This is a genomic window from Microvirga splendida (assembly GCF_016427565.1).
GTDB lineage: Bacteria > Pseudomonadota > Alphaproteobacteria > Rhizobiales > Beijerinckiaceae > Microvirga > Microvirga splendida.
The window spans coordinates 1-40,845 of the sequence record NZ_JAELXT010000036.1 but is presented as its reverse complement, the minus strand read 5'-3'; the positions used below and the strand labels follow the sequence as shown (position 1 = coordinate 40,845).

Annotated in this window: 33 protein-coding genes; 17 read left to right on the top strand and 16 right to left on the bottom strand. The window is 64.4% G+C overall.

The genetic code is table 11. From position 1 onward, the window contains the following. Positions 1–2,793: M10 family metallopeptidase (locus JAO75_RS21640; protein ID WP_199051253.1), on the bottom strand; the 2,793-nt coding region annotated here is incomplete at its 3' end. A 215-nt stretch (positions 2,794–3,008) separates the two neighbouring features. On the opposite strand from JAO75_RS21640, the gene tyrS reads away from it, so the two are divergent. Continuing rightward, a complete protein-coding gene (gene tyrS, locus JAO75_RS21635; RefSeq protein ID WP_199051252.1) occupies positions 3,009–4,271 on the top strand; it encodes a tyrosine--tRNA ligase in 1,263 nt (420 codons plus the stop codon). 169 nt (positions 4,272–4,440) lie between these two features. Here the strand turns inward: tyrS and JAO75_RS21630 are convergent, their stop codons facing one another. Further along, entirely contained in the window at positions 4,441–7,893 is a 3,453-nt protein-coding gene (locus JAO75_RS21630; protein ID WP_199051250.1) for a YhdP family protein, read from the bottom strand. 171 nt (positions 7,894–8,064) lie between these two features. Between JAO75_RS21630 and JAO75_RS21625 the strand changes: the two genes are divergently transcribed. Next, a complete protein-coding gene (locus JAO75_RS21625) occupies positions 8,065–8,532 on the top strand; it encodes a peroxiredoxin (RefSeq protein WP_199051248.1) in 468 nt (155 codons plus the stop codon). 89 nt (positions 8,533–8,621) lie between these two features. Continuing rightward, the gene (locus tag JAO75_RS21620) at positions 8,622–10,013 is read left to right on the top strand and encodes a matrixin family metalloprotease (protein ID WP_199051247.1); all 1,392 of its coding nucleotides are present in this window, start codon (positions 8,622–8,624) and stop codon (positions 10,011–10,013) included. Positions 10,014–10,060: 47 nt separating this feature from the next. Here the strand turns inward: JAO75_RS21620 and prfB are convergent. The 3 genes from prfB to JAO75_RS21605 all read right to left on the bottom strand — a co-directional run bounded on the left by prfB (position 10,061) and on the right by JAO75_RS21605 (position 15,165). Next, a protein-coding gene (gene prfB / locus JAO75_RS21615; protein ID WP_199051245.1) for a peptide chain release factor 2 occupies positions 10,061–11,189 on the bottom strand; the annotation gives its coding sequence in 2 pieces (ribosomal slippage) (positions 10,061–11,119 and positions 11,121–11,189; 1,128 coding nt in all). Positions 11,190–11,365: 176 nt separating this feature from the next. Continuing rightward, positions 11,366–13,810, bottom strand: coding sequence for a penicillin-binding protein 1A (locus tag JAO75_RS21610; RefSeq protein WP_199051257.1), 2,445 nt, complete (start codon positions 13,808–13,810; stop codon positions 11,366–11,368). Positions 13,811–13,920: 110 nt separating this feature from the next. Then, positions 13,921–15,165 (bottom strand): N-acetylmuramoyl-L-alanine amidase, encoded by a 1,245-nt coding sequence (locus JAO75_RS21605; RefSeq protein WP_199051244.1) that lies wholly within the window; start codon positions 15,163–15,165, stop codon positions 13,921–13,923. A gap of 616 nt (positions 15,166–15,781) precedes the next feature. Between JAO75_RS21605 and JAO75_RS21600 the strand changes: the two genes are divergently transcribed. Further along, complete coding sequence (locus JAO75_RS21600; RefSeq protein WP_199051242.1) at positions 15,782–18,463, top strand: ribonuclease E/G; 2,682 nt, start codon at positions 15,782–15,784, stop codon at positions 18,461–18,463. A gap of 169 nt (positions 18,464–18,632) precedes the next feature. Here the strand turns inward: JAO75_RS21600 and JAO75_RS21595 are convergent, their stop codons facing one another. Continuing rightward, the gene (locus tag JAO75_RS21595) at positions 18,633–19,814 is read right to left on the bottom strand and encodes a pyridoxal phosphate-dependent aminotransferase (RefSeq protein ID WP_199051240.1); all 1,182 of its coding nucleotides are present in this window, start codon (positions 19,812–19,814) and stop codon (positions 18,633–18,635) included. Positions 19,815–20,111: 297 nt separating this feature from the next. On the opposite strand from JAO75_RS21595, the gene JAO75_RS21590 reads away from it, so the two are divergent. The 6 genes from JAO75_RS21590 (at position 20,112) to aat (ending at position 25,094) form a co-directional block, all read left to right on the top strand. Further along, on the top strand, positions 20,112–20,891 hold the full coding sequence (locus tag JAO75_RS21590; RefSeq protein WP_199051233.1) for a DsbA family protein: 780 nt from the start codon (positions 20,112–20,114) through the stop codon (positions 20,889–20,891). Positions 20,892–21,125: 234 nt separating this feature from the next. Beyond that, entirely contained in the window at positions 21,126–21,593 is a 468-nt protein-coding gene (gene aroQ / locus JAO75_RS21585; protein ID WP_199051226.1) for a type II 3-dehydroquinate dehydratase, read from the top strand. A 26-nt stretch (positions 21,594–21,619) separates the two neighbouring features. Continuing rightward, positions 21,620–22,099, top strand: a complete 480-nt coding sequence (accB, locus tag JAO75_RS21580; RefSeq protein WP_199051224.1) for an acetyl-CoA carboxylase biotin carboxyl carrier protein — start codon at positions 21,620–21,622, stop codon at positions 22,097–22,099. A gap of 8 nt (positions 22,100–22,107) precedes the next feature. Continuing rightward, positions 22,108–23,469, top strand: a complete 1,362-nt coding sequence (accC, locus tag JAO75_RS21575) for an acetyl-CoA carboxylase biotin carboxylase subunit (RefSeq protein WP_199051222.1) — start codon at positions 22,108–22,110, stop codon at positions 23,467–23,469. Between the two features lie 125 nt (positions 23,470–23,594). Next, positions 23,595–24,341: a CatB-related O-acetyltransferase gene (locus tag JAO75_RS25275; RefSeq protein ID WP_199051221.1), complete on the top strand. Its 747-nt coding sequence runs from the start codon at positions 23,595–23,597 to the stop codon at positions 24,339–24,341. A 78-nt stretch (positions 24,342–24,419) separates the two neighbouring features. Beyond that, positions 24,420–25,094: a leucyl/phenylalanyl-tRNA--protein transferase gene (gene aat, locus JAO75_RS21565; protein ID WP_199051220.1), complete on the top strand. Its 675-nt coding sequence runs from the start codon at positions 24,420–24,422 to the stop codon at positions 25,092–25,094. Here the strand turns inward: aat and JAO75_RS21560 are convergent, their stop codons facing one another. Both JAO75_RS21560 and JAO75_RS21555 read right to left on the bottom strand, forming a co-directional pair. Continuing rightward, entirely contained in the window at positions 25,095–25,703 is a 609-nt protein-coding gene (locus JAO75_RS21560; RefSeq protein ID WP_199051218.1) for a DUF2155 domain-containing protein, read from the bottom strand. A 150-nt stretch (positions 25,704–25,853) separates the two neighbouring features. Next, on the bottom strand, positions 25,854–26,309 hold the full coding sequence (locus JAO75_RS21555) for a MarR family winged helix-turn-helix transcriptional regulator (RefSeq protein WP_199051216.1): 456 nt from the start codon (positions 26,307–26,309) through the stop codon (positions 25,854–25,856). Positions 26,310–26,417: 108 nt separating this feature from the next. Here JAO75_RS21555 and JAO75_RS21550 point away from each other — a divergent pair, with 108 nt between their 5' ends. The 5 genes from JAO75_RS21550 to JAO75_RS21530 all read left to right on the top strand — a co-directional run bounded on the left by JAO75_RS21550 (position 26,418) and on the right by JAO75_RS21530 (position 29,819). Next, positions 26,418–26,771 (top strand): DUF1428 domain-containing protein, encoded by a 354-nt coding sequence (locus JAO75_RS21550; protein ID WP_199051214.1) that lies wholly within the window; start codon positions 26,418–26,420, stop codon positions 26,769–26,771. 13 nt (positions 26,772–26,784) lie between these two features. Continuing rightward, the gene (locus tag JAO75_RS21545) at positions 26,785–27,561 is read left to right on the top strand and encodes a VOC family protein (protein ID WP_199051212.1); all 777 of its coding nucleotides are present in this window, start codon (positions 26,785–26,787) and stop codon (positions 27,559–27,561) included. 21 nt (positions 27,562–27,582) lie between these two features. Further along, a complete protein-coding gene (locus tag JAO75_RS21540; RefSeq protein WP_199051211.1) occupies positions 27,583–28,287 on the top strand; it encodes a DUF899 family protein in 705 nt (234 codons plus the stop codon). A gap of 108 nt (positions 28,288–28,395) precedes the next feature. Next, positions 28,396–29,019, top strand: coding sequence for a hypothetical protein (locus tag JAO75_RS21535; RefSeq protein WP_199051209.1), 624 nt, complete (start codon positions 28,396–28,398; stop codon positions 29,017–29,019). A gap of 5 nt (positions 29,020–29,024) precedes the next feature. Further along, a complete protein-coding gene (locus tag JAO75_RS21530; RefSeq protein ID WP_199051208.1) occupies positions 29,025–29,819 on the top strand; it encodes an aldo/keto reductase in 795 nt (264 codons plus the stop codon). Positions 29,820–29,828: 9 nt separating this feature from the next. On the opposite strand, the gene JAO75_RS21525 is transcribed toward JAO75_RS21530, so the two are convergent. Together JAO75_RS21525 and JAO75_RS21520 are read right to left on the bottom strand one after the other, a co-directional pair. Then, positions 29,829–30,056, bottom strand: coding sequence for a hypothetical protein (locus JAO75_RS21525; protein ID WP_199051206.1), 228 nt, complete (start codon positions 30,054–30,056; stop codon positions 29,829–29,831). 25 nt (positions 30,057–30,081) lie between these two features. Beyond that, a complete protein-coding gene (locus JAO75_RS21520) occupies positions 30,082–30,495 on the bottom strand; it encodes an NADH:ubiquinone oxidoreductase subunit NDUFA12 (RefSeq protein WP_199051204.1) in 414 nt (137 codons plus the stop codon). A 689-nt stretch (positions 30,496–31,184) separates the two neighbouring features. Between JAO75_RS21520 and JAO75_RS21515 the strand changes: the two genes are divergently transcribed. Continuing rightward, positions 31,185–34,883, top strand: coding sequence for a vitamin B12-dependent ribonucleotide reductase (locus JAO75_RS21515; protein ID WP_199051203.1), 3,699 nt, complete (start codon positions 31,185–31,187; stop codon positions 34,881–34,883). A 172-nt stretch (positions 34,884–35,055) separates the two neighbouring features. Here the strand turns inward: JAO75_RS21515 and JAO75_RS21510 are convergent, their stop codons facing one another. From JAO75_RS21510 to JAO75_RS21490, 5 genes are all read right to left on the bottom strand, one after another. Next, positions 35,056–35,724, bottom strand: coding sequence for a hypothetical protein (locus JAO75_RS21510; RefSeq protein ID WP_199051201.1), 669 nt, complete (start codon positions 35,722–35,724; stop codon positions 35,056–35,058). Positions 35,725–35,785: 61 nt separating this feature from the next. Continuing rightward, complete coding sequence (locus JAO75_RS25540) at positions 35,786–36,139, bottom strand: transposase (protein WP_199051255.1); 354 nt, start codon at positions 36,137–36,139, stop codon at positions 35,786–35,788. An 89-nt stretch (positions 36,140–36,228) separates the two neighbouring features. Then, positions 36,229–37,206, bottom strand: a complete 978-nt coding sequence (locus tag JAO75_RS21500; RefSeq protein ID WP_199051199.1) for a hypothetical protein — start codon at positions 37,204–37,206, stop codon at positions 36,229–36,231. Further along, entirely contained in the window at positions 37,199–37,393 is a 195-nt protein-coding gene (locus JAO75_RS21495; RefSeq protein WP_199051198.1) for a hypothetical protein, read from the bottom strand. Before JAO75_RS21495 ends, JAO75_RS21500 begins: the two co-directional genes overlap by 8 nt. A gap of 378 nt (positions 37,394–37,771) precedes the next feature. Continuing rightward, positions 37,772–39,631 (bottom strand): S1C family serine protease, encoded by a 1,860-nt coding sequence (locus JAO75_RS21490; protein ID WP_199051196.1) that lies wholly within the window; start codon positions 39,629–39,631, stop codon positions 37,772–37,774. A gap of 431 nt (positions 39,632–40,062) precedes the next feature. Between JAO75_RS21490 and JAO75_RS21485 the strand changes: the two genes are divergently transcribed. Next, entirely contained in the window at positions 40,063–40,305 is a 243-nt protein-coding gene (locus tag JAO75_RS21485) for a hypothetical protein (RefSeq protein ID WP_199051194.1), read from the top strand. Positions 40,306–40,433: 128 nt separating this feature from the next. Here the strand turns inward: JAO75_RS21485 and JAO75_RS25270 are convergent, their stop codons facing one another. Beyond that, entirely contained in the window at positions 40,434–40,562 is a 129-nt protein-coding gene (locus tag JAO75_RS25270; protein ID WP_281433540.1) for a hypothetical protein, read from the bottom strand. Positions 40,563–40,845: the final 283 nt, after the last annotated feature.

Genomic DNA, 40,845 nt, shown 5'->3' with positions numbered 1-40,845 from the left:
GTCGTTGCCGGCATTGCCGTAGAGCTCGTTGTCGCCGCCGTTGCCGATGAGCTTGTCGCCGTAGCCGGAGCCGGCCAAGCGCTCGATGGAGACATAGACGTCGCCCGCCGCCTCGCCGGTGTTGTTGGCCGCGTTGCTCAGGTCCGCCGTGATGCCGGAAGCCGCCCAGTCGTAGATGGCCATGTCGAAGCCGGACCCGCCATCGAGCGTGTCCGCGCCCACGCCGCCGGCCAGGAAGTCGTCGCCGCCGTTGCCGTAGAGCGCATTGGCCACGGCGTTGCCGATGAGTGTGTCGCCGAAGCCGGAGCCGGCCAGGCGCTCGATGGAGACATACACGTCGCCCGCCGCCTCGCCGGTGTTGTTGGCTGCGTTGCTCAGGTCCACCGTGACGCCCGACGCCGCCCAGTCGTAAGCGGCGATGTCGGAGCCCGCCCCGCCGTTGAGGGTGTCGGCCCCGGCCCCGCCCACCAGCAGGTCGTGCCCGTCGCCGCCCACCAGGTAGTCGCCGTCGCCCAAGCCGAACAGCTGGTCGTCGCCGCCCTCCCCGTACAGGTCGTTGTAGCCCGCCGTGCCCGTGAGCACGTCGCCGAACTGCGAGCCGAACACCCCCTCGAGCGCCACGTACACGTCCCCGGCCGCCTCGCCCGTGTTGCGCCAGCTCTCGGAGAGGTTGGCCACCACACCGGCTCCGGCGCGGCTGTAGACGGCAAAGTCAAACCCCGTGCCGCCGTCGAGCCGGTCGGCGCCCACGCCGCCGGAGAGGTAATCGTTGCCGGCCTCGCCCAGCAGGCTGTCGTTGCCCCACAGCCCCTGCAGGTCGTCGTTGCCGGCATTGCCGTGCAGGGCATCGTCGCCCTGGCTGCCGCCGAGGGTGTCGTTGTAGGCCGAGCCGATCAGCCCCTCGATCGACACATAACTGTCGCCCGCCGCCTCGCCCCTGTTGCTCCAGGGGCTGGTCAGCAGGGCCGTGACCCCGGCGCCTGCCGCCGCATAGCTGGCAAGATCGAAGCCGGACCCGCCATCGAGCGTGTCGCCCGCACCCCTGCCTTGCAGGAAATCGTCGCCGCCGTTGCCATAGAGCGCATTCTCCGCGAAGGTGCCCACCAGCCGGTCGCCGAAGCCGGAGCCGGCCAGGCGCTCGATGCTGTCGTACACATCGCCCGCCGCCTCGCCGGTGTTGTTGGCCGCGTTGCTCAGATCCGCCGTGACGCCGGAGCTCGCCCAGTCGTAAGCGGCGATGTCGGAGCCTACCCCGCCGTTGAGGGTGTCGGCCCCGGCCCCGCCGACCAGCAGGTCGTCGCCGGCGCCGCCGTCGAGGTAGTCGTGGCCGGCCTCGCCGTGGAGGCGATCATGACCGTCATGGCCGTACAGGCTGTTGTTCAGGCCGTTGCCGGTGAGCACGTCGTTGTAGGCCGAACCGCCCAGCCCCTCGATGTCGAGGTAGGTGTCGCCGGCGGCTTCACCCGTGTTGGCACCCGACCACGACAGGTTGGCGGTCACGCCGGCAGCGGCATGGTAGTAGCTGGCCAGATCGAAGCCGTCGCCGCCGTCGAGGGTATCGCCCCCCTCGCCGCCGAGCAGGTCGTCGTTGCCGATCCCGCCATACAGCCGGTCGGACCCGCCACGACCCTGCAACTCGTCATGCCCCTCGTTGCCCTTCAGCTCATTCTGCGCTGCATTGCCCCGAACCTTGTCATTGCCGGATCCGCCATACGCGTTTTCGATCAGGGAGCGAGTGTCGCCTTTGTATTGGAAGGCGTTGTAGACATTTCCCGCGACCTTTGTGTAGACCGTCTTATTGGCGAGTTGGGTTTGAGAGAAGCGCGAGGATCCGCCGGGCGCCAGATCGATGACAGCATCGTCGGAATAGTTCGACATGTCATAGGTGTCGATGCCCCCGCCATCCCAGATGGTCAGGAAGATGCGCCCCAACTGGGTTGCTCCCTGGCCGAGTCCGTTGATGGTCATCTCACCCGATGTGACATTCCAGCGATAGACGGTATTGCCGCCGTTCGCAGTGAAATCGGCTCCATACATCGCCTGCAGCGCAGCTATGTCGTACTGCATGAAGGTCTGAGGGCGATCGTACGTTTCTTCGTACGACATCACCGTGAACTCGGTGCCGTCCCGCTGGGCTGACATTCTCGGCAGGCCGTCCGCCGAGTCGTGGGGATGCTTGAGACCGAGGGAGTGACCGAGCTCATGCATCGTCAAGAAATAGGCGTGGCTGCCCTTCCTCACATTCGTATTAGTCCCTGTCGTCAGCCAAGTGTCGCCGCCGTAGACTGGAACGCCAGGATAATAGCCGTGGCTCCGTTCAATCATGGAACCCGGCTCGAAGGCGGCTACCTTGATATTGGCGTCCCCGCGACCGGCATACGAAATGCCGGCGCTCACGAACCCGGCGACGGCAGCCATGATGTCGTGCACTGCCGTCTCATTCTCGGCAGAAAGCCTCTGGAAGCCGCTGGCGCTGGGGTTGATGAGTTCGTAATCCCACCTGGAATCCGGCAGAGAGTACGTGATCGTCGATCCACTCCACTTGGAGCCCGACATGAGGGCATTCACGTCGCTATCGTCATGCTTCGGGATGAAGTATTGAACACCTCCGAAGGTATATGACGGGTAGAGAGATCCCATGGCCGAGAAGAACTTGAGGGGTATACCCGATATGTTGTCGGACAGCCAGTTCCAAGCCGATTCAGCGGCGTCTCCTAGCCAGTTACCGATGTCTTCGACCTTATCGACGATCCAATCGCCAGCCGATTCAAAAGCGTCTGTGATCCAAGACATCGTCATCACCCGCATTTAAACATTATTACATATTGATACGATATAGCTCAGCTTTGTCAACATGAGGCCGGCGCAATAGGATTATTTTCTAAAAACTCCTCTGAGGCCCAATCCTCAGGCGATGGTTAGCAAGCACCGGCAAAACCACGTGAACTTCCGCCGCGAAGCTGATACAGGACCGCTCACCTGCGACTTAGACCATTGAGAGAGACGCGATGACCGCGCCACGTTCCGACTTCCTGAAGGTGCTCACCGAGCGAGGCTTCATTCACCAGACCTCGGATTTCGAGGGCGTCGACTCCGCCGCCTTGGAAAATCGGCTGACCACCTATGTCGGGTACGACTGCACCGGCCCGTCTCTCCACGTGGGGCACCTGCTCTCGATCATGATGCTGCACTGGCTGCAGAAGACCGGCGCCGGAAAGCCCATCACCCTCATGGGCGGCGGCACGACCCGGGTGGGCGATCCCTCCGGCAAGGACGAGAGCCGCAAGCTCCTCACCGTCGAGCAGATTGAGGCCAACAAGGACAGCATCAAGACGGTCTTTTCGCGCTTCATCTCGTTCGGCGAGGGCAAAGCAGACGCCATCATGGTCGACAACGCCGAGTGGCTGACCAAGCTCAACTACATCGAGTTCCTGCGCGACGTGGGCCGGCACTTCTCGGTCAACCGCATGCTGTCCTTCGACAGCGTGAAGCTGCGCCTGGACCGGGAGCACGAACTGTCGTTCCTGGAATTCAACTACATGATCCTTCAGGCCTACGACTTCGCGGAGCTCAACAAGCGCTACGGCTGCATCCTGCAGATGGGCGGCTCGGACCAGTGGGGCAACATCGTCAACGGCATCGATCTCGGCCGCCGCCTGGGCACGCCGCAGCTCTATGCGGTCACCTGCCCTCTCCTGACCACCGCTTCCGGCGCCAAGATGGGCAAGACCGCCTCCGGGGCGGTCTGGCTCAACGCCGACATGCTGAGCCCTTACGATTACTGGCAGTTCTGGCGCAACACCGAGGATGCGGACGTGGCCCGCTTCCTCAAGCTCTTCACCATCCTGCCGATGGACGAGATCGCCAGGCTGGAAGCGCTGCAAGGTGCGGACGTGAACGAGGCGAAGAAGGTTCTCGCAACGGAAGCGACCGCCCTCCTCCACGGCCGCGAGGCGGCGGAGCTGGCTGCGGAAACCGCCCGCAAGACCTTCGAGCAGGGGGCGCTCGCCGAGAGCCTGCCGACCATCGAAGTCCCGTCCCATGTGCTCGAAGGAGGCCTCGGCGTGCTGGCGGCCTTCGGCCCGGACTACGCGAAGCTCGTGCCGTCCTCGAGCGAGGCGCGCCGGCAGGTCAAGAGCGGCGGCCTCAAGGTCAACGACCAGACGGTCTCGGACGAGCGCGGGACCCTGAGCCTGTCGGATGTCACGGCCGAGGGCGTGATCAAGCTGTCCTTCGGCAAGAAGAAGCACGTGCTCCTGCGCACGGTGTAAGGCCTAGAGCATCGTGCGGAAAAGTGGCCCCGGTTTTCCGCCCGAACGATGCTCTCATCCAAGAAGAAAGCATCGGATCCGATCCCAAAAGTGCAAGTCCACTTTTGGGTCCGATGCTTTAGAGCATCGGAACGGCCTCGGAAGCAAACCCGCTTCCGGGGCCGTTGCTTCAGCGCTCGGGAGCCGCGGGCAGCGATCCCGTCTGCGGCGCGCTCTCGGCGCCCACGCCGAAGAGCTTGCGCAGGAAGCCCGGAGCCACCGCCGAGAGCGGATTGACCGATAGGGATGGCGCGCTCGCCTGACCGTTCAGGCGGAAATTGACGGCGAACAGCCCCTCGTTCTGCCCGCCGCCCAGAAGCGGCCCGAACAGCGGCACCTGCGCGAAGACGTTGTTGAGCCCATAGGCCGGCACGAAGGTTCCCTGCACGTCGAGGCGGTCGCGGGCATAGTCGATGAACCCGCCCAGGGTGAAGCCGATCTGGTTGCCCCAGATGGCCGCATCCCTGAAATCGAGGCGCCCGGCGCTGCGGGAGAACTCAAGCCGCGCCTTGGTGAACTGGACCTCGTTCATATCCACGCGGACCAGCTGCGGCTTGCCGGCCTGATCGCGCCCCGTGACGATCTGGGTCTGAGTCGGGATGATGCGGCGCAGGGCCGGTTCGTTGACCAGGGCGAAAGAATGCATGATCACATGCCCGGCCTGAGGCTCGTCCCCTGTGGAGACCTGGAGAATGAGGCTGCCGCGCGACATGCGCTTGTAGATGTCGGTGAAGCGCAGGAGCGCGCCCGCATCCTCCGCCTGGATGATTACCACCGGGCTGCCTCCATTCTGGGGAATGGTGCGGCCGAGGATGTCGGTGGCGCCGAGACGCCCTTTCAGGTCCAGCTGGCGCAGGCTGTCCTTGCGCATGGATGCCTTAACCGAGGCGTTGGTGATCGCCTCCTCGTTGAACCCGGTCAGGATGTTGAGGTTCACGTCGAGATCGAAGTCCTTCGAATCCTTGCCGGCCGCTCCGTTGCGCCCGCCCGAGGCGGTTGCTCCTCCACCTTTCACGAAAGGCCGCGCATCGCCCACATTGCCCCGGATCGTGACCTTGTAGACTCCGTTGGAACGCTCGACCTGAGCGCGCATGTCGTCGCCGGGCGAGAGCTTGAAGGTCGAGAGTTCCGCCTTGTCGAGACCGCCCTCGTTGTCGAGCATGGCATTGCCGCGCAGCTGGACGCTGCCGCTGTCGAGCTGCAGATCCCGGATCTCGCTCGTCGGTCCTTCGACCATGGTGAAGGTGAGCTTGCCCGGCCGGCCGACCGGCTTCACCCAGCCCGGGACGAGCTGGTCGACACCGGCCTTGGCCAGGTCCGCCTCCACGTTGATGACGGAGGGCGCATTCTCGCCCAGCGGGAGGCTTGCCTTCAGGCCGATTGTGCCGGTGAGCTGCGAGCCGAAGGACAACCCGCGCCGGTTGCGCGCGGCCTCGTCGAGAGAGAAAGCCACGCTGGCCTGACCGCCCTGCCGATTCTTCTGGAGATCGATGACGGCTGCGCTGCCGGCGAGCTTGCCATTGCCTTTGACGGAAAGATCGCCCCGGTCGTAGGCGATGGTCAGGTCGGCGCCCTCCAGGCGGTCCTTTCCGAAGAAGCCGTCGACGCCGAAATCGCCGATCGCGCCAGTGACCTTCAGCGGCAGGTCCTTGAACTCGGGGATCTCGTGGACGGGCAGGCCGATGCCAACCCGCAGATCCACCCTGCCCTTCATGGTGGCGGGATCGATGTTGAAGCCTGCGATCTCCTTGATCCTCGGCTCCAGCAGAAGCGCGCCAAGGCCGTCGGCACCTCCCGTGAGGCGGAAATCGATGCGCGCCACCCCGTTGTCGTTCCAATAATTGTCCAGGACGAAGGTGCCCTCGGAGGCCGAAAGGGAGCGGTCGTTCGCCATCTGGACAAGCCCGACCGGGGCGCGCACGAGCACCTTTCTGCCGGTCACATGGCCGGTGGCGTTCAGGCCCGAGATCGGCGGGATGCCCTCATCGACCTGCAGGGTGCCGTTGGAGACGGCGAAGTCGATCTTCAGGGATTCGTCGGGCGTCGGACCGCCGTTCAGCGCCTTCTCGATATCGGCTCCGGTCATCGCGACCTTGAGGTCGATGGATTCAAGCAGGCCGGCTTTCAGATGGGAAACCAGATAGCGCCGCACCGGCGGGGCCACGGCCTCGGGCCAGAGGCGCAGGGCGGAGCGGATGTCCGTTTTCTCGGCCTGCACATCGAGCCTCAGCCCCTTCGGATCGTCGGTGGCGGCCAGGAGGCCGCTGATGCGGGCGGAGAGTTCCGGACCTTTGAGCGTGATGCCGTTGATCCTGACGCCGCCTTGCCCGGACAGGTCGGCGGTGAACTCGCCGACCCGCAGGGGCCGGTCCCCCGCGGCCGCTCCCGACCAGGCGATGTCCCGGCCATTCAGGGACAGACGCCATGGGTTGCTCCCGTTGGGAGCGAGCAGGCGCCCCTGAACGCGCAGGTTCGTGTCTCCGCCCTTCGCCTCGATGCGTTCGAGCTCAAGCGCCTTCGCGGGCTCGTTCCAATGGGCCTCGATGATGGCCTTCTCGACCGGGAACGCTGAGGTATCCTGGTCCTGGATCTGAATGGTGCCGGGGCTGCTCTCGAGCCGCGTCTTGAGTTCCGTGACCCGCCCCTCCGCAAAGGCCATGTCGAACCGGCCCGAGAACTCGAGATCCGTGGTCGCCGGCATCTCGGAGGCGCCGGAGAGCAGCAGAATGTCCGTGATCGGCGCCCGCTCCGCCACGATGCTGGCCCGGTAGGAATCCTTGCCCCGCACGGTCGCATCGCCGTTCAGCCGCCAGGGACCCTGCGGCCCCTCGACCGTTGCGGCGAAACGGCGCCCGCCGTCCTCCGTCCAGTCGAAGGCGGCGTCGACGCGCTTGAATCGCGCCCGCTCACGGCCGTCCGCATCGATGAACACAAGGCGCGCATTGGTCAGCTGCGCCTGATTGAGGGAGTGCAGCACGCTCCCGGGACCGACGATGAGTTCGAGCAGCGACCCGACCGCTCCGGACACGGGGGAAGGCCCGTTCACGTCACGGGCCATGGACGCGGCCGCCTCCTTGGAGGGCTCCTGCACGGCCGGAGCGGGCTGGGCTCCCTCCCCTTCGGTTTCCTGGACCGGCGAGAAGGAGAGTGAGCCGTCCCGGTTCACCCGGACCCGCAATTGCAGGTCGCGCACCTCGACAGCCTTGGGCTGGAGATTGGCCGTCAGCAGCGAGGTCAGGTCTGCGCTCAGGATGGCATAGGGTGCCCGCAGCACGAGGTCGCCGCCGGGGGCACGGATGTCGAGGCCGTTCGCCCGGAGGGCCGGCGAGCCGTCGTGCAGCTCGATCGCCGTATTGCGCAGCGTCACGCTCCAGCCGGGCCCGATGCGGGCCGCCAGCGCCTCCGCGACCCGCTCGGGCAGACGGCCGAAGCTCATGGGCGCCGCTGACAGGCGCAGGTAGAAGAGACCGAAGGCCGCTATCAGAAAAACGATCAGGCCAAGCTTCACATAGAGAGTGCCACGCAGCACGCGCCTGAGCAGGCTTCGCTTGACCGGGTCTCGCCGGGACAACGTGTTACGCAACGGCAGCTTCATTCTTGTGACGATTGCCAATCCGGTTCTTGCGCATGGGCGCCGTTCAGGGAATCAGAAGATGAGACCTTAACCGCCTCGGGTGCCACCCGCGACCGTTCCCTTCAGTCGTGCACACCAGAGGTTTCCAAACAGTACATTCCGCCAAAAGGAAGGCGAGTCATGCCTCTTACCATCGGAACCCCGGCCCCGGACTTCTCCCTGCCTGCGACAGATGGTCGGGAGATCGGCCTCGGCGGGCTGAAGGGCCGCAAGGTCGTGCTCTATTTCTACCCGAAGGATGACACCAGCGGCTGCACCCTGGAGGCGCAGAACTTCCAGGCCCTGAAATCGGAATTTGCCGCTGCGGACACGGAGATCGTCGGGATCTCGCCCGACAGCCTGAAGAGCCACGACAAGTTCCGCGCCAAATACGGCCTGGATCTCGCACTGGCCTCCGACGAGGCCACGGCCATGCTCCAGGCCTATGGCGTCTGGGTCGAGAAAAGCATGTATGGCCGCAAGTACATGGGAGTCGAGCGCACCACGGTGCTGGTCGACCGTGACGGGACCGTCGCCCAGGTGTGGAACAAGGTGAAGGTTCCAGGGCATGCCGAGGATGTACTGAAGGCAGCCCAATCGCTACGCTAGCGACAGGATGGCTCATTGCAGCCAAACCCTATAACGTTCTAAAGTTTCATTCCTCGCCTGCGTATTCCCTCCTAGGTGGCGCCCTCCCGATGTCGAACTATACAGCCATTCTCTCTGGCCAGAGCTGGAACGCGGATTCCTCCTTGAAGACAGGCAAGAAGCCCGTCTTTCTCACCTACACCTTCAATGCTCTGGCCTGGGGCTCGTCAAAGCTCGGCAGCGCCGACAAGGCCATGGCGAAGAAGGCCCTGAAGATGTGGGAAGATGCCTGCGGCATCCGGTTTCTCGAGGTCAGGAAGGGCGATGCCGAGCTGAAGTTTCAGTGGCACTGGACCTGGCAGGATGCCAGCGCCTGGGCGGAGTTCCCGGAGCTCACCCGAAGCAGGCTCGACGGGTGGTCGGACAAGGTGCGGGATGAAAGCGGCGGGAACATCTACCTGAACAGCCGGTATCGTACCGAGCTCTCGGGAAGCCCGAATTTCAAGCTCTACGTCATGCTTCACGAGATCGGTCACGCGCTCGGCCTGAAGCATCCCTTTCACAAGATGCCGCATAACAAGGAGCTGCTTGGGTCAGGCCTCGACAACGTCAAGCACACCGTCATGAGCTACACGGGGGGCGACCTCAAAATGGGTCCCGTCCAGCTCGGGGCGCTGGACATCGAGGCGATCCGCGTCCTCTACGGCAGCCCTTCGCAGGACGGCAAGCAGGTTGCGAAGTGGAGCTGGAGCAAGACTAAGGAGACGCTGTCCCAAACCGGCAAGGGCAAGGCTGACATCATCTATGGCGTCAACGCCAAGGATATCATCAAGAGCGTCAGCGGCAATGACAAGCTCTACGGTTTCGCCGGCGATGACCGTCTATACGGGGGAGTTGGCAACGACGTCCTGAGTGGCGGAGAGGACAATGACGACCTGTATGGGCATTATGGCAACGACGTCCTGAGAGGCGGACTCGGTGACGACATGCTGTGGGGCGGCACTGGTAATGACAACCTCGGTGGCGGCTATGGCGATGACACGCTGTACGGCGACTTCGGCAGTGATGTCCTGAAGGGTGATGACGGTAATGACATTCTCCAGGGTGGCGAAGGCAGCGACAACCTGGACGGCGGAGATGACGACGACACGCTTCAGGGCGGCGCTGGCAGCGATGTTCTGAATGGCGGTGAAGGCAGCGATCGGTTCGTTTTCGATACTTGGTTCAATGGAGTCGACGACGTCGATCTGATCGTCGGCTTCGACTACGACACGATTGTCTTGTCCTCGGGGGTTTTCACCACTCTGGCACGAGGCCCCCTCAGCTATTCAGCTTTTGTGAAGGGGCCAGCCGCGCAGGATGCGGACGACCGGATTGTCTTCAACGCCAATGAGCTATCCCTCTCGTACGATCCGGACGGCTCCGGGCCGGCCGCCGCTCTGTATTTTGCAAGGTTCCAGCAATCTGTGTCGCTCTACTCCTACGACTTTGTCGTCGTGTAGGCACCCGCAACGAAAAAGGCCCGCTCAATTGAGCGGGCCTTCTTTTCTTAATCGATATCCTCGACCTCGGCACCGCCGCCATAGACGCGCTGGGCGAGGGAGGCTTCCATGAAGGGGTCGAGGTCGCCGTCGAGCACGTCCTGCGGCGCGGTCGACTGGGTTCCCGTGCGCAGGTCCTTCACCATCTGGTAGGGCTGCAGCACGTAGGAACGGATCTGGTGACCCCAGCCGATGTCGGTCTTGGCGGCCGCCTCGGCGCTGGCCTTCTCCTCGCGCTTCTTCAGCTCCGCCTCGTAGAGGCGCGCGCGCAGCATGTTCCAGGCGGTAGCCCGGTTCTTGTGCTGGGAGCGCTCCTGCTGGCAGGCCACCACGATGCCGCTCGGAATATGCGTGATGCGCACGGCCGAGTCGGTGGTGTTCACGTGCTGGCCGCCCGCGCCCGAGGAGCGGAACGTGTCGATCCGGCAGTCGGATTCCTTGACCTCGATATTGATGCGGTCGTCCACCACCGGATAGACCCACACGGACGCGAAGCTCGTGTGACGGCGGGCGTTCGAATCGTAGGGCGAGATGCGCACGAGGCGGTGCACGCCCGACTCGGTCTTGAGCCAGCCATAGGCGTTGTGGCCCTTGATCAGGAGCGTGGCGCTCTTGATGCCGGCCTCTTCGCCGTCGGTGATTTCCAGAAGCTCGACCTTGTACTTCCGGCGCTCGGCCCAGCGGGCATACATGCGCTGGAGCATGTTGGCCCAGTCCTGGCTTTCCGTGCCGCCGGCGCCCGAATGCACTTCCACATAGGTGTCGTTGGCATCGGCCTCGCCGGAGAGCAGGGTCTCGACCTGGCGGCGGGCCGCCTCGGCCTGGAGGGCGCGGATCGCCTCCTCGCCTTCCTTGATCGTGGCCTCGTCCTCCTCGGCCTCGCCGAGTTCGATCAGCGTGATGGCGTCATCGAGCTCCTGCCCGAGGCGCTTCACGGCCGAGATCTGCTCCTCCAGGGAGGTGCGCTCGCGCATGATCTTCTGCGCGGCCTCGGCGTCGTTCCAGAGGTTGGGATCTTCGGCCTGGGCGTTCAGTTCCGCGAGGCGGCGCTGGGCGGTATCCCAGTCAAAGATGCCTCCTCAGCAGCCCGACTGACTGCTTGGTCTCTTCTACGAGATGTTGGATTTCGGCGCGCATTGTTCCGTTCGTTCTGTCCGTGCCTGCGATAGCGGCGTCTTAGAGCATCGGGCCTCAAAGGGGAATGCCCTTTGGGCGCCCTGCCCTGGGCCGCTCCACGGACACCGGGCAGCCGGCACGGGCTGCCCGGTGTCCGGGTCATGGGTGAATGATGCCGATATGGCGATGGATGCCGGTCAGTACAATCCGCCGGGGGCAACGCCTCCGGCCTGCCGGGGCGCCCCGGGATAGCCGGGATACTCGGCCTGCGGAACCTCCTCGGGCTCGGGCGCCACGAATTCGGGCGGAGCCGTGCCGGGCTTGAAGGCCTCGAGGATCGTGCCCCCGCCCTCGCCGCCGGCGCGGGTGCCGGTGGAGGCGTTGACGCGGATCAGCTTGATGCCGGGCGGCACGCGGAACGGCGTCGCAGGCTTGTCCTTGAGCGCCATCTGCATGAAATCGCGGAACACCGGAGCGGCGTACTGGCCGGCCGTGGCCGCATTGCCGAGCGACTTCGGCTGGTCGTAGCCGAGGAACACGCCCACGGCGAGATCCGGCGAGAAGCCCACGAACCACACGTCCTTGGCGTCGTTGGTGGTGCCGGTCTTGCCCGCGAGCGGCTTGCCGACGGCCTTGACCGTCTGGGCGGTGCCGCGCTGGACCACGCCTTCCAGGATCGACGTGATCTGGTAGGCGGTGAGCGGATCGAGCACCTGCTCCCGGTTCTCGCTGAGCTTGGGCGCGGCGCCGCCATCCCACTTCTCGGCATCGCAGTTCGCGCATTTGCGGTCGTCATGACGATAGATCGTCCGGCCGTTGCGGTCCTGGATCTGGTCGATCAGGGTCGGCTTGATCCGGCGGCCGCCGTTGACGAACATCGAATAGGCCGCCGTCATGCGCATGACCGTGGTCTCGCCGGCGCCGAGCGACATGGAGAGCAGCGGCAGCATATCGTCATAGACGCCGAAGCGGCGGGAATATTCGGCGACGAGCGGCATGCCGATCTCGTTCGACAGGCGCACCGTCATCAGGTTCTTGGAGTGCTCGATGCCGTAGCGCAGCGTCCGCACGCCGGCCGACTTGCCGTCATAGTTCTTGGGCGCCCACGCCTCCTGGCCCGGCCCCATGTCGAGAACGAAGGGTCCGTCCAGGATCTGGCTCGACGGAGTGTAGCCGTTGTCGAGAGCCGTGGCGTAGACGATGGGCTTGAACGAGGAGCCTGGCTGACGCATGGCCTGGATGGCCCGGTTGAACTCGCTCTGGTCGTAGGAGAACCCGCCCACCATGGCGTGAACGCGGCCCGTGTTCGGGTCCATGGCCACGATGGCGCCGGAGATCTCGGGAATCTGGCGCAGGCGGAACTGGCCCTCCTTGTCGGCCAGCGGCTCCACATAAACCACGTCGCCGACCGACAGGGCCTTGTCGACGCTGCGGCGGGTCCATTTCACGCCGTCCGCCGCGACGATGCCGGTCTCCCGGTCCTTCACGATCTGACCGGACGCCTCGCGCTTCGGCTGGAGCCCGACCTTGGCCTGTCCGCGCGCCACTTCCAGCACGACGGCCAGGCGCCACGGCTGAACGTCGCCGAGGATCGGCACCTCGGACAGGGCCAGGCCCCATTCGCGGCCGGCCAGGTCGATCTTCTGCTGAGCACCGCGCCAGCCGCGCGCCTCGTCGAAGCGCACTAGGCCGTCGGTGAGGGCCTTGCGGGCCATGGCCTGCATCTTGGGATCCAGCGTCGAGCGGATCAGCAGGCCGCCCTCATAGAGGGTTTCCTCGCCATAGCGCTCGGCGATGTCGCGGCGCACGCCTTCGGCGAAGTAGCCGGACGCGATGCTGTTCGGGGAGACAAGCCGCGGCTTGACGTTGAGCGGCTCCTTCTTGGCCTCCTCGGCGGCCTCGGGGGAGATGTAGCCGTTGACGGCCATGCGCTCGATCACCCAGTTGCGGCGCTCGATAGCGGCCTTGCGCTGGCGGAACGGATGGTAGTTGTTCGGCCCCTTCGGCAGGGCCGCGATATAGGCGGCCTCGGCAATGGTCAGCTCGTGGATCGACTTGCCGAAATAATCGAGGGCCGCGGCCGCGATGCCGTGAAGGTTGCGACCCGGGGTCAGGGTCCCGAGGAAGATCTCGTTGAGGTAGAGTTCGAGGATCTTGTCCTTCGAGAAGGTCGATTCCATGCGCAGCGCGATCAGCGCCTCGCGGATCTTGCGCTCATAGCTGCGCTCGTTGCCGACCAGGAAGTTCTTGGCGACCTGCTGGGTGATGGTGGAGGCGCCCTGCTCCCGGGCCCCGCCCGAGCGCAGGTTGATCACGACAGCGCGCATCAGCCCCTCCGGGTCGATGCCCGGATGCTTGTAGAAATTCTTGTCTTCGGCCGACAGGAAGGCCCCGATCACCAGCTTGGGCACGGAGTTGATCGGCACATAGAGCCGGCGCTCGCGGGCATATTCGGCGATCAGGCTGCCGTCGGACGCGTGGATGCGGGTCATCACCGGCGGCTCGTAATTGGCAAGCTGGGCGTGATCCGGCAGATCCTTCGAATAGAACCAGAATCCATAGGCGAGCCCGACAGCGCCGATCAGGAAGAAGATCGCACCAACGCTGAAGAGAAAGCCGAAAAATCGTAGGACAAAGCGCATCCGAAGGTATTCCATGACGGCGCCTTCAGGCGCCCGTTTATGTAGATCTTGAAACGCGGACCCTCGTTAGCCGATGAATCGCGCCCCCGCTACGGGTATCCACACCCACTCTATGGTAAAACTGCGGCGGCGCCCCTCCGGGCGAACCGTGCAGCGAAAAATCGGTCCACGGCATTCGACATGGCCGAGACCATCTTGGCCCGCCACTCCTCGGACATCAACAAATCTAAGTCTTTTTGGCTGGACAGATAGCCAAGTTCGACAAGAACGGACGGCACATCATGGGCCCGCAGCACCTGGAAACGGGCCTGCCGGTGGGGGTTCTTGTTGAGGCGGGCGACGGAATCGAACTCGCCCACGAGGCGGGAAGCGAAGCCGTGAGAGAAGCCGCGGGTTTCGCGCAGGGTCAGGTCCATCAGGATGTCGGATACGTCGTCCGGCATGTCGCCCGATTCGACGCCCGCCACCGCATCGGCCCTGTTTTCGCGATCCGCCAGCCGGGCGGAATCCGCGTCGGACGCCCGCTCGGACCCGGTATAGACCGTCAGGCCCCGCACGTCCTGCCCGCCGGAGATCGAATCCGCGTGGATCGAGATGAAGAGATCGGCCTGGGCGGCCCGCGCGGCGCGCACCCGGTCGCCGAGGGAGACGAACACGTCCTGGTCGCGGGTCATGAGCACCTTGTAGCGACCGTCGGCTTCGAGCTTCTTCTTCAGCCGCTGGGCGAAGGAGAGCACCAGGTCTTTCTCGGCCACGCTTCCCGAGGCGGCCGCAGCACCCGGATCGATGCCGCCGTGACCGGGATCGATCATGATCACCGGCCGGTCGTCCTTGGCGGCCTGCACGACGGGCGCGGGAGCGTCCTTCGCGGGAGGCGCACTCCCGGCCGCGGCCTTGCGGAATTCCTCCCGGTCGGCCCTGGACAGCTCGATGGTCAGGATCGTGGCGGCACCGGTGGAGTCGGGCGCCGTCGTCAGGCCGGACACAATCGCCGGTTGCGCCAGCTCCATCACCACGCGAGAGCGGCCCGGCGCGAAGAGACCGTAGCGGTAGGAGGCGACGAGCCCCTCCCTGCTGCGCCCGGCCTCCGGCGGAAGGTGGAAGGCGACCTCCGGCAGGTCGATGATGAGCCGGTCCGGGCGCTCCATGAGGGAGACCTGCGCCGTCACCGGCTTCGAGAGGGTGACCTTGAACAGCGTCTTCGTCCCGTCCGTCTCGACGACGGCGGCGGCCGCGATGACCGGAGTCGCGGGCTTCGCGCCGTCTCCCGCCGCCCAGGCACGTCCGGTTCCGGCGGCGAGGATGATCGCCACGAGGCACGCGCCGGCAAGGCGTATGATGAGGGAAAGATGCATCGGTGATCGGCTGATCGGTGAGGTTTCGAGCGTCCTTTCCTATACTCATAGGCGGCGTTTGGTTAACGGAACCTCACGCCGGCCGTCCGTTTACTGAGACTCTGTTGCATTCATGGCACAGTGAGACAGCATCTTGCCAAATGCCCCATTCGATCTGTAATGATCTTGATCCCGTCCGGCATGGCCGAATCTGACGGCGGCTCCAAAGGAGACGGTTGTGTTGACCGATCCTTCAGGGACTGCCTCACCCTCGACAGGCTACGGGCAGGATCACAGGGCGACGCCTGTCGCCACTCGCCGATGGCCGGTTCACCCGGCCCATCGATATCTACGAAAGGGCCGTCTCGAATGGTTGCACGCACGAAGTCAGCTATGACCTTCGTTTCTGCATCGTTCGAATCGCGCGTATCCCTTCGCGCACGCCCCAGCACCACCCTTTCCGGCCCCGTGCCGGCCCAATTCAACCCAGAATGCGCCCCTTCGCGGCGCAGGATGGCGATCGACAGCACTCCGAACGCAATTTCAGCCCGTCGCCTTCGTTTGCGGCGCGCCTCACCGCCCACAATGCGGCCCCTGCCTCAGGTCCTGCCCTCGATCGCCATGTCGAGAGTTCAACATGGCAAACAAGATGCTCATCGATGCCTCCCACCCGGAAGAAACCCGGGTCGTGGTGGTACGTGGTCAGAAGGTCGAAGAGTTCGACTTCGAATCCGCTAACCGGAAGCAGCTGCGCGGGAATATCTATCTCGCCAAGGTCACCCGGGTCGAACCGTCTCTCCAGGCGGCCTTTGTGGAATACGGCGGAAACCGCCACGGGTTCCTCGCTTTCAGCGAAATCCATCCCGATTACTATCAGATCCCGGTCGCCGACCGGCAGGCCCTGCTTGAAGCCGAGGCGGAAGCCCAGCGCGAGGAGGAGCACGAGGAGGAGCGCCGCAGCAGCCGCGGCCGCCGCCGCCGGTCCTCGCCGCGCCGCGCCCAGAACGACGAGACCGTCGTCTCCACCGAGGCCGAGGCCGGAACTGAGGACAACGTAGACGCCGCCTCCGAAAGCGAAACTGCAGGCGCAGCCGAAGGCACAGAGGCTGCTTCGTTCGAGACTGCGGAAACCTCTGCCCCGGCCGATGTGGCGGCTCCCGCCGAAGGCGTCTCGGACGATGCTCTCGCGGCTGCCGAGGGGTCGGCTCATGTCGAGGCTTCGCAGGACGAAGAGGCCGCGGACGAAACCGAGGCCCGCTCGCCCGGAGACGACACGGAATCCGATGACGAGGACGAGTCCGATGAGGACGAGGACGACGTCGAGGAGCACGAGATCGTCGAGCAGCTCGGCGGCGACGACGCCATCGAGGATCTGCCCCAGCGCCGCCGCACGCCGCGCAAGCAGTACAAGATCCAGGAAGTCATCAAGCGCCGCCAGATCCTGCTGGTGCAGGTCGTCAAGGAAGAGCGCGGCAACAAGGGCGCGGCGCTCACTACCTACCTGTCGCTCGCCGGCCGCTATTCGGTGCTCATGCCCAACACGGGCCGGGGCGGCGGCATCTCGCGCAAGATCACCAATGCGGCCGACCGCAAGCGCCTGAAGGAAATTGCCCAGGAGCTGGAGGTGCCCGAGGGAATGGGCATCATCCTGCGCACGGCCGGCGCCTCGCGCACCAAGCCCGAGATCAAGCGCGACTACGAATACCTGATGCGCCTGTGGGAGAGCGTGCGTGAGCTGACCCTCAAGTCCGCCGCCCCCGCCCTCGTGTACGAGGAAGGCTCCCTGATCAAGCGCGCCATCCGCGACCTCTACAACAAGGACATCGACGACGTGATGGTCGCCGGTGAGGAGGGCTATCGCGAGGCCAAGGACTTCATGCGCATGCTCATGCCGAGCCATGCCAAGCTGGTCCAGCCCTACCGCGACCCGCAGCCGCTCTTCGCCAAGTTCGGCGTCGAGGCCCAGCTCGACGCCATGTTCTCGAACGTGGTGACGCTCAAGTCCGGCGGCTACCTCGTCATCAATCCGACGGAAGCCCTCGTCTCCATCGACGTGAACTCCGGCCGCTCCACCCGCGAGCACAACATCGAGGACACGGCCCTTCGCACGAACCTGGAGGCATCCGAGGAGATCGCCCGCCAGCTGCGCCTGCGGGACCTCGCCGGCCTCGTCGTGATCGACTTCATCGACATGGAGGAGAAGCGGAACAACCGCGCCGTCGAGAAGAAGCTGAACGAGTGCCTGAAGAACGACCGCGCCCGCATCCAGGTGGGCCGCATCTCGCCCTTCGGCCTGCTGGAGATGTCGCGCCAGCGCATCCGCACCGGCGTGCTCGAATCCTCGTCGATCCCCTGCCCGCACTGCGCCGGCACCGGCTTCGTGCGCTCGACGCCGTCCGTCGCCCTTCAGGTGCTGCGCTCGATCGAGGAAACCCTCATCAAGAATTCGGGCTACAACCTCGTGGTCCGCACCCGCATGGAAGCGGCCTTCTACATCCTGAACCAGAAGCGCATTCACCTGCGCGAGCTGGAGAGCCGCTTCGGCGTCACGATCTCCATCGTGGCCGACGACACCCTGCAGGGCCATACCACCTACGCCATCGACCGCGGCGACCCGGCCCTCAAGCTGGAGCACAAGTCGGCCGCGACGGGCATCCAGATCGACGCCATCGTGCCGATGGACGAGCCTGAGGAGGATGAGGTCGAGACCGAGGAGGAGGAGACCGCCGAGGACACCCAGGCCGCCGGCGAGGAGCGCGGCGAGCCGGGTGAAAGCGAAGGCGACCGCCGTCGCCGCCGCCGCCGTCGCCGTCGCCGTGGTCGCGACCGGGAGGCCTTCGCAGGCTCGGATCAGGCCGAGGAAGGTGCCGAGGCCGGAGAGGCCGAGGGCGAGTCCGACGAGGCGGAGTCCGACGTCGAGGCTTCCACCAGCGAGGCTGCAACCGGCGAAGGCGGCGAATCCGAGGATGAGCGCGGCGGACGCCGCCGCCGTCGCGGTCGCCGTGGCGGACGCGGGCGCGGCCGTGACGAGGCCGGCGAGGAAGGCTCCGCGGCTTCCGAGGAGGCCCAGGCCGACTCCGCTTCCGATGAGGCTGCTCCCGTTCAGGACGCCAAGCCTGACGCCGAGGCTCCCAAGCCTGCGGCCCAGGAAGAGCGCATCGTGGCTCCGCAGCAGCCGGTGGCCGAGGAGCCTGCGGCTCCCGCACCGGTCATCCCCGAGCCCGAGCCGGTCGCCGTCGTGCTGACCCCGCCCGACCCGGAGCGCCCCAAGCGCGCCGGCTGGTGGTCCAAGGCCAAGTCGGTCCTGAGCGGATCGTAAATCGAAAACAAATGCCCGGCCTTGAGCCGGGCATTTTCGTTTTGCTCTGCATCCCGTCATGCCCGCACTTGTTGCGGGCATCCACGTCTTTGCGGCGGTTGAAGACGTGGATGGCCGGGACTGATCCCCGGATCAAGTCCGGGGACAGCCATGACGGTGGAGGGTGGGCCTACCTCAGCCACCCCTTCAGCCGAGACACGGTCTCGCGGCAATCGTTCTCGGAGCCGGCGAAGGACAGGCGCAGGTAATGCGAGCCCTCGATGGGGTCGAAGTCGAGCCCCGGCGTGGCGGCGACGCCCGCCTCCTCCAGCATGCGCTTGGAGAAGCCGATGGAGTCGTTCGTGAAGCGGGCGATGTCGGCATAGATGTAGAAGGCGCCGTCCACCGGGTGCATCTCGGCGATGCCGATCTTGGGCAGCTCCTCCAGCAGATAGGCGCGGTTGCGGGCGTATCCGGCCTTCACGGCCTCGAGTTCCTCCATCGCGTCGAAAGCGGCGAGCGCCGCCACCTGCGAGAGATAGGGCGGCGAGATGTAGAGGTTCTGGGCCAGCCGCTCGATGGGCCGCACCAGCCGCTCGGGCACCACGATCCAGCCGATGCGCCAGCCGGTCATGCAGTAGTATTTGGAGAACGAGTTGATCACCACCGCGTCGTCATCCGAGACGAGCGCCGTCGAGGCGGGCTCGCCATAGGTCAGCCCGTGATAGATCTCGTCGGACACGAACCACAGCCCGAGGCGCCGGCAGGTCTCGCCAAGGTCAGCGAGCGCCTTGCGGCCGATCATAGTGCCGGAGGGGTTCGCTGGGCTCATGGCCAAGATGCCGTGCAGCGGCTTCTCCGCATGGGCCCTGGCGATGGACTCGGCCGTCATGATCCAACCGTCCGCCTTGGTGAGCGGGATCGTGACGGGCTCGATGCCCAGCGCCTCAAGGATGTTGCGATAGGCCGGATAGCCCGGCGCCGTGATCGCCACCCGCTGGCCGGGATCGAAGAGACTCAGGAAAGCCAGGACGAAGCCGGCCGAGGAGCCGGTGGTCACCACCACCCGCTCCGGCGCGATGCTCACCCCGTAGGTATCCTTGTAGTGCCGCGCGATCCGCTCGCGCAGGGCGGACAGGCCCAGCGCCTCCGTATAGCCGATGCGGCCGAGGTCGAGGGCCGCCTTCGCGGCCTCCCGGGCAGCCCGCGGCGCCGGCGCGGAGGGCTGGCCCACCTCCATGTGGATGACGCTGTCCCCCCGCCGCTCCTTGGCGGCGGCCGCGCTCAGCACGTCCATGGCCAGGAACGAGGCCACGCGGTCCATGCGGCGCGCGATGAGGGGCTGGTGGAGATCGGCGGATGATTTGGTCATGAACAGGCTCGTATCCCGTTGGAGGGACGGCCTCAAGACAGTTCCGTGTCATTCCCGGCCGGAGCGTAGCGGAGGGGAAGGGAATCCACTCACACGCACGGCATTATGGATCCCCTTCCCGCACTTCGTGCGCCGGGGATGACACACAGGGTCATGGACAGGTGCAAAACGAAGCCGTGATTTGACGCCTCATGCCCCGAACCGCTAACTCGCAGGAGAACGGACGAGTCTCAACTCCGCCTTGAACCAAGCTTAAGGATCGGACTTGTCTCAAGGAATTTCCGCAAAGGACCCGAAATGCGCTCTTCGCTTCTCAAAATCGGCCAGGCTGTAGCCCTTGTCGGCACCCTCGGCCTCGCTCCCGCCGCCATGGCGCAGAGCCCGGTCTTCACCGACCAGCAGAAGCAGGTCATCGGCGAGATCGTGAAGGACTACCTCATCAAGAACCCGGAGGTTCTGACGGAGGTGATCGGCGAGCTGGAGAAGCGCCAGGCGGAAGCCCAGCAGGTGGCTCAGGCCAGCGCCGTCAAGGAAACGCAGCAGTCGCTCCTGAACGCCTCGCACTCCTACGTGGTCGGCAACCCGACCGGCGACGTCACCCTGGTGGAGTTCTTCGACTACAATTGCGGCTACTGCAAGAAGGCGCTGGCCGACGTCCAGACGCTCATCAAGAGCGACCCCAAGCTTCGCGTGGTCCTGAAGGACTTCCCCGTGCTCGGCCCCGATTCCGTCGAGGCGAGCCGCGTGGCGCTGGCCGTGAAGAACCAGCTCCAGGGTCAGAAGCTGTTCGACTACCACGTGAAGGTCATGGATACCCGCGGCCGGGTGAACGGCGAGCGGGCGATGGCGGTCGCCAAGGAGATGGGCGTCGACATGGCCCGCCTCCAGAAGGACATCGAGAGCCCTGAGGTCCGCAATGCCCTCCAGGAGAACACGGCGCTCGGCGACAGGCTCAGCCTGACCGGAACCCCCGCCTTCGTCATCGGCGAGGCCATCATCCCCGGCGCCGTCGGCCTGGAGCCCCTGAAGCAGCTCGTGAACAATGTCCGCCAGTGCGGCAAGGCGAATTGCGGGTAATCGCTCTATCGTCATCCCCGGACCTGTTCCGGAGATCCACGCCTTTCACCGCTTGGACGATGTGAATGGCCGGGACAAGCCCGGCCATGTGACGGGAAAACCGGCGTGGTGCCCCATCGGAAGCCCCGTCAAGCTTGGGAAAGCCCCGGTTTTCCCCTTCCCCCCTGCTCGCCTTTTGGCTAAGAGGGCGTTTCGGCTCCGCCTGGCGGGGCTTCAAGGAACGCTCCTTATCCGATGACCACCGTCTTCGTCCTCAACGGACCCAACCTCAACCTGCTCGGCCGCAGGGAGCCTCAGATCTATGGCAGCACCACGCTTGCCGACATCGAGAAGCTCGTGCGCGAGAAGGCCGAGGCCCTTGGGACGGGGGTCACCTTCCGCCAGTCGAACCATGAAGGACATCTGGTCGACTGGATCCAGGAGGCGGGAGCGCAGGGCGCGGGCATCGTCATCAATGCCGGCGCCTATACCCACACCTCGATCGCGCTGCGCGACGCCATCTCCGGCAGCGGCGCTCCGACGGTCGAGATCCACCTTTCAAACGTTCATGCTCGCGAGGGCTTTCGCCATCGCTCGCTCATAGCGCCCGTCTCCGTCGGCGTGATCTGTGGTTTCGGGCCCATGAGCTACCTGCTCGGCCTGGAAGCGGTTCACCGGGTGATGGCCGAGCGGGCCCGTCCGGCGAAACCCTCCCAGCACTAATTCCTCAGGAAGCAGAGGTTAGCCCCATGGCCAAGGAAAACCCTTTCGATCCCGATCTCGTCCGCGAACTGGCGAACCTGATCGCCGATACGGATCTCAGCGAGATCGAAGTGGAGAAGGGCGACCTTCGCATCCGCGTGGCGCGCATGGTCACCGCTGCCGTGACCGTTCCGGTGGCAGCTCCCGCAGCGCATCATGCGCCGGCCCCCGTCATGGCCCCGCCGCCGGCTGTCGCCGGCCCTGAGGTCGGCACGAAGGCCGGCACGCCTCACCCGGGCGCCGTGCTCTCGCCCATGGTCGGCACCACCTACCGCAAGCCCTCCCCGGATGCGAAGAACTTCGTCGAGATCGGCTCCAAGGTGCAGGCCGGCGACAAGGTTCTCCTCGTCGAAGCCATGAAGACCTTCAACGAGATCGTGGCGCCCCGCGCCGGCACCGTGACGGCCATCTTTGTCGAAGACGGAACTCCTGTTGAATACGGCGAACCCCTCCTCGTCATCGAGTAAGGCGCGATATGTTCGATAAGATCCTCATTGCCAATCGAGGCGAGATCGCCCTGCGCATCCTGCGCGCGGCGAAGGAGCTCGGCATCGCCACCGTTGCGGTGCATTCCACCGCCGACGCGGATGCCATGCATGTGCGCCTCGCCGACGAGAGCGTCTGCATCGGCCCCCCGGCCGCCCGCGACAGCTATCTCAACATCCCGGCCCTGATCGCCGCCTGCGAGATCACCGGCGCCGACGCCATCCATCCCGGCTACGGCTTCCTTTCCGAGAACGCGCGCTTCGCGGAGGTGCTGGAGCATCACCGCATCGCCTTCATCGGCCCCAAGGCGGAACACATCCGCATCATGGGCGACAAGATCGAGGCCAAGCGCACGGCCAAGCGCCTCGGCATCCCCTGCGTGCCCGGCTCCGAGGGCGGCATCACCGATGACGACGAGGCCAAGCGCGTCGCCAAGGAGATCGGCTACCCGGTCATCATCAAGGCCGCCGCCGGCGGCGGCGGACGCGGCATGAAGGTGGCGCGCACGGAAGAGGACCTCGTCCACGCGCTCCAGACCGCCAAGACCGAGGCCAAGGCGGCCTTCGGCGACGATGCGGTCTATATCGAGAAGTATCTCGAGAAGCCGCGCCACATCGAGATCCAGGTGCTCGGCGACGGCAAGGGCAACGCCATTCATCTGGGCGAGCGCGACTGCTCCCTGCAGCGACGCCACCAGAAGGTCTGGGAGGAAGGCCCCTCGCCGGCCCTCAACGTCGAGATGCGCGAGCGCATCGGCGGCGTCGTGGCCAAGGCCATGCAGGAGCTGCAATACGCGGGCGCCGGCACCATCGAGTTCCTCTACGAGGACGGCGAGTTCTACTTCATCGAGATGAACACCCGCATCCAGGTGGAGCACCCCGTCACGGAAATGATCACCGGCATCGACCTGGTGAACGAGCAGATCCGCGTGGCTGCCGGCCATCCGCTCTCGGTGAAGCAGGAAGACATCAAGATCGAGGGCCATGCCATCGAGTGCCGCGTGAACGCCGAGCATCCCTCGACCTTCCGCCCCTCGCCCGGCACGATCAGCTACTTCCACCCGCCGGGCGGCCTCGGCGTGCGCGTCGATTCGGCGGCCTATCAGGGCTACCGCATCCCGCCGCACTACGATTCCCTCGTGGGCAAGCTCATCGTCCATGGCCGCACCCGCAACGAGTGCCTCATGCGCCTGCGCCGGGCCCTCGACGAGTTCGTGGTCGACGGCATCGACACCACGCTCCCGCTCTTCCGGACCCTGGTGCGCAACCCGGACATCCAGAACGGCCAGTACGACATCCACTGGCTGGAGAATTTCCTGAAGACGGGCGGTCTGGGCGACGAGCAGGCCTGACGGTTCACCGGACACAGGGCAGCGCCTCCGGCTCGACGCAAAACCTGGAGGCGCTGAAACGATTAGGCTTGCTCAGAAAAGTTCTGTAATATCATACAAACTTACCCGAGCAAGCCATACCGACGATGAGCACCGCCCAGCCAGCCTCCTCCAAGGAAGAGATCAAAGCCTTCCTGCTCAAGCATGGCCTCGATCTCCGCGGTACAATCGGCCAGGGCTTGATCTGGGAGGCCCCTGTCAAGATTTTCCATTCATCCCATGTGGGGGCGGTGGAGATCGGAGCCTACTCCTACATCTCTCCCCGAACCGAGATCCAGCACGCCACCATCGGACGGTACTGCTCCATCGGCGACAACGTGAACATGCGCGGGAGCGCCCATCCCAAGGAATGGCTTTCCTCCCACCCATTCCCGTACACCAATCTCTATTCTCACAGCCGCCCATACCGGCCGCCCCTCACCTTCGAGGGATACGGCAAGAAAACGCATGTCGGACACGATGTCTGGATCGGCTCCCGCACCATCATTCTCCCCGGAGTGACGATCGGAACCGGGGCGATCATCGGAACAGGCGCTGTGGTGGCGAAGGATGTTCCCGCCTATGCGATCGCTGTGGGCAATCCGGTGCAGGTGGTGAAGTATCGGTTCGAGCAGTCGCTTGTCGAGCGGCTTCTGAAGAGTGAATGGTGGACCTACGATCTGCCCAAATATCTCGAGCAGCGGTCAGACATTCCGCTTGATGATCCGGAGCGAATGCTCGACTTCCTTTCTCGGCACGGTGCGGACATTCCCCGCATCGGCCCGACTCGGAAAAGCTATTCGCGGCAGAATAACAAGATCGTTGTTCAAAGCCTTCCAGCGGCCAGGACCTGAACTACGTCATGGGCGTTGTCGAGCAGGAACGGGGCCGCAAGTTGGACGGAGTTCCCGTTCCTTGGTACAAATCCAAGCATGAGCCATGCGTCTGACCACGCGATTGAGATCAGCCCCGACATCCTGCTGAAAGCCTATGCTGCCGGGATCTTTCCCATGGCGGAGGATGCGGACGATCCGTCCCTGTTCTGGGTCGAGCCTCGTGAGCGGGGGATCATTCCGCTCGAAGGTTTCCACGTCTCCAAGCGCCTTGCCCGCACGGTCCGGTCGGACGTGTTCGAGGTGCGCGTGGACCAGGACTTCGACGCCGTCATCGCCGGCTGCGCGGCACCTGCGGCGGATCGGGAGAAGACCTGGATCAGCCGGCGGATCCGGGAGCTCTACGGCGAGCTGTTCGATGCCGGCTACTGCCACACGGTGGAAGTCTACCAGGAGGGCCGCCTCGTCGGCGGCCTCTACGGCGTCAGGCTGAACGGCGCCTTCTTCGGCGAGAGCATGTTCCATACGGAGCGCGACGCCTCGAAGGTAGCGCTCGTGCATCTCGTGGCGCGTCTGCGCCGGGGCGGGTTCTCGCTTCTGGACACGCAGTTCGTGACCTCGCACCTGGCGCAGTTCGGCGCCACCGAGGTCCCGCGGCGGGCCTACAAGCAGATGCTGCGCAGCGCCATGGAGCATGGGGCCGACTGGAACGCCTGGCCCCAGGAGCGGATCGTCAGCGGCGAGGAAGCGCTCGCCGCCATCAGCTCTCCCTAGTTAGGGGCGATCCGAGTTGATGATCGGCGCGGCCGGCCGCCGGGCGGGCTGCTGGCGCTGAGGCGCCGGCTGCCGCAGGGGGGCCGTCTCGACGGCAGGCGGACGAGGGGCCGTGCCGCCGGCCGGAGCCATGATGTCACCGGGCCGGGCCGGATCGTTCGATCCTTGCGCCGCATCCTGGATCGGCGGCAATTCCTCGGGTGTTTCCTTGGGCTCCGCGATCACCTCGGTGCCGCCTTTGCAGTCCACGAGCCAGATGTCGTACACCGGGTGCTCGAGGCCGTGCAGGCCCGGGCTCGCGGCGAAGAGCCAGCCCGAGAAGACCCGCTTGGCCTTGTCCTCGGCTCCGGGCTCGTCCACCTCGATGAAGGATGTGGTGTTCGGAGTTTCCGTCGGCGGCTTGGTGAAGCAGACCCGCGGCGTCACCTGGAGCGCCCCGAACTGGACCGTCTCGTCGACGGCCACCTCGAACGACACGATTCGTCCGGTGATCTTGTCCAACCCGGAAAAGACGGCCGTGGGATTCTTGATCCTGTCCGCCTGCGCCGTGCCGAGGCCGCCGATTAGCGATGCGAGCACCAGGGTCGCCCGCGTCCATCCGAATGTCATCATGCTGTCCAAGCCAAGTTCGATCTGGCGCTTCTTGTCCGGCCAAGCTCGGCCGGACCCCTTTTGAGTTCGGCAACGCGATAGCACGTGAACCATGATGGAAAAAGGGCAGGCCGGAAGATAGGGCCTACGCCCACCCTGCCCTGACGTTCAGCCGGCCTGGGAGAGCGACCTGAGCGCCCCCCGGAGGTCCTCCGGCTGCACTTCCGGCAATCCCGCCTCGATGGCGGCATGGAGGTCGCGCCAGATCGGAACAGCGGCGGCCAGCACCTCCCGGCCCCTGTCCGTGAGGCCGAGAAGCTGGCTGCGGCGGTCCTCCGGGTCGCGGGCGATGGTCACGAGCCCGTCCCGCTCGAGCGGCTTCAGGGCGGCGGTCAGGGTCGTGCGGTCCATCGCCAGCAGCTGCGCCACGGGGCCGATCGGCGGAGGCTTGGGGCGGTTGAGAGCATTCAACAGGGAGAACTGGCCGGAGGTGATTCCAACGGGCCGCAGGGCATCGTCGAAGCGCCGCGACAGGGCTCGGGCCGCCCGCTGCGCATGCAGGCACAGGCAGGTGTCGCGCACCAGATGGGTTGTCTCGAAGGAAATCGCTTGCTCGTTTGACATGGTCCATTTACGTTGATATCAACATATTTGTCAAGAGAAACATGCAACGAAGTGTCACGAAGGGATGCTTCGCCGACCAGCAGTTCTGAAAAACGAGGGAGAGACGCGATGGCATATGTGGACGGGTTCGTGCTGGCCGTGCCGGCCGGCAACAAGGAGAGCTACCGCAAGCTCGCCACCGAGGCCTCGGCCCTCTTCAAGGAGTTCGGCGCCACCCGGATGGTCGAGTGCTGGGGCGACGACGTGCCGGACGGCACGCTCACCGACTTCCGCGGTGCCGTAAAGGCCAAGGAGGACGAGATCGTGGTGTTCAGCTGGATCGAGTATCCCTCCAAGGAGGTCCGCGACGAAGCCAACCGGAAAATCATGTCCGACGAGCGCATGAAGGCCATGGGCGACCAGATGCCCTTCGACGGCAAGCGCATGATCTTCGGCGGCTTCATGCCGATCCTCGACGTCTAAGGGGGCGGATATCATGGCCAATCGGCACGGCGACTTCATCTGGTACGAACTCCTGACGCGCGACGCGGATGCCGCCGCGCGCTTCTACGGCGCAGTCATCGGCTGGCAGAGCCGGTCGGCGGAAGGATCCGACCGGGGCTACAGGATCTTCGGGATCGACGGCACGGATGTGGGCGGGCTCATGCCCTTCCCTCCCGGCGCCGAGGGCGCGGGCATGCGCCCCATATGGCTCGGCTATGTTGCCGTCGAGAACGTGGACGCGGCAGCGGCCGACATCGTGCGGGACGGCGGCACGCAGCACATGGCGCCCACGGACATTCCCGGCGTCGGACGCTTCGCCATGCTCTCCGACCCGCAAGGGGTGATGCTCTACATCATGCGCGGCGCCGTCGAGGGCACGAGCACCGCGTTCGACCAGAACAAGTTCGGCCACTGCAACTGGAACGAGCTCTCCACCGGCGACCCGCAGGCAGCGCTGGCCTTCTACCGCGCCCGCTTCGGCTGGGAGAAGGGCGATGCCATGCCCATGGGCGAGATGGGCGACTACCAGTTCATCACCCACGGCGGCCGCACCATCGGAGCCGTCATGCGGCGCACGCCTGACGGGCCACCGCCCCTGTGGACGTTCTATTTCGGCGTCGAGGATATCGACGTCGCGGCACAGGCCGTCTCCGGGAATGGCGGCACGATCCACTACGGCCCCGCCGAAGTGCCGGGCGGCGTCTTCATCATCGTCGCCAGCGATCCGCAGGGAGCCCTGTTCGGCCTCGTCGGCCCGCGCAAATCGTAAGCTGGCCTTGAGGAGCATCGTATGATCGACACACTCATTCCCGCCGAGGAACTCGCGCGCCGCGCGCCGGTGCGTTTTCCGAACGAAAGCGCCGAGTACCGCGCTGCGCGCGCAGCCCTGCTGGCGGAGGAGATCGAGCTGCGACGCCATCTGGAGCGCGTCGCAGCTCAGCGCCGCGCCTTGCCGCCAGGCGGCGAGGTAAAAGGCGACTACCGCTTTGAGGGCGAGAACGGCCCGGTGAGCTTTGCCGACCTCTTCGGCGACAAGCAGTCGCTCGCCGTCTACAGCTACATGTTCGGCCCGCAGCGCGAGCGCCCCTGCCCCATGTGCACCAACCTGCTCGGAGCGATCGAGGGCAACGCCGCCGACATCCAGCAGCGCATGGCGTTCGCCGTGGTGGCGCGCTCCCCGATCGAGCGGCTGATCGCCTGGAAGCGGGAGCGCGGCTGGACGAACCTGCGGCTCTATACGGACCTCAACGGCAACTACTCCCGCGACTACCACGGCGTTTTGCCGGATGGGTCGGAGATCCCGAGCTTGAACGTCTTCACCCGACGCGACGGAACCATCCGGCATTTCTGGAGCGGCGAGATGACCGGCGATTCCGCCGATCCCGGCCAGGACCCCCGCGGCGCCCCGGACCTCGCGCCCCTGTGGAACGTGCTCGACATGACGCCCGAGGGCCGCGGCACGGACTGGTATCCAAAGCTGGATTATCCTGGATAGTCTCTCGCGGATGTAGGAGTGCACCACTATAATGTTGGACTATCCGACAGCTGAGATGATCGGCTAAGCTTTTGGGCGTGGAATTGGCCCAGGAGCGAAGACATCTCCATGACGGAAGCCCAGACTCCAGGCGCCGATGCCCGCCAGCGGCTCGGCTTCTTGCCTGTTGCAGAGACAGCTGCGCTCGCCCGTTACGGCGTCCTGATCCCGGATCCCGGCTCCGTGTTGGTCTCGCCGGGCGTCCAGCTTGAAGAGGGCGTGGTGCTCTGGCCGGGTGTCATTCTTCAGGCCCTTGATGGCGGAACCATTGTCATCGGTGCTGGCACACAGCTTTTCCCTGGAAGCCGACTTGTTGCCTCAGGAGGATTGATCAAGGTCGGGACCCGGGCCGAGATCGGCGAGGAAGGCGGGTTCACCCTGAAGGCTGAGGCGGGCAATGTCATTGAGATCGGCGAAGGCGCGCGTCTTCTGGGCGGAGGATCGCTGACTCTGTCCAATCGGATCGGGCGCGGTGCGCAGGTGCTCGGCCCCATCCGGTGCCAGAACTGCACCCTGGGTGACGGCGGGACCTACCGGGATCCCGAGCCGGACCAGCGCGGCGGCGTTCTCAAAGGGTCGGGCGTCGCCCGTCAGATCAACGTGCCAACCGGCTCCGTCATCCAGGCTTTCGGACTGTTTTCGGACGGGACTCTCAGGCGGCAATCCTATTTTCACCCGAAGTCAGGGGGGTAAGCCGCATGCCGCATCACCTCAATGGTCCCGGCCTCAAGCTCGGCCTCGGCTTACTCTCAATCGGCCGCGCATGGGGTGTGAACAAGAGTACGCCGCCGAGTGAGGACGAGGCGCAAGTCTTGCTCGCCAAGGCCCTGGAACTGGGCATCACCATTTTCGATACCGCCCCGGCCTACGCGGAGAGCGAAGCCCGGCTCGGCCGCTTCCTCTCCGCCCTTGAGCCATCGGCCCGACGACGGCTGATCATCATGACGAAAGCCGGGGAGCATTGGGATTTCGGACGTGGCTCCAGCTTTGTCGACCATAGCCGCGATGCCCTGGTCCGAAGTATCGACCGCTCCCTCTCGCTTCTCGGAACCATTGATGTTCTGCAGCTTCACAAGGCGACGAGCGATGTCGTCACCCATCCCGACGTGATCGCCGCCATGGAGTATGCCCGGCGTTGCGGGGTCACCGCCTTCGGAGCGAGCGTCAGCGATGTGGAAGCAGGACAGCTCGCACTGGAAAGCGGATTATACGAGACGGTTCAATTTCCCCTGAACATGTCGAGCGCGAACATGGCCCCGATGCTGCCGGCACTGGAAGCGAGCGGCCGGGCTGCGATCATCAACCGTCCCTTCGCCATGGGGGGATTGCTGACGGGCCAGTCCTTCGAAGAAGCCGCCATGGCCGCGTTCTGCTTCATCGAAGAACATCTGCCCAGAGCCGTGATTCTCACTGGGACCGGAAAGGTCGCGCATCTTGCGCAGAACGTGAGTGCATTCCAGAACAGGCCTAAGGCTCGGCACTCCGTCTTCTAGGAGCCTTTCTCAAGACCAGTCCTGCTCCATCGGATTCGGCGCCGGCTCCCTCATAGGGTCGCCTGCTTTCACCCGCTTCTCGAAATGTGCCGTGGAGCAGGCATGCGAGCACAGGAGGCCGCGCTCCGACCAATAGGCCGGGCCGTTCTCGACCCGGCCGGCGTGGTAGCCGAAATCCGGGTGGCCATACGGCAGGCCGCACTCGATGCAGGTGCGGGTTTGGGTTTTCTTCAGCATGGGAGCGATGAGGCCGCCGGAGGCCTCACTCCCCGGGCGTCCACGGCACGTAGTCGCCGGTGGCGGCCGGGCGCTGGCCGGTGGAGAGATGCGACCCCTGCGGCCGGTAGGCCTGAGTCGTGCCGGTCATGTTCGGCACGAAAGGCTTTTCCCACGGATGCGGCTGGTAGGCCTCCTCGCTCGGGGGCACGTCGCCGTTGTGGCACATCCAGGCGCGCCAGCCGGGGGGCACCTTCGAGGCATCCGCCTCGCCGTTATAGACCACCCACCGGCGCTCGGCGCCCACATTGGAGTCGATCGCCTGCGCCTGGGTGTAGCGGTAGTACTTGTTGCCGAACTCGTCCGAGCCCACGAACACGCCCTTGCGCCAGGTGTAGAATCGCGTGCCGAGGGTCTGTCCGTTCCACCAGGTGAAGAACTGGGTGAAAAACTCTTTCATGCTGCTGCCGCCGGAGGGGTTCGTGAAGTTGCGCGGAATATGGCCGCTGCATCGGGCGAAGTCCAGCCTTCCCGGTGGCGAAAAGCCCGGCCTGATTCTCCGACTCGCCCCTTCCCCTGGGGCAAAGGCGAAATTGCCCGCATTCAGGCCATTTCGGGTTCCGACGGGGGCTCGACCGGCCGGCCGCGGCCGGCTCCGCGATTGATGCGCCGGCACAACATATACGGACCGTTAAGCATAACCCGAGCTGTGTCCTTGAGCCGGCGAAGCTTGGCCATTGCAAAAATCGGGAACGGATTCTCGGAGGAGTCTGAGAGGCTTAGCCGGAAGGGCAATTGTTATCCACAATTCTCACAGCTACACACAACATCTAGTTCGGAACTGTGAGCCGCGACACTAGTTCTTGACGTGAGGCTCGCAACACGACTAGCTTGCCGGGGTACCGACCAGAGACCGGCGGCCGACCTGAAAGGGCCGGTTGAACACTCCCCAGAGCAGGCGTCAGAGCCCGTGGCAACCCTGTTGCCGCGCCACCTGTGACGCCCGAAGGGGGCCGTAACTCAGGCGTGTTGCGTGGGCGATCCGCAAAACGGGTCGTTGGGGCGTCGAACAATAATTGTGGGCTGATGAGCTGCGGGGCAAATCGCGGCCAAGGAGATCTATTGTCTCCTGAACTTGGGAAAATCACTATGCGGATCGAGCGGCGTTATACGAAGTCTTGCCAATCGCCTTATTCCTCCCTCGCCTTCCGGCTCGCCACGAGCGAGATCCGCAATCCGGATGGCTCGGTGGTCTTCAAGCTCGAGAACATCGAGGTTCCCGAGACCTGGAGCCAGGTGGCCTCCGACGTGCTGGCCCAGAAGTATTTCCGCAAGGCCGGCGTGCCGGCCCGCCTGAAGAAGGTGGAGGAGAACGACGTCCCCTCCTGGCTGTGGCGCTCCGTGCCCGACGAGGCCGCCCTCGCCTCTCTGCCTGAGGATCAGCGCCTCGGCTCCGAGATTTCCTCCAAGCAGGTCTTCGACCGTCTCGCCGGCTGCTGGACCTATTGGGGCTGGAAGGGCGGCTACTTCTCGTCCGAGGAGGACGCCCAGGCGTTCTTCGACGAGCTGCGCTTCATGCTCGCCAACCAGATGGTGGCGCCGAACTCCCCGCAATGGTTCAACACCGGCCTGCACTGGGCCTACGGCATCGACGGCCCCGGCCAGGGCCACTATTACGTGGACTACAAGACCGGCAAGCTCACCAAGTCCAAGTCCTCCTACGAGCACCCGCAGCCGCATGCCTGCTTCATCCAGGGCGTCGAGGACGACCTGGTGAACGAGGGCGGCATCATGGACCTGTGGGTCCGCGAGGCGCGCCTGTTCAAGTACGGCTCCGGCACGGGCTCCAACTTCTCCAAGCTGCGCGGCGAGGGCGAGAAGCTCTCCGGCGGCGGACGCTCCTCGGGCCTGATGTCCTTCCTCAAGATCGGCGACCGGGCTGCCGGCGCCATCAAGTCGGGCGGCACCACCCGCCGCGCCGCCAAGATGGTGGTGGTCGATGTCGATCACCCGGACATCGAGAGCTACATCGACTGGAAGGTGAAGGAGGAGCAGAAGGTTGCGGCCCTCGTCACCGGCTCCAAGCTCGCCGCCAAGCACCTCAAGGCCATCATGAAGGCCTGCATCAACTGCGAGGCCGAGGGCGATGCCTGCTTCGATCCGGAGAAGAACCCGGCTCTGAAGAAGGAAATCAAGATGGCCCGCCGGGTGCAGATCCCGGACAACTACATCAAGCGCGTCATCCAGTTCGCGCGTCAGGGCTACACGGACATCGACTTCCCGGTCTACGACACCGATTGGGATTCGGAAGCGTATCTGACCGTCTCCGGCCAGAACTCCAACAACTCCGTCTCCCTGACCGACGACTTTTTGCGCGCGGTGGAAAATGACGCGGACTGGCACCTCACCGCCCGCAAGGACGGCAAGGTGGTGAAGACCCTCAAGGCCCGCGACCTGTGGGAGCAGATCGGCCACGCCGCCTGGGCGTCCGCCGATCCCGGCCTGCACTTCAACACCACCATGAACGACTGGCACACCAGCCCCGCCGGTGGCCGCATCCGGGCGTCGAACCCCTGCTCGGAATACATGTTCCTGGACGACACGGCCTGCAACCTGGCGTCCGCCAACCTGCTGCAGTTCTTCGACCGCCAGAACCACAAGTTCGATGCGGAATCCTTCGAGCATGCCTGCCGCCTCTGGACCGTGGTGCTCGAAATCTCCGTGATGATGGCGCAGTTCCCGTCCAAGGAGATCGCGCAGCTTTCCTACGAGTACCGCACGCTGGGCCTGGGCTTTGCCAATATCGGCGGCCTGCTCATGACCATGGGCCTTCCTTACGATAGCGACGCCGGCCGTGCGCTCGGCGGCGCCATCACGGCGATCATGACCGGCGTGTCCTATGCGACCTCGGCCGAGATGGCCGGTGAACTCGGGCCGTTCCCGAACTACAAGGCCAACGCCAAGCACATGCTGCGCGTGATCCGCAACCATCGCCGCGCGGCCCATGGCGAGGCGCAAGGCTACGAGGGCCTGGCCGTCAACCCGGTCCCGCTCGATCACGCCTCCTGCCCGGACGCCGACCTCGTCGCCCACGCCAAGTCCGCCTGGGACAAGGCGCTCGAACTCGGCGAGAAGAACGGCTACCGCAACGCGCAGTCCACCGTGATCGCGCCCACGGGCACGATCGGCCTCGTGATGGATTGCGACACCACCGGCATCGAGCCCGACTTCGCCCTGGTGAAGTTCAAGAAGCTCGCCGGCGGCGGCTACTTCAAGATCATCAACCGGGCCGTGCCCGATGCGCTCCGTGCGCTCGGCTACCGTGAGCACGAGATCGCCGAGATCGAGGCCTATGCGGTCGGCCACGGCTCCATGAAGCAGGCGCCCGCCGTCAACCCCGGCTCGCTTCGCGCCAAGGGTTTTTCGGACGACAAGATCGACGCGGTGGAGAAGGGCCTGAAATCGGCCTTCGACATCAAGTTCGTGTTCAACCGCTGGACGCTCGGCGAGGACTTCCTCACCGGCACGCTCAAAGTGCCGGCCGAGAAGCTCAACGATCCGTCCTTCGACCTGCTGTCGTTCCTCGGCTTCTCGAAGGCCGACGTCGAGGCCGCGAACATCCATATCTGCGGCGCGATGACCCTGGAAGGCGCCCCGCACCTGAAGGTCGAGCATTACCCGGTCTTCGACTGCGCCAATCCGTGCGGCAAGATCGGCAAGCGCTACCTCTCGGTGGAAAGCCACATCCGCATGATGGCGGCGTCGCAGCCCTTCATCTCGGGGGCGATCTCCAAGACCATCAACATGCCCAACGACGCCACCGTCGAGGATTGCAAGAACGCCTACATGCTGTCCTGGAAGCTGGCGCTGAAGGCCAACGCCCTCTACCGCGACGGCTCCAAGCTCTCGCAGCCGCTGAACGCTGCCCTCATCAGTGATGAGGACGAGGATGCGGACGACGCGGTGGAAATGGTCGCCGCCATGCCGGCCGCGGCCAAAGCCGCCCACGTGTCGGAAAAGATCGTGGAGAAGATCGTCGAGCGCGTGGTGGCCCTGCGCGACCGCGAGAAGATGCCCGACCGCCGCAAGGGCTACACCCAGAAGGCGGTCGTGGGCGGCCACAAGGTGTACCTGCGCACCGGCGAGTACGACGACGGACGCCTCGGCGAGATCTTCATCGACATGCACAAGGAAGGCGCCGCCTTCCGGGCCATGATGAACAACTTCGCCATCGCGATCTCGCTCGGCCTGCAATACGGCGTGCCGCTGGAGGAATACGTGGAGGCCTTCACCTTCACGCGCTTCGAGCCCGCCGGCTTCGTCCAGGGCAACGAGCGCATCAAGTCCGCCACCTCGATCCTCGACTACGTGTTCCGCGAGCTCGCCGTGTCCTATCTCGGCCGCAACGACCTCGCCCACGTGGACCCGTCGGAAGCAGGCCCCACCACCATCGGCAAGGGCGAGGACCAGTCGAAGGCGCCGGAGCCCGCCCCCGCCACGGCCATCGTGTCCCGCGGCTTCGTGCGCGGCAATTCCGACCGCCTCATGCTCATCCCCGGCGGCGGTGCCGGCGGCACGGGCGTGACCCAGCGCACGACCGGCATGACGGTCGGCGCGAACGCGCTCAAGGCCGAACTCGCGCAGCCCGCCGCGCAGGAGAAGCCGGTCGGCGAAGCCGAGATGTCCAAGCTCGCCTTCACGGCCCCGTCCGTCGCCGACCGGCGCGCCGAGGCCAAGATGAAGGGCTATGTCGGCGAAGCCTGCCCCGAATGTGCTAACTTCACGCTGGTGCGGAACGGGACATGCCTGAAGTGCGATACGTGCGGCAGCACGACGGGGTGCTCGTAATAGTACGACCTACCAAGCTAAAGCTCTCCTGCAGTTGAGCTTCGCTTTTCGCCAAGATGCGCGCCTGGCCCTCCGATGGAGGACCAGGGCCACACTCAAGATTGTGAGGTGAAGTCGCTCGCATTATATGCTCGGGCAAATCTGGAGCATTGTATGGACGCGTGACGGAAGTCTAAGAAACAGTTCGGCCTTTTGCTGTCACCGGATAAACTCTTGGCTCAACACTGTCCTTTTTTCGCGTAAATAGATTGAAGTTCTCCTGCATCATAAATGCAGTTTTAACGAGATTTAATTTAAGTAATTTATTGTCGACGGTTTTGCGATTAGCTTTGAACATTAAATGGTACAAAGCTGTCCAGAATACAGCAGCATCCCCGAAGGCAATATCTTCTGCTGGGCCAACGACCGAATTACATTTTCCTTCCGAAAAAATGTTACGAGCTAGTTTCGTGGTTGCGGCCGAGCAGGCAGAGATGAATAGGCGTTTTCCATCTAGAGCGGGACCGACCAGCCGACTGAACTCGCTAATTCCAATATCACCAATCGTGAAGTCGAATCCATCCTTGCTTCCGTGCATGGATAAGTGAAGGTATCTATAAGAACTTTCATTGAACACGTTAATAAAGTGCTCAAACTCTTCGTAGGTTCGCACGTAGTGATACTGAGGATCTTTACCGATCATTTTGAGTGAGCGCTCAATGATCTCCCCTTCACGGCGATTTGCCTCATCTTCAAATGTTAGAGACTCAATGATAAACACCTGGGGTTTAGTCTTCCTTTTAGGTTGAGTTACCTCTTCGAGAACTGATGTCTCTTCACTTAAAATTTCATCGATCCGCACAAGTCGCTTGTAATTTGACTCGATTAGCGCCGCTCAGGCACGAATTACTCTCAAATTTGACTCACCGAGGTCTCACAGCCGTCAACGGCACTTTCTCGCCCTTGCACGACGACCTGTAGCCTCTCGATGCCGCGGACCGCGACGGTACCTGAGTTGCGTCGAGAGATTTCAATTTCGGTTGATAATCCGTCGACCGCCTGCTGATGGGCTGCGGGCCTACTGGATCCTGCCTTGGGCCGCCGCGACATCGTCGAAAATGATCGTACACGCTCTGCCAGAACGGATACTCGTGCGGCAACAACCGCCAGGGTTCGCCGCCGCGCAGAATGTAGAGGATGGCATTCAGGACCAGGCGCAGGTCATGCTTGCGAGGACGCCCACGGCGTGTCGTGGAGGCAAGGAGCGGCGCCCGGATCGTTCACTCCGCATCGCTCAGGTCGCTGTCATAGAAGGAGGCTGTCATGCGCCCTTCAGATGGGCTCAACCCGATTTTCCAGACACCCTCTAATCCGCTCCGTGGCTTCGCGCGAGCTCTCGGACCTCCTTCTCCCGGCAGTCCCGGATGGCCTCCATGGGGCTCAGCCCGCCGAGAGCGTCGTTCGGCCGGACGAGCCATTCCAGCCGCATCCACGGCGATCGGATCGGCATCACGGCGAGGATCTCGCGCAGGATCAGGACCGTCATAGAGTCTCGCATCATGCAGGCCGGGACCACCAGACGCCCGTCCATCTCGACGGCGATCCAGGTGCCCTCCTCGACGGAGCGGCGCAGGTGATCGACCGAGACGCCGAGCCACTCGGCCGCCAGCTCCTCCTCGAGGTAGCCCCCGGCCAGCCGCAGGATCTCGCGCCTAGTGGCCTCGCCTTCCGCGATCAGGACGGCCTCCTCGGGAGGACGAGGGAGCTTCAGCCGCTTACCGGGAGCGCCCGAGCGGAGTGTCAGGCGCGGCAAGGGCACAGGCTGCCAACCCATCTCGCGGAGAGCCTCGCCGAACGTCTGCTCCTTCTCGGCATCCTCGCCCTCGGCGGCCAGATCCGTCACGACGGCATCCCGCGGAGCGACGCCCATGGCTCCCGTCGCTCGGACCTGCCGAAGCGCCTCCTGGAACTCCTCGTCATCACCCGCGGCTCCGCTGATCTCTTCGATGGAGCGGGCGCGATCGGGATCTCTGCCCTTCTCCGTCAGACAGCCGTACAGTGCCCGCCAATCGGAGGTGATCAGGTCCCCCCTCACCTCGCCGTACACAGGGATCGGGACACCGTCCACGAGCTCATACCGGCTCGGCTGAGTCCTCACCCATTCCTGAAACTCGGCCTCGCTCATCGGCACTCGGGGAGTCGGGGCCATCCCGGCCTCTGTTTCGTCACAGAACTTGGGAACGGGATAGCCATCCACAAGCTCCCATTTCTCCTCCTGGGTCTCGGCCCACTCCAGAAACTCGTCAGCAGTCATTGGGAGGCGCGGCATCTTCCGATCACCCATAGGCGGTCTCCTCAGGAGTGCGTCGTCTCGGCCTCGAGCGGCCGGCCGAGACGATACCACTAGCCATGGAACGGGCACACCCGTGATCCTCGGCCATCACCCAAAGGTCCGAGGTTCGGATCAGCCTGCCCTTGCCGGCGAGCGTCGGGTGCCCGTTTGCGCCGCCGACGAGGACGGGAATGGGCATGTAGTGTTCCATCCATCCGTCGAGGATCGTGGCATCGGCGGCGAGGGCGGAAGGATCTGTGTAGCTCCCACGATTTAATTGCCCAAAGCAGCCATATCGCGGCCCGATTTGCTTAACAGCTCGGCCCTTCCCCAAACCGGGCTGAAATAGCCCGGTTTGGGGACAATACCATCAATTCCCGACATCCCGGCCAAGGAATACCGCCTTCGGACCGTCGTTCCTTTGCAGGCCATCATTGACCTAATGAACAGTGCCACCGAGGACCTGTTGCGCTGCATAACCAGTCGGAGGTCACGAGAGTTTTCGTGTTGCTCCACATCTCAGTCAGCTCGGTGCCCGAATGTGTTCGCCTCCTAAAACAATCGATGGGCTAGCCTCTCAGTCACATCTGACGAACACGCTGATGCTGCTGGCTACATCAGCCAGATCGGGCGGCGAGAGGCGTGACACGCTAGAGGCATGCAGAACCTCGACCCGGGTGCTCTCCAGGAACGTGGTCAGCGCCCCAGCCTTGATCGCGAAGTTCACATTCTGGGGGACGTCTCCAATGGCAACCACCGTCTTGAGAGCATTGAGCTTGGATGTCACCACGCCGACGACGTTGCCATTCTCGTCCAACAGCGGCCCACCGCTGTTCCCCGGCTGAACCGGAGTTGAGATCTGGAGAAAGCGGCTATCGTCCCCGATACCTGCCAATGCTGTCACGTTGCCGAGGGTGAAGTTGCCGGAGCTCGCCAGGACGCTGTTGAGCGGGAAACCGAAGGCCGCGACTGCTTCCCCGAGACGAACGCCGGCTCGGATGGTCGCGAACTTGTCCGTCGGTTCATCGGCCTTCAGCAGTGCCAGGTCGTTGGTCGTGTCACGGGCCAGGATCCTAGCCGGAAGCGTCGAGCCATTGGAAGGCTTGATCTGGACAGAAGCGCAGCCCTCAATCACGTGGTTGTTCGTGACGACATGCCCCTCCCGGGTGACGAAGAAGCCTGTCCCGGAGGACGCACGCTTCTCCTCCTTGGGAGCCGGGCTCGGCGTGACAGGGGTCGGTCGCGCGACCGAGACACTTTCCGGCCGAGGGGCCGGGGCACTCCTCGGGATATATCCCCCCTCCTCAAGGTGCTTGCGCAAGGCCACCGGAAACTCAATGGTCCGCTCCCTCCCGTCCGGGCAGGACCCGCCCACCTTTGCCACCGTGCATTCGGTCAGGGGCCAATCGGTGCCTCTATCGTACAGGGGCAGCATCCGGTTCCAGGCATCATCGAACTCGCCCACGACGGCTTTTGTCGCCACCCAGGCTGCCAGGAACCCATTCGAGCGCCACAGGCTCGGCTCCCGGCTGGCGAGATATTCCATCCGGTAGAGTTCCTGGCGCATGTAGGTCCGGAAGGTCGGGTGCGCCGTCACATCAACGAGCCGGTCACCGGAGAGTCTCGAAATGCTCTCGGGCGCCCAAGATCCTGCATACGGCGCGAAAGTGTAGAGGAAGGTCTGGTCGACACTTAGCAGTTCGGCTGCGCCATCGCCGTCAATGTCATCGAAGGTGTAACCGCCGTCCCCGTCGATTGTCTTTCCCTGGATAACGCGCCACTCGGTTCCAACCTTCGTGGCAATCTTGGTCACGGTGCAGCAATGAGCGCCGCCCCAGAAGGACGAAAAGACCACCTGCGGCTCTGCGCTGGTGGGGTCGAGGCGTACGACGGCAACCTCGGCGTTCGGCACCTCATTCGAGCTTTCCTCAAGGCGCGCCGTGATGGCGAGACGGCCGTTCGCAGACCCGGTCAGGACGGGAAAGCGCCCGCTCTCCTTCCCGCTTGGAAGGCTTGAGACGGTGAGAACCAGTTCGCCGGAGCGCAGATTGACCTGTTTCGTGCCGTCGTACTTTGCCTGGATCAGAGGCTTAAAGGTCGAGGGCTTCCAGACCTCGGCAACGTATCCTTGTCCTCGGGTGATGATGGTGTCGCCGGGGATTTCGCCCGTGCGGACCAGCGCTTCCTTGTAAGCCCGGGGGTTCGGGATGCGCTCGGGACCGGCGACGATGGCGTACCATCCGTTCGTCGCCTGCATGACCCTGACGGTCGGAAAGCGCCAGCGGAAGGCATGGGCAACGCCGATGGCTTCATCGAGGCTCTGCCGGCTGGCCAAAGCAACCCAGCGAGCGTCACCCGAGAGCGTGAAGGAATCCGCTAAGGCCGATGAACCGAACGCACAAATCGCAACGCTAGCGGCAATGGAAACAATACGCATGACAACCCCCGACAGCCGCCACTCAGCCAACCCACTGCTGACCTGTCAACTCAGAACAACTGCGGAGACGACCTTGCCTACTCGAATCCGACGAGTCGCTGTCCCGCAGACATTCCGCGTCACTAATCGATGGTGTTCTCGCGCGGGATTGCGGGCACGAAACTATCCGTGATGTCTTTGTCCCTAGTCATAGAGCTCGTGCGAGCAGCGCGCCACACGGATCAGGCGCCGCATTTCTCGAAATTCGGAATACTAGGATACGCGCCAAGCTGGCCGCGTTTCGTGGCAGTGGATCACGTCTGGCTGTCTCCCGCCCGGGCGACGATCGTGAGCGTTTCCCCGCATTCCACAGCTCAAGAACAAACAAAGAACATTCCGCTGGAGGTCGGAGCATCGAATCAGTAACGTCGCGACTCTCAAGGGAGGTGACGATGGCTGACCAAGTTCAGGTCGCGAGCGATACGGACCAGTTGGAGGCTGATGTAACGGCCGTGATCGAGGCGTGCGGTGGCGATCCACGAACCGCCATTAAAGCCCTTCTCGTCGAGCAGCACATCCGGGAGCAACGGATCGAACGTCTCGCTGCGGCCCTGTCGTTCGGGTACGTCCGCGGGCGGACGGGGGTGATGCCGACCGGGGGTAGCTTCAGCCACCGTGAAACCACCCGATCATGATGGTCGCGTGACCTGGTACCGCTATCGGCTGAATCAAATAAGGAACGGTGAGGCGATCCATGCAACACGGTCATTCGAGAAAATCCCGGCGTCTCATGACACCGGAAGTCGCCGACAGGCTCTTGGAGTCACTGCGGCCAACGCGGCATCTCCTCACTCGAACCCTGGCCGACATCCCGATCGGTGGCGAGGAGTACCGACAGATCGACCGCGTTGTGCAAGAGATCGACGGGCTGGCCGAGATCCTGATCGGCCATGTGACTCACTATCATCAGAAGGGGCATTCCATACCAGTGCCCAACAAGGGATATGGCGGCGGATAGGCATGGAAAGCCACACGCCGACGCAGCAGGAGGCGGGCATGACGGGTTTTCGAGACCTACCGTTCGGGCAATCGGCAGTCGCCCCAAAGTCCGGTATTCGCCGCATCACGGACGTTCGGTGTACTTCCGAGATGTGCCAGTTTGTATGGTCCGGCCGTGCGTCGCAAGATGATGTTGGCAGAGTGACAAACGTGAGAGCTGCATCAATGTATTCGGC

Excerpts from the sequence above, each read along its gene's own strand:
- aat (WP_199051220.1), top strand. The coding sequence starts at position 24,420 with ATGAGCCATGCGTCTGACCACGCGATTGAGATCAGCCCCGACATCCTG.
- JAO75_RS21535 (WP_199051209.1), top strand. The coding sequence starts at position 28,396 with ATGACGGAAGCCCAGACTCCAGGCGCCGATGCCCGCCAGCGGCTCGGC.
- JAO75_RS21515 (WP_199051203.1), top strand. The coding sequence starts at position 31,185 with ATGCGGATCGAGCGGCGTTATACGAAGTCTTGCCAATCGCCTTATTCC.
- JAO75_RS21555 (WP_199051216.1), bottom strand. The coding sequence starts at position 26,309 with ATGTCAAACGAGCAAGCGATTTCCTTCGAGACAACCCATCTGGTGCGC.
- JAO75_RS21490 (WP_199051196.1), bottom strand. The coding sequence starts at position 39,631 with ATGCGTATTGTTTCCATTGCCGCTAGCGTTGCGATTTGTGCGTTCGGT.
- JAO75_RS25275 (WP_199051221.1), top strand. The coding sequence starts at position 23,595 with ATGAGCACCGCCCAGCCAGCCTCCTCCAAGGAAGAGATCAAAGCCTTC.
- JAO75_RS21625 (WP_199051248.1), top strand. The coding sequence starts at position 8,065 with ATGCCTCTTACCATCGGAACCCCGGCCCCGGACTTCTCCCTGCCTGCG.
- JAO75_RS25270 (WP_281433540.1), bottom strand. The coding sequence starts at position 40,562 with ATGGCCGATCAGGATCTCGGCCAGCCCGTCGATCTCTTGCACAACGCG.
- JAO75_RS21530 (WP_199051208.1), top strand. The coding sequence starts at position 29,025 with ATGCCGCATCACCTCAATGGTCCCGGCCTCAAGCTCGGCCTCGGCTTA.
- JAO75_RS21545 (WP_199051212.1), top strand. The coding sequence starts at position 26,785 with ATGGCCAATCGGCACGGCGACTTCATCTGGTACGAACTCCTGACGCGC.
- JAO75_RS21500 (WP_199051199.1), bottom strand. The coding sequence starts at position 37,206 with ATGGGTGATCGGAAGATGCCGCGCCTCCCAATGACTGCTGACGAGTTT.
- JAO75_RS21610 (WP_199051257.1), bottom strand. The coding sequence starts at position 13,810 with ATGCGCTTTGTCCTACGATTTTTCGGCTTTCTCTTCAGCGTTGGTGCG.
- accC (WP_199051222.1), top strand. The coding sequence starts at position 22,108 with ATGTTCGATAAGATCCTCATTGCCAATCGAGGCGAGATCGCCCTGCGC.
- JAO75_RS21600 (WP_199051242.1), top strand. The coding sequence starts at position 15,782 with ATGGCAAACAAGATGCTCATCGATGCCTCCCACCCGGAAGAAACCCGG.
- JAO75_RS21495 (WP_199051198.1), bottom strand. The coding sequence starts at position 37,393 with ATGCCCATTCCCGTCCTCGTCGGCGGCGCAAACGGGCACCCGACGCTC.
- JAO75_RS21540 (WP_199051211.1), top strand. The coding sequence starts at position 27,583 with ATGATCGACACACTCATTCCCGCCGAGGAACTCGCGCGCCGCGCGCCG.
- JAO75_RS21605 (WP_199051244.1), bottom strand. The coding sequence starts at position 15,165 with ATGCATCTTTCCCTCATCATACGCCTTGCCGGCGCGTGCCTCGTGGCG.
- JAO75_RS21520 (WP_199051204.1), bottom strand. The coding sequence starts at position 30,495 with ATGAAAGAGTTTTTCACCCAGTTCTTCACCTGGTGGAACGGACAGACC.
- JAO75_RS21485 (WP_199051194.1), top strand. The coding sequence starts at position 40,063 with ATGGCTGACCAAGTTCAGGTCGCGAGCGATACGGACCAGTTGGAGGCT.
- JAO75_RS21620 (WP_199051247.1), top strand. The coding sequence starts at position 8,622 with ATGTCGAACTATACAGCCATTCTCTCTGGCCAGAGCTGGAACGCGGAT.
- accB (WP_199051224.1), top strand. The coding sequence starts at position 21,620 with ATGGCCAAGGAAAACCCTTTCGATCCCGATCTCGTCCGCGAACTGGCG.
- tyrS (WP_199051252.1), top strand. The coding sequence starts at position 3,009 with ATGACCGCGCCACGTTCCGACTTCCTGAAGGTGCTCACCGAGCGAGGC.
- JAO75_RS21550 (WP_199051214.1), top strand. The coding sequence starts at position 26,418 with ATGGCATATGTGGACGGGTTCGTGCTGGCCGTGCCGGCCGGCAACAAG.
- JAO75_RS21590 (WP_199051233.1), top strand. The coding sequence starts at position 20,112 with ATGCGCTCTTCGCTTCTCAAAATCGGCCAGGCTGTAGCCCTTGTCGGC.
- aroQ (WP_199051226.1), top strand. The coding sequence starts at position 21,126 with ATGACCACCGTCTTCGTCCTCAACGGACCCAACCTCAACCTGCTCGGC.
- JAO75_RS21595 (WP_199051240.1), bottom strand. The coding sequence starts at position 19,814 with ATGACCAAATCATCCGCCGATCTCCACCAGCCCCTCATCGCGCGCCGC.
- JAO75_RS21525 (WP_199051206.1), bottom strand. The coding sequence starts at position 30,056 with ATGCTGAAGAAAACCCAAACCCGCACCTGCATCGAGTGCGGCCTGCCG.
- JAO75_RS21560 (WP_199051218.1), bottom strand. The coding sequence starts at position 25,703 with ATGACATTCGGATGGACGCGGGCGACCCTGGTGCTCGCATCGCTAATC.